Origin of the sequence: Sphingopyxis terrae subsp. terrae NBRC 15098 (genome assembly GCF_001610975.1) — a bacterium.
GTDB lineage: Bacteria > Pseudomonadota > Alphaproteobacteria > Sphingomonadales > Sphingomonadaceae > Sphingopyxis > Sphingopyxis terrae_A.
Map to the genome: position 1 here is coordinate 783855 of NZ_CP013342.1, position 53704 is coordinate 837558.

A 53704-nucleotide genomic window follows, 5' to 3' on the forward strand; every position below is an offset into this window, starting at 1 on the left:
ATCGCACGCGCAGCATCGGCAAAATCGCGTCCGACCCAGCGCGATTGCGGCAACATCTCGGCCTGCTTCGCGGCAATCGCCGCCAGGACGGTGCGGATCATTTCGGCGGACGGCGGCGCATCGGGTGCCGGTGCGGGTGTCGGCGCGGCGACAGCCTGCTGGTTCGACTTGGCGCCGATGCGCGGCGCCATCACCGCCTTCTTCACCCTGCTGTCGCCGCATATCGGGCAGGCGATCAGGCCGCGCGCCTGCTGGTCGGCGAAGCTGTCGCTGCTCGCAAACCAGGCCTCGAACCGGTGATCCCCGGCGTCGCAGCAGAGATCGAAGACGATCAAGAGTCAGCCCGCGCCGAGCAGCGGGTCGAGCCCGCCCCGTGCATCGAGCGCCGCCAGATCGTCGCTGCCGCCGATATGCTGGCCATCGATGAACACCTGCGGCACCGTGCGGCGACCGCCAGCCCGTGCGACCATCGCGTCGAACCCGGCGCGGTCCATCGTCACGTCGATCTCGTCGAACGCGGCGCCCTTGTTCTCGAGCAGCGCCTTCGCCCGCGTGCAATAGGGGCAGAGGAATTTGGTATAGACTTCGATCCTGGCCATGGGACTGATTTCATCCTTTCACCGCTGCATATCGGAATCGAGCGCCGCAAAGTCAAATGGCGCGGCATTGTCCGGCACATCGTGGACGACGCGCGCCCAGCAGAGCGCCGACACGCGCGCGGCACCGCTACGGCGCAGCGCCCGCGCCGCAGCACGCAGCGTTGCCCCGCTCGCATGCACATCATCGATGAGGACGAGGTGCCGACCCGCCGCGCGCGCCTTGGCATCGGGCGCCAGCGCGAAGGCCCCCGCGACGATCTTCTCACGCTCGCGGCGCCCCTTGCCGCGCAGCGCCGCGGTCGCCCTGCGCCGGACCAGCAGATGCGGATCATGCGCCGCGCCGGTCAGCCGCGCCAGTTCGTCGGCGATCAGCGGCCTGATTGAAGCCGCGCGACCAGAGCCGCCAGCGGTGCAACGGAACGGGCACGAGCAGCGGTTCGGCTTCGCCCGCCAGCGCCTCGAAAGGCCGCGCCATCAGGCGCGCCATCAGCCGGGCATGGCCGAGGCGCCGTCCATATTTGAGCCGTAGCGCCACCGTCCGCGCGACGGGCCCATAGGCCAAAGCCGCTGGCGCGCCGTCGAACGGGGGCGGATCGGCCAGGCACGCGCCGCATTCGCTCGCGACACCGGGGAGCGCCGTCGGCAGCGGCACCGAACAGCAGGCGCATGCAGGGCCATCCAGAAAATGCAGCGAATTCCAGCAATCGAGGCAGAACTGCCCGACCTCACCCACTACCAGGCCGCACCCCGGACAACGCGGCGGCAGCGCATAATCGAGCAGCGCCGTGCCCAGTCGCCGAATGCCGCGCGACAGGACGGGCGCCGCCGGCGCCGGCGCATCATCCTCGCTGTCTTCGGCCATCGTCGCCAGCGGCCTCTTGTGAAACATCGCGCCCGGCGGCACAAGCGCGCCCATGTCGCAGCCGCCGCCGCTCTTTTCCGCCGCCCGCCACCGCGCCCAGCGCGACCGGCTGGCGCGCCTGCCCCCCGACGCCAATTTCCTTGCGCCGATCCTGGCCGAAACGCTGCTCGACCGGCTGGAAATGGTCACACGCGACTTCGACCGCATCTTGCTGATCGGCGCCCATGATGCCGCACTTGCCGACGCGTTGCGCGCACGCGGGCGGGCGCTCGACCTCTTCGAGGCCGGACCGCGGCTCGCCGCGGCGACCGGCGCGATGGTGGGTGAGGTGGATGCAATCGACCTGCCGCTCGGCCAATATGATCTGATCTTCTGGCCCGGCGGTCTCGACGCCGTGAACGACGTTCCGGGTGCGCTTGTACGGCTGCGCGCGCTGCTGGCGCCCGATGGCCTGCTGCTCGGCGCCTTTGTCGGCGACGGCAGCCTGCCGCGCCTGCGCCGTGCGACGATGGCAGAGGGGGTGCGCACCATCGCGCGGATGCATCCGCAGATCGACCTCGCCGCGATGGGCAATCTGCTCCAGCGCACCGGCTTTGCGTTGCCCGTCGTCGATGTCGAGGCGCTGACCGTGCGCTATGCGGCGCTGCCGGGGCTCGTGCGCGATCTGCGCGCGGCGGGCCTCACGAGCCGCCTCACGCCGACGCCGCTGCCGCTCACACGCGCCGAAGCCGCGCGCATCGCGGCCGCCTTTGCCGAAGGCGCCGACCCCGACGGCCGCATTGCCGAGCAATTCCGTATCATCCATTTCAGCGGCTGGGCGCCGCACCCCGACCAGCCCCGTCCCGCCCGCCGCGGCAGCGGCACGGCGTCGCTGATCGACGCGCTGTCTCCCCGCCCCTAGGTCGGCTGCGCAGTTCGGCGACCGGCGCCTATTGCTTCGCCATGTCGAGCGCGACATCGACGATCATGTCTTCCTGTCCGCCGACCATCTTGCGGCGGCCGAGTTCGACGAGGATCGCGCGCGTATCGAGGCCGTGCTCGGCCGCCGCTTTTTCGGCATGTCGGAGGAAGCTGGAGTAAACCCCCGCATAGCCGAGCGTCAGTGTCTCGCGATCGACGCGCACCGGGCGGTCCTGCAGCGGGCGCACCAGTTCCTCGGCCGCATCCATCAGTGCGAACAGGTCGCAGCCATGGTTCCAGCCATATACATCGGCGGCGGCGATGAAGACTTCGAGCGGCGCATTGCCCGCCCCTGCCCCCATGCCGGCGAGGCTGGCGTCGACGCGGATCGCACCATTCTGCACCGCGACGATGCTGTTCGCGACGCCGAGGCTGAGATTGTGGTGCGCGTGGACCCCGCGCTGCGTCTCGGGCTTGAGGACGCGGTCGTAGGCGGCGAGGCGCGCTGCATAACCGTCCATCGTCAGCGCGCCGCCGCTGTCGGTGACATAGACGCAATGTGCGCCATAATCCTCCATCAGCTTCGCCTGGTTCGCGAGCGCGTCGGGCTCCGACATGTGGCTCATCATCAGGAAGCCGGATACGTCCATACCCAGCCCCCGCGCCGCCTCGATATGCTGTTTCGCGACGTCGGCCTCGGTGCAGTGGGTCGCGATCCGCACCGAGCGAACGCCAAGGTCGTATGCACGCTTGAGGTCGTGAACCGTGCCGATGCCCGGCAGCAGCAGCGTCGTCAGCACACTATGCTCGAGCACCTCGGCAACTGCGCCGATCCAGTCCCAGTCGGTGTGGGCGCCGAAGCCATAGTTGAAGCTCGATCCCTGCAGACCATCGCCGTGCGACACTTCGATCGCATCGACCTTTGCGGCGTCGAGCGCTTTCGCGATCGCGCCGACATGGTCGAGCCCATATTGGTGGCGGATCGCGTGCATTCCGTCGCGAAGGGTGACGTCCTGGATATAGAGTTTGGTCGTGGTCGGGTCGAAGCTCATGCGGCCACTCCTTCGTTCATGCGGAGCGCGATCTTCTCGGCGGTCTTGAGTGCCGCCGAGGTCATGATGTCGAGATTGCCCGCATAGGCCGGCAGATAATGCGCCGCGCCTTCGACCTCGAGGAAGACGCTGACCTTCAGGCCCGTGAAGCTGCCGCCCATTTCGGGAATGCGTAAGGGCGCATTGCCGCCGATGCTTTCGAACTGGACCGCCTGCTTGAGGCGATAGCCGGGGACATAGGTCTGTACTTCGGCGACCATGTCCTCGACCGACTGGCGGATCGCCGCACGGTCGCCGTCGTCGCACAGGCAATAGACGGTATCGCGCATGATCAGCGGCGGCTCGGCGGGGTTGAGGACGATGATCGCCTTGCCGCGCGTCGCACCGCCAACCTTTACGATCGCCTCGCTCGTCGTTTCGGTGAACTCGTCGATATTGGCGCGCGTGCCGGGGCCGGCGCTTTTCGACGCGATCGAGGCGACAATCTCGCCATAATGCACCTTGGCGACGCGGTTCACGGCCGCGACGATCGGGATCGTCGCCTGCCCGCCGCAGGTTACCATGTTGACGTTATCGGCATCGAGGTGCGCGACCCCGTTGACCGGCGGGATCGTATAGGGACCGATCGCCGCCGGTGTCAGGTCAACGACGCGCTTGCCGTGGGCGATCAGTGCCTCGCTATGGTGCTTATGGGCGCCCGCCGAGGTTGCATCGAAAACGATTGCGATATCGGCGAATCCCGGCAGCGCGATCAGGCCATCGAGTCCTTCGGCGGTGACCGGAATGCCGAGGCGTTCTGCGCGCTTGAGACCATCAGATTCGGGGTCGATGCCGACGAAAGCGCCCATTTCGAGCACGTCCGACAGGCGCATGATCTTGATCATCAGGTCGGTGCCGATGTTGCCCGACCCGATGATCGCGACTTTGGTCTTCGTCATTGTCCGGCTCCATAGGTGAAGCTGCAAGTGCCGATGCCGGCGATGCGCGCCTCGACCTGATCGCCGGAGGTCAGCGCGACCATCGGCCCGAGCGCACCCGCGAGCAGGATATCGCCCGCCTTCAGCGGCTCGCCGCGACTCGCGAGCGTCTGCGCGAGCCAGGCGGCGGCGTTGAGCGGGTTGCCGAGCGCGGCCGCGCCGACGCCGGTCGATGCGACCGCGCCATTGACGGTCATCTCCATTGCGGCGCCTTCGAGGTCGAGTCCGGCGAGCGGCGATCCCTCGTCGGCCAGCACGAAGAAGGCCGAGGAGCCATTGTCGGCAACGGTGTCGGCGAAGGTGATTTTCCAGTCGGCGATTCGGCTGTCGACGATCTCGATCGCCGCGTGAACGCTCGCGACCGCCGCCGCGACCTGTTCGGTGGTCGTATCGGGATCGGACAGGTCGCCGCCAAGGATGAAGGCGATCTCGGCCTCGGCCTTCGGCTGGATCGTCCGTGCCGGATCGAGGCGTCCGCCATCGGCGACGCGCATGTCGTCGAACAGGACGCCGAAGTCGGGCTGGTCGACGCCGAGTTGCGCCTGCACCGCCTTCGCGGTCAGCCCCGCCTTGCGCCCGACAATCCGCCGGCCCTGCGCTTCCCAGAAGCGCGTGTTGATCGTCTGCACCGCATAGGCGCCCTGGACATCGATCGGTTCCAGCGCATCGCGGAGCGGCGGAACAACCCCGCCCCCATAAGCATCGCGCAGGCGACGGGCGACGGCTTCGTGGGTTGCCGTCATCGCGCCTTGCCCGGATGGACGGCGCCGCAGTGGCCGCAGGTGCGCAGTTCCTCGCTGGCGTAGAAGGCTTCGAACAAGGGCGGCAGATCGCGGACGATGCTCTGGAGCTGCACCTCGACGCGATGGACGATATGGCCGCAATCGTCGCAATACCATTGGAAGGCGTCGATCAACCCGTCGGGGCGCTTGCGTTCGATAACGAGGCCGACGCTGGCCGCGACGGGGCGCTGCGGCGAGTGCGGGACGTTCGGCGGCAACAGGAAAATGTCGCCTTCGCGGATCGGCATGTCCTTCGGTCCGTCATCGGTCCACAGGCGCAGGTTCATGTCGCCCTCGATCTGGTAGAAAAACTCCTCGAGTGGATCGACGTGATAGTCCGTGCGCTGGTTCGGACCGCCGACGACGGTGACGATGAAGTCGGCATCCTCCCAGATCTGCGCATTGCCGACCGGAGGTTGCAGCACCTCGCGATGATCTTCGATCCATTCGCGAAAGTTGAAGGGCAGTCCATAGGTCAGCATGGCGTCATCCTTTGGGCGCGCGCGGGATGAAGGCGGTAGCCTTGATCTCGATCAGCAGATGCGGGTGGGGAAGCTGGTGGACCGCGACGGTCGTCCGCGCGGGACCGGCTTCGTCGAAATATTCGGCATAGACAGCGTTATAGCCGCCGAAATCGTTCATGCTGACGAGGAAACTCGTTACGTCGACGACGTCGGCTAGCGAGCCGCCCGCGTCGGCAAGGATCGCGCCGATATTCTCGATCACCGCGCGCGTCTGCTGCGCGATGTCGAGGGTGACCGTGCCATATTCGTCAGCCGAAGCGCCTGCAAAGCTGTTGTCGGCGCGGCGCGAACTGGTGCCCGAGACGAAGACGAAATCGCCGGCGCGGCGATAATGCGGAAAGCGGCCACGCGGGCGCGCCTTGCCAGGGATCACCCTGCCCCCTCTATTTTCGGCGTTCTCGCTCATGCCGCCCCTCCCTTGATCGTGAAGCCGACGCGGCCGAGATGACCGGCGTCGAGCGACACGCTGCGCGCAACGCCAATCGCGGCCGCGGCGGTCGCGCCGCCGAGCATTATGGTCCAGCCCGGCTTAAGCACCAGCCCCGCCGCCCCCGCAAGCCGCGCCGCGGCGACGAGCGAGCGGATCGGATCGCCGAGGATCGCCGCGCTCGTCCCCGTCTCCACAACCTCGCCATCGACGCGCATCGTCATCGCGACGTCCGACACGTCGGTATGGGCGGCAAGCCACGGCCCGGTGACGAAGGCCGACGACGACGCATTGTCGGCGATCACGTCGCCGAGCGCGAAGCGGAAATTCTCGTAGCGGCTGTCGATGATCTCGAGCGCTGCGGCGACCGCATCGACCGCCGCGAGCGCTTCCGCACGCGTGACCTCGCCCGCGAGCGGCGCCTTCAGTAGCACAGCGACCTCGGGCTCGACGCGCGGGTGGATGAAGCGTGCGCGCTCGATCGTGGAGCCGTTGACGACGACCATGTCGGAGGTCAGCCGGCCCCAGATCTGGTCCTTGAGCCCCATCTGCGCCATCTTGGCTTCGCTGGTGAAGCCCATCTTGACGCCAACCAGCGTCGCGCCGCGCGCGAGGCGATGATCGATCGCGGCGCGCTGGATGGCATAGGCGTCGGCGAGCGGCAGATCGCCCGCCTCCCCCGTGATCTGCGGGATCGCCTTGGCCTCGCGGGCGGCGGTGTCGAGCCTTGCGGCGATGGCGGCAATGTCGGCCATGAGATCCTCTTACAGCTTCACGCAGATATTGGTCGGTTCGGAATAGAAATTCAGCGAATGTTCGCCGCCTTCGCGGCCGATGCCCGACAGCTTCATACCGCCGAAGGGCGTACGAAGGTCGCGCAGGAACCATTCGTTGACCCAGACGATGCCCGCTTCCATCTGTGCCGCAACGCGGTGCGCACGACCGACGTCGCGCGTCCAGATCGCCGCGGCAAGGCCATAATCGGTATCGTTGGCGCGTTCGATCGCCTCTTCCTCGCTGTCGAAAGGCGCGATGTGGCAGACGGGGCCGAAAATCTCCTCGCGCACGCAGCGCGCATCGTCGGCGAGACCGGTCAGGATCGTCGGCTGCACGAAGGCGCCGCCCGCGAGTGCACCATCGAGTTCGGGAACGCCGCCGCCTGTCACGACCGTCGCGCCTTCTTCGCGCGCGAGCGCATAATAGGACAGCACCTTCTCGCGGTGGCCATGCGAGATCAGCGGCCCCATGTCGGCACCCGACCACGGATCGCCGACGGTCAGCGCCTTCGCGCGTTCGGCGAGCGCGGCGACGAAGCGGTCGAAGATCGGCCGCTCTACATAGATGCGCTCGGTGCACAGGCACACCTGTCCGCAGTTCGAGAAGACCGAGCGCACCGTCCCCGCGACCGCCTCGTCGAAATCGCAGTCGGCGAAGACGATCGCAGCATTCTTGCCGCCGAGCTCGAACGACACGGGTTTCACCCCGGCCGCGGCAACGCGCATGATCGCGCCGCCGGTCGCCGATTCGCCGGTGAAGGTGATCGCGTCGATATCGGGGTTGGCGGTCAGCCATTCGCCGGTGGAGTCGGCGCCGAAGCCGTGGACGAGGTTGAACACCCCCGGCGGCACTCCCGCCGCATCCATTACCTCGGCGAGCAGGGTCGCGGTCGAGGGCGTTTCCTCGCTCGGCTTGACGACGACGACGTTGCCGCAGGCGAGCGCGGGCGCGACCTTCCACGTCATCAGCAGCAGCGGCAGGTTCCACGGCGAAACGATCGCGACGACCCCCAACGGCCGCGCGATCGCATAGTTGATTGCACTGCGCCCGTCGGCGAGGTCGGTACGAAAACTCGGCATCGCGCGCGCCTCGGCGAGTGCGGCGAAGGCGCGAAAATTGGCGGCGCCGCGCGGAATGTCGATCGTCCGCGCCTGATGCAGCGACTTGCCCGTGTCGGCGATCTCAGCGGCCGCGAATTCTTCGAAGCGTGCTTCGATCCCCTCGGCGATGCGGACGAGCAGCTTGCAACGCTCGGCCTGCGACATCTTGCCCCACGGTCCCTTGAGCGCGGCGCGCCCGGCTGCGACGGCGCGATCGACCAGATCGCGGCTCGCCTGCGAGACGCGCGCCGCGACGCTGCCATCGACCGGGTTCACATTGTCGAACCAGCCTTCGCCCTCGACGAAAGCGCCATCGACATAATTCAGCACTGGGCGTTCAGCAAAAGGATAGGCGCTCATGCCGCCCCTCCGACCGCAACATAGCCCGCCGCATTGCTGTGCGCCGCACCAGCCTTGCCGACATGGCCTGCCATCTGGAGCAGCGACAGGATCGTGTCGTTGAACTGTGTTGGTGCTTCGAGAAAGGCCGAATGGCCCGCGTCGTTGATCTCGACGAGGAAGGAACCCGCAACCTCGGCCTGCGCGACGCGCACCGCCTCGATCGGAAAAAGCCGATCCTCGACCCCGCAAAGGAAGAGAATCGGGAACCCCTTACCCCCGAGATCGGCCGCGGGACGCGCGTCGAAGCGGCCCGCCAGATTGTGGCGATCGGCGATGTTGAAGCTTGCGATCTGGCGATAGAGCGCCGCCAGCTCGCGCGGCGCATTGGCACCAAGCACGCGCTCGATCTGCGCGAGGTCGGCGGTGTTCGCGCGCGCGGCGTCCATGATCGTCCTGATCTCGGCGCTTTCGGCGATCCCGTGCAGGCTGTCGCAGATGGCAAGCGCGGCAACACGCTCGGGCGCGCGGTGCGCGAAACCGATGCAGGTGCCGGCGCCCATCGACTGACCGACGAGCGCCACCTTCGTTTCCCCCAGATGGTCGAGCAGCGCGGTCAGGTCTTCGACGAAAGCATCGCGTCCGCGCCCGTCGAGGTCGCGCGACAGGCCGAAACCGCGGTGATCGAAGGTGATAACGCGGTTCGAGCGCGAGAGCGCATCGATCTGGCGATACCAGATCGCATGATTGCCGCCGATGCCGTGCGCAAGTACGACCGCGGGACCCTCCCCAAGCGCCTGCCAGTATATTTCGGCACCCGCCGTCACCAGCATACCGCTGTCCATCACGATACTCCCATCAATTTGCTGAGCCGCACGACATAATCGCCGAACGCCGGATCCTCGCGCGTCATGCTCGGATCGCGCGGACGCGGCAGGTCGATGCGGACATCCTCGATAATCGTCCCCGGCCGCTCCGACATCACCAGCACGCGGTCGGAGAGCAGTACGGCTTCCGAAATGCTGTGAGTGACGAGCAGCACCGTCTTGCGGTCGCGCTGCCAGATGCGCAGCAGCTCCATATTGAGCCGGTCGCGGGTCAACGCGTCGAGCGCGCCGAAGGGCTCGTCCATCAGCAGCACCTGCGGTCCGCGGGCGAGCGCCTGACCGATCGCGACGCGGTGGCGCATCCCGCCCGAAAGCTGGTGCGGATGGCTGTCCTCGAAGCCTGTCAGCCCCAGCGTCTCCACCAGTTCGGCCAGCGCCGCCGCGTCGGGACGTTTCGCCGCCGGGTCGAGATCGACCCCGAGCAGCAGATTGTCGCGGACATTGAGCCAGGGCAGCAGGTTCGAGGTCTGGAAGACGAAGCCCATATCGGGCGACGGGGCCTGCACCACCGCGCCGTTGAACAATATACCGCCGTCGTCGAAGGGCTCGAGCCCGGCGATCAGGCGCAGAAGTGTGCTCTTGCCGCAGCCCGAAGGCCCGAGCACCGAGACGAATTCGGCCGTGCCGATTTCGGCGCTGACATTGGTCAGCACGTTGCGGCCATCGAATGCCTTGCCGGCGCCGGCCATGGAGATCACCGCGCTCATGCCGCGCGCCACCAGATGAAGCGTTCCCAATAGGCGACGCCGTAGAATAGGAGGAGCGACAGGATCGTCACGGCGATCAGCGCCGCGAAGGTCAATGTCGTATGCCCCGAACCCGAGGCAGTGAGGATGAGGTTGCCGAGGCCGTCGTTCGATCCGACGAACTCGCCCACCACGGCGCCGATCACCGCAAGCGGCATCGCGACCTTGCAGCCGTCGAGGAAGCTCGGCAAGGCGGCGGGCACGCGCAGCCGCCAGAAGCTTTGGATCGGCGAGGCACGGAGTGCGCGGAAATGCTCTTCGAGATGCGCGGGCGTGCTCGCCAGTCCGCCGAGCGTCGCGATGATGATCGGGAAGAAGGCGAAGAGGAACGCCATGATCAGCTTCGACGCGAGGCCGTAGCCGAACCAGACGACGATCAGCGGCGCGAGCCCGATCTTGGGAATGCTCTGCAACGCAACGAACAGCGGATAGACCGTGCTTTTCGCGGTACGCGAGAAATAGATTAGCGCCGCGATTGGGACGCCGAGCGCGACCGCGATGATGAAGCCCCAGAACACCTCGGTCAGCGTGACGAGGCTCTGCGACAGGATCGGCCCGCGCGACTGCCAAAGCTCGCCGAGGATCGCGGTCGGCGGCGGCAGCAGGTAGGACTGTACCCCCGACCAGCGGACGCCATATTCCCATGCGAGGCCGAGCGCCGCAAAGAAGGCGATGCTGATCGCGGCGTCGCGATTGAACCACCTGCTCACGCGTCGCCGTCCTTGCCCAGCAAGGCGACGATGCGCGCTGGTGGCGGTACGAGGAAGCGATCAAGGTGCCAGCGGTCGAAGGTTTCGAGGTCCTTCCCGTCCCAAACCGAGGGTTCATAGGGGCTGTCGGCGGTGATCTGCGTCATGTCGGTGTAGAATTCGACATTGTTGCCGTCGGGGTCGCGGAAGACGAGGAAGCTGTTCGCCCCCGGGCCATGCTTGCCGATGCCGCGGTCGATCGGGATGGCGCGCGCGACGAGCATCTCGGCGACCTGTTCCATCTCCTCGATCGTTTCGAGGCGGTAGGAGAAATGCTCGACCGCGGGATAATGGCCTTCGGGGATCGCGCTGTGCCCCGGCGGCAGTTGGAGCAGCGCGAGGTCGTGATGATCCTCGCCCGCGCGCAGGAATACCATATGATGGTCGATCCAGTCGGACACGCTGAGCCCGACGACCTCGGTATAGAAAGCGAGGCTCCGGTCGATGTCGCGCACCTTGAGCACGAGGTGGCCGAGCCGCGTCGGGCGCGGGCGGTAGGAAGCGGGATCGGTCATGGCTGATTCCCCATCGGAACGAAGACGTTGGTGAAGAGCTGCGGCGTCTGGTCAAAGCCCCGAAGCTGGCCGCTCGCCTGCAGATAGGTGACGGTGCGCGCGACCTTTTCGGGCGTCAGGCGATGCGAACCGCCCTCGGCCGCCATCAGGTCGGCAGTCTCGCGGATCTGGCGTTTGGTCACCGCCTCGTCGAGCAAGGGATAGGATTTGCGGATGATCGCGAGCGCGCCCTTCGGATCGCGCGCGGCGTCGGCATAGCCGCGATAGGCGGCCTTCAGGAAGGCGCGCACGAGATCGGGCTGCTTTTCGATCAGCGCGTCCTGCGTCGCGAAACCGCTGCCGTAAACGTCGAGCCCGAAGTCGGCATAGGCGATGCGCCCGATCGTCACCGCCTTCGCCTTCGCCGCCTTGTCGAACAGTGCCATCGAATTGCCGAGCCAGCATTCGGCGGCATCGATCCGCCCCTCGACGAGCGAAGAGACGACGATCGCCGGGTCGAGCTGGATCTGCTCGACGCGCGCCGGGTCGACGCCATTATCCTTGAGCCACGCCGGGAGCAGCGCCTGTATCATCGAGCTTTGCCCGGCGCCGAAACGCAGACCGGCAAGGTCGGCGGGGGCAGAGATGCGATGGCGTTCCTTGACGAAACAAGCGCCGGCAGGAAGCCGCATGTTGATGCCGCCGATCATCCGGACCTTGCCGCCCTTGGCGCGGCTGAGCGCGACCGACAGCGGGTCGATATAGGCGAATTCGAACATGCCCTGGTCGAGCTCGTTCGCGGTTCGCATGCCGCCGAAACCGCGCACCGGTTCGACGTTGAGTCCGGCATCGGCGAAATAGCCTTTGTCGATTGCGACGAAAATGCCCGCCATGCTGCCCTGCGGCAGCCACGCCATGTTGAAGCGCACGGTTCGCGCGCCGTCCGCCTGCTTCGCGGCCTGCGGCGCGTTGCCGCCGAACGCGCTCCACAAGGTCAACGCGGCGATCGCTGCGACGACGAGCAGCGGCGCAATCAGCGCGCGGCGCGAAAAGGCGGTGCTTTGCGTCATGCGCGCGGCAAATGCGGTGCCGAGACGGGATTACGGAGATCGCCGATCCCTTCGACCCAAGCGTCCATGACATCGCCGTCCTTCAGGAAGACGCCGCGCCCCATGCCGACCCCGGCGGGGGTTCCCGAGGCGATCAGGTCGCCGGCCTTGAGTTCAAGGATCGTCGAGAGATAGGCGATCTGTTCGTAGATGTTGAAGATCATCTCCGACGTGTTGCCGTCCTGCATCGCCTCGCCATTGATCTTGAGGCCCAAGCGGATGTCGTGCGGATCACCGAGGCAGTCGCGCGGCACGAAGACCGGGCCGAGCGGCGTGAAGCTGTCGAAGCTCTTGCCGCGGAACCAGTCGTGCGAGAAGGGAAAGTCGCTGCGCCGGGTGCGGTCGCGCGCCGAAACGTCGTTGACGATCGTATAGCCCGCGATCAGGTCATGCGCATCGGCGGCGGCGACATTCTTGCCTGCGCGGCCGAGTACGACGCCGAGTTCGACCTCCCAGTCGGGGCGCGAAACCTGCGGCGGGACGACGACCGTTTCGTTCGGGCCGACGACGCTTTCGACGGTCTTCAGGAAGATATAGGGTTCGCTCTCGGCCTTGGCGGCGAGCTTGGTCTGCATTTCTTGGGCATGTTCGATGAAGTTCGAGGCGGCGGCGAAGATGCGCCGCGGTTCGAACGGTGCTGCAAGCGCGGGCGTTTCTACGGAAGCCGCTGCACCTTCCAAAGCGCGGGCGAGCGCGAACAGCCCTTCGCGGCGGGCATCCCAGTCGCGGATGATCGTGGTCATATCGCCCGCCACCGCGGCAAAGCCGTGCATTGACGCCGCATCGTGCAGATCATGAAAAGCGTTGCCGACCCGGATCGTCGGGCGGTCACCGTCCGGTGTGGCGCGGGTGGCAAGAGCAAAGCGGGTCATGCGTCGATCATCCTTTGTAAAATTGCGGGCAAAACCGGGGGCGGTGCGACCGAGGGCCAGGACGGAGCCGATTGCAGCCAGCACGGTGCGGCGTTCGAGCGCAGGCCATGCCGCCCTCACCCGAACGCCCGGATCAGCATCCGCACCGCAACGACGGTGAGGAAGAGGCCGAACAGGATGCTGAGCTGGCGTTTGGAGAGCGCATGCGCGATGCGGGCGCCCCACGGCGCGGTGAGGAAGGTGGCGGGGCCGATGACGGCGAGGCCGATCAGGTTGACATAGCCGAGACTGCCCGGCGGCAGGCCTTCGACGTGCCAGCCGGTAACGACGAAGGCAACCGCGGCGGGCGCGCTGATCAGTAACCCGAACAGCGCCGCGGTGCCCACCGCACGGTGAATGGGCACGTTGAACAAGGTCATCACAGGCACGCTGAGCGTACCGCCGCCGATACCCATCATGCTGGAAATGCCGCCGATCGCGAAGGGAATCGCCTGCCCGACCACGCCGTCCGGCATCGTCTCGGCAATATGCTTGCCCTCCAGCGGGAGCAGCATCTTCACCGCGACGAGCAAAGCGACGATGCCGAACACCGCCGACAGCACGTCGCCACTGACGCGGCTCGCGAGCAGCACGCCCGCGATCGCTCCGAGGAAGATCGCGACGCCCCAGCGCCTGAGCTGGTCATGATCGACCGCGCCCTTGGCTTCGTGCGCGCGCGATGAGGAGATAGCGGTGGGGATGATCGTCGCAAGCGAGGTCGCGACGGCGACATGCATGCGCACGGAGGAATCTATGCCCAGCGCCGCGAGCACGAGGTCGAGTACCGGGACGATCACGATCCCGCCGCCGACGCCCAGCATCCCCGCGATCACGCCGCCGACCGCGCCGGTCAACAGCATCATCGCCGCAAGCATCGCCATATCCGGATTCAAAAGCGCCTGCATGGCCTCCCCCAACAGTTCGATCCTGCTTGTGCGGGGCAGACGATATGCAGTCAAAGATAGAAAATGCGCCTATCTATAATCAAAAATAGATAGCAGTGGCGCAAGCACCTTTATAGCCGTTCGCAGATAGCGAAACGGGAAATCGATATTATCGTATATAGCAATGCCCCCTTAGCGCAGGATCATGAAACGCATTGGCATCGCCGGGTTCGGCACCATCGGCCGCGTCGTCGCGCGCCATATAGAGAATAGCGATCTGCCGCTGGCGCTTGCCGCGGTATCGGCAGGCGATCGCGCTCGCGCCGAAGTCGCCATGGCACAGCTCGCACGGCCGGTTCCCGTCGTCGATACCGCTGAACTCGTCGCCTTGTCCGATGTCATCGTCGACAGCGCGCCGACCGCGGCGTTCCGCGACATCGCCGAAGCGACGCTATGCGCAGGCAAGACGCTGGTTACGGTCAGCGGCGCGGCGTTGATGCAATGGCCCGGGGCGGCCGAGTTCGCACGCGACCATGGCGGCCGCATCATCCTTGCGACCGGCGCGTTGCTGGGCCTTGATGCGGTGCGCGCGGCGGCGATCGGCCATATCAATTCGGTGACAATGGTGACGCGCAAACCGGTCAAATCACTCATCAAGGCCGACCATGTCGTGCACAACGGCATCGATCTCACTGAAATCGACGAACCGCTGAAGATATTCGAAGGCAGCGCGCGCGAGGGCGCCATCGCCTTTCCGGCCAACGTCAATGTCGCCGCTGCATTGGGCCTAGCCGGGACAGGCCCCGACCAGACGCGGCTCGAAATCTGGGCCGACCCGGCCCTTACGCGCAACACGCACCGCATCGTCGTCGATTCGGATAGCGCGCGCTTCGAACTCGCGATCGAGAATATCCCCACCGACGAAAATCCCGGCACCGGCCGCATCACCGCACAGAGCATCGTCGCGGCGTTGCACGATCTCGTCAGCCCCATTCGTATCGGAACATAGAAAGGTTTCCCCGATGACCACGCGCCTCCGCCATGTGGCAATCGCCTCGGCCGACCCCGACAATTCGGTCGGCTTCTTCACCGAAGTCCTCGGCTGGACCGTCGCGGGCAAGATCGATAGCCGCAACGCGCGCGGCTATTATGTCACCGACGGCCACATCAACATCGCGCTGCTGTGTTTCAAGAACCGCCCCGCCGCGGGAATGGAATTTCCCGAAGGCTATACCGGGCTGCACCACATCGGTTTCCAGTGCGACGATATCGCCGAAGTGGTCGAACGCTTCGAAAATTCGGGCTACGCGCCGCGCCACGACGTCAATCTGGCGCAAGGCCTCGGCAAAAACCCCGCCAAGGACAATGCCGAATATAAGATGACGGGGCCGGAGAATGTGATGGTGGACGTGTCCGAACGCGGCTGGGCCGGCACCGAAAGCTTCAAAAGCGCCAGCTAGGGAGCGCGGCGGCGGGCTAGTGGCGGCGCAATGCGCGTCGCTTGCGGCTCCGCCTAGCGCGCCTTCGCCTTGCCGTCGATCAGCACCGCCTGTTGCCACCGGCTTGGCGCCTTGTCGGTGCGGTGGATGCAGCCGGCCCAGCAGCAGGGGCGCTTCTTGCCTTCCTGCAACTCCTCGACGGTGCGGCCGATGCGCCGGGCGCGCGTCGCCGCCTGTTTCGCATCATCCACCCAGCAGATGAATTCATTGCGCCCGAGCGGCGTCAGTCCCTGCCATAGCGCGAAGACCGCCGGATCGGCGCATATCGCGGCCTGCATATCGTCGGCCGCCTCATGCACGGTGCCCTGAAGAAAATCATCGCTCACGCCAGCTTCCCTTCCGCTTTCCGCCGCGCGGCCTAGCGCGCCCTGCCGCACGCCACCGTGCCGGTGCCTACGTTGCGCACGGTGCAGACCGGGCGCCCCAGCACCACGGTCTTGCCGCTGCCGCGCGCGGTGATCGCGGCCGATTTGACCGCGTTGAAGATATGGTCGCCCGTCCCTTCGCTGTCCGAAATCAGTCCGTCGACCGCCAGCTTGCCGGCATCGACGACTCCCGAACCCGACAGCGTCATTTGCGCCTGCTTCGCCTTGCCGGCGAGCGTCAGCGTGCCGTTGCCGATCATCGCAACCGCCAACCGGTCGGTATCGACCGCATCGACACTCAGCTTGCCGGGACCGCGCAGGCCGAGTGCGACGCGCTGGCCCTTCATCCCGTCGATGTGAAGCGACCCCGCGCCGACCAGCGTTGCCGATTGCAGCGTCGCGGCGTTGATGCGGAGCAGCACCGCGCCCGGCGAACTGCCGCGGCGGTCGTCACCCGCGAACTGGCGCATCCCGATCACCAGCCGTCCATCGCGATTTTCGACGGTCAGCCGGTCGAGCGCATCCTGCGATCCCGTTGCCACCGCGCTCACCGGCGCGCGTGTCACCACCTCGACATCGACATCGGCGCCGACTTCGATCGCCGCGAAACTGGTGAGGCCGAAGCGCTTTTCGGCGGCGTGCGCCGACGCAGCGGACAAGAGGGCGGTCGCCGCGATCGCGGCCCATCGCATGTTGCTGGTCATGCCGCCGCCTTAACCGGTTCGCGGCGGCGGCACCAGCGCGCGATCATTTGCAGGTCGCGGTGCCCGATCCCATCTCGCGCGAGGTGCAGGTCGCACCGCCGGTCAGCGTCACATCGCCCGACCCCAGGATATTAATCGCCGCGGTACCGCTCGCCTGTCCTTCGACATTGCCCGATCCCGCGACCGACACGTCGAGCGTCTGCGCCGCAAGCCCCTTGGCATCGACATCGCCCGATCCGGTCACGCTGATCGCGCCCGAATTGATCGTACCGCCGCCGATATCGACGTCGCCCGATCCCGAAATCGCGATTTTCGCGCTCTGCCCGGTCATCTTCGCGACCTTGAGGTCGCCCGATCCGGTCACCGTCGCCTCCAGCGCGTCGCCATCGACACTGTCGGCGTCGATCGAACCCGATCCGGTCAGACGCAGCATCGACAGTTTCGGCATGGTGATGCTGATTTCGACGCCTTCATGGTCGCGCCCGCCGAAGCTGAAACCGTCGCGCTTGCGGCCGATCGACAGCGTCGAACCGTCGGTGACGATCTCGAGCTGGTCGAGCTCGCCTTGCGGCCCCTTGGCCGTGATGGCGAAGGCGTCGCCCTGGCGAATCGTGACGTCGTCGGGGCCGGTGACCTTGACGCCGGTGAAGCCGTTCAGCTCGAAGCCGCGGGAGGTAACCGGACCCGCATCGCGGGCACCCGACTTGCTGTCCTTGTCGCTGTCGATCGTGAAAGATCCGCCACAGGCCGCGGTCGCCATCACAAGCGCCAGCGGCAAAACGCCAATCAACCGGTTTCGCATCATCAATCTCCTCTGTATTAGTCGCCTAACACAGAGGAGGCACACTGTCCAGTCAGGCCTACCAGCGCAGCAGCGGCGGCAGGATCAGGCGCCCGGCAATCGCCGACAGGATGACGACAAGCCCGTGCCACAGCGCGATATGGACCATATTGTCCGACGAACAATGAAGCGCGAGCACCGCCGCACCCGCCGCACCTGCCGCCACCCCGACAACCCAGCCGGCGCGTTCGAGCGAGGTCGGCGCCCCACCCTTCAGCCATGCGAACAGCGCCGCTCCGACGCCGAGCCCGGCAAGCAGCCCGTCGAGCGTGCAGCGCATCCCGCCGTGCGGGTCCATCCCGTGCATCGCCGCATGGGTATCGCCCAGCCCGACGACGAGCGCAGTCAGCGGCAGCGCGAGCGCCGCGAGCCCGGCCCAGCGCCAACCGCTATAGTCGCGCCCGACCCCGGGCAGCCCCATGCGCAAGGCGCTCCAGGTTGCGGCCAGTCCCAGCGCGACGATCAGCCAGAAGGCGAACATCGGCATCGGCGCCATAGAGGCACCATGAGCCAGATCGTGCCGCATACCCAGCAGCCACAGCAGGGTGCCGCCGCCGATCAGCCACGCCGCCGCGGTCCAGGCCCCGCCGCGCAGCAGCCGGCGCGGCCGGATCGGCTTCAGATCATCGGCCAGGCCGTCGATCAGATCGTCGATCGATACGTCCGTCATGTCATTCGCTTTCAATATATTGGCTGAGCTTTTTCAAGCCGCGATGAATATTCACCTTCACCAGCGATTCGCTCTGCCCGCAAATCCGCGATGCCTCGGCGATCGACGCGCCCTCGATCTTGACCAGCGTGATCGCCTGCGCCTGTTTCGGCGGCAACAGCGCGAGCAGATGATCGAGGCTGAGCCGCGCATGGACCGCCTCGTCCTCGGCGCCCACGGCGGCGTCATTGTCGCCGAGTTCGGCCTCGTCACGCTGGCGGCGCAACATGTCGATCCAGCGATAGCGCGCGATGGCGGCGAGCCACGGCAGAAAAGCGCGATCGCTGTCCCAGGTCGCCAGCTTGCGATGCATCGACACCAAAGTTTCCTGGATCAGATCATCGACCTGATGCGGCGCGATCCGCCGCGCGAAATAGCGCGCGAGCCATGTCCGGCAATCGCCGAGCAGCGCGCGATAGGCCGCACGATCCCCCCGCTGCGAAGCGGCCATCAGGCGCGCGAGCGAAGGTTCGTCGAGGCTCATTTCCCGCGCATCCTAACAAGCAAGGCGTCGAGGGAAAACAGACCGCCGCCGCGCACGATCAGGATCGCGGCCATCGCGGTCCACAGCGAATGGACCGGCCACCACGCGTCGGGAAAGACGAATATCTGGATGACGAGCGTCATCACCAGCAGCGCGCCCGCCGAAAAGCGGGTAGCAAGGCCGATGATCAACAGCGCGGGGAAGAGATGCTCGGCCCAGGTCGTCAGCGGCACCGCGATCGATGCGTCGAGCGGCAGGCCGGAAAATTCGTTGCGGAACATGTCATAAGTGTTGGGATCGATGGCAAGGAAGCTCCCTTCGACCACCTTCGTCTGCCCCGATCGCCAGAAGACGCCGCCCAGCGCGACGCGCAGCAGCAGCAGGGCGACGCTTTCGACGAACCGGCCCGAAACGATCGCCACGCCGCGATCGTAAAATGCGACAATCTGCTTCATGCTATCCTTCTTCCCGCGCCATCTCGAGCGCCCCGGCGGCAATCAGCGACGCGATCGCCGCGCCGCCGCCCGGATGCTTTTCGGCAAGAAGCGCGATCAGGTTACGCAGCGGGCCGAAATCATCGGCCAGCGCCAGTGCCGCGGCTTCGGCCGGGGCAAGCGCGTGAACGCGCACCTCCGCATCGGGCCGGGCGAGGAGCACGAGCCGCGCCGCCGCGAGCGCGGGGTCGAGCGCCGCCGCTGCATCGCTCGACAAGCGGACGATCCGCGCAGCGGGATGCCGCCGGACCGCCAGCGACAGCAGCGCCGCCTCGCTCTGCCCCGCCAGTTCGGCCAAGGTCAGCGCGGGCGCGTCCGCGGCGTGATAACATTCGAGCCACGCCCATTCGATCCGGGCGAGGTCCTGCGCGGGCGGCGGTGCTTTTTCGCGCAGCCAGTCGGCGAAGTCGGCGCCGATATCGGCCAACGCCCGACGCCGCGCGCCGTTCGTTTCGACATAATGCCGCGACAGCCGGTTGAATGTTTCGGCGCCCAGCAGATCGCGGAACAGCGGAAACGTTTCCTCCAGCGCGACGAGCCGCGCGTGCGAGATCGTATTGGCATGGACGCGCAGCCCGCGCAGAATCTGCGCCGGATCGCCCGCGAACAGCCAGTCGGGCAAATGGTCGGGCCCGCCGTTGATCGCCGCGGCGATGACGGCCTGATCGCGCTCAAGCATCGGCGGTGACGGGTGAACAGGCCGCGATGAGCGTGTCGGCGCGCGCGGCTTCGGCGTGCAGCACCGCATAGTCCGGAACGTCGCTGTCCCATTCGACGAGTACCGGCGTCGGCCCTGCCCGGCGCAGAAAGCGGTCGAGCAAGGTCCAGCAGGCCGCGCCGACCGGCGATCCATGATCGTCGATGGCGACCATGCCGCCCTCGCCATCGGGCTTCACCGCATGGCCCGCCACATGAACTTCGCCGACCAGCCGCGGGTCGAATGCGTCGAGCCAGGCTTCGGGGTCACGGCCCAGATTATGGGCGGAAACAAGAATGTTATTGATGTCGAGCAACAGGCCGCAGCCGGTCCGGCGGCACAGTTCGTGCAGGAAATCGACCTCGCACCAATTGCTTGCCGCAAAGGCAAGATAGCGCGACGGATTTTCGATCAGGATCGCGCGGCCGAGCCGGTCCTGCACGCGCGCCACTTCACCCGCAAAATGCGCGAGCGCGGCGCTGGTATAGGGGATTGGCAACAGGTCGGGAAATTTGTCGCCGGGGCCGTTGCTCCAGCTCAGATGGTCCGACACCATGGCAGGCATATAGCGCGCGCACAGCGCCGCCAGCGCATCGAGCTCGCCGCGATCGACGCCGCCCGACGACCCCAGCGACAGGCCGACCGAATGAAAGCTGAGCGGCATATGCTCGGCGATCGCGGTCAGCCAGCGATGCGGGGGCCCGCCCGGGCCGAAATAATTCTGGGGGTGGATTTCGGCCCAGGCGGGTGCCGTGCCCGCCTCCACCGCGGCAAGAAGCGCGGCATAATGCTGAGATTTCAGTCCTATGCCGGCGCGTCGGGGCAGCCGGGGGGTAGTGGAGGCGGACACGGCGGGGGCTCAGCTCTTCTTTTGCGGCACCGGCTTGGCATTGCCCTCATGCGCGGTCAGCGTGCCGCCCATCTTGACGCAGGTGCCCGCCGGAACCGACTTCCAGGCATTGCCCTGATAATTGACCGTCGAGGTGCCCGCGCAGCTCGTGCCCGGACCGGCGGCGCAATCATTCTTGCCCTTCAGCGCGACGCCGAAGCATTTTTCGGTCTTTCCAGCCGCAGCAGCGGTTCCCGGCGCCATCGCGCCGGCGGCCATGGCCAGAACGGCCGAAGCGGCCAGCGACAGTTTCACGACATTGCTCATTCTTCACTCCATTCACAACAAAGGGGGATGCGGGGGGATGGCATCGAAGGGAAATTCGCCGCGCCGCCCGGCAAGGTTACAGCGCGCCATCTTGTCGCCACCTTCGCACGGCAAAGGAGCCTTTCCCCTCCCCGATACCGAGAGAGAAACGTGAGCGTAGCGTTCCGCCGCGAAAGCGATGACGAACATATGGAACCGGTCTTCGAATGGCCGATCCCGCCGGGCGCCAATCTGGTAACCCCGCGCGGACACCGTCTGCTCGGCGAAGAATTCGCGCAGATCGAAGCCGCCATCGCGGCGGCGGAAACCGACGATGCGCGCAAGAAATTGCAGCGCCGCCAGCGCTATGTCGCCACGCGCCACGCGACCGCGGAGGTGCAGGCCGCGCCCGCGGACGGGATCGTCGGGGTCGGCAGCGCGGTACGCTATCGGCTCGCAGGTACCGAGCGCGCCGTGACGATCGTCGGGCATGACGAAGCCGATCCGGCGGCAGGGCGGATTGCCTTCACCGCGCCGCTCGGCCGCGCCCTGATGGGCGCCGAGGTCGGCGAGAACGTCGAATTCCAGGGCCGCGAGGATGCCATCACCGTCCTTGCCGCCGCGCCCGATGCGGAGGAAATGGCATGAAGGACAAGTTCGAACGCCACAAGCAGCCGTGGACCGCCGCCGAAATCGACAAGCTCCACACGCTGGCGAAAAAGGGCATGGCGCTCAAAGCCATCGCCAAGGCCCTGACGCGGAGCGAAGAGTCGGTAAAAATCCGGGCCAAGGCCGACGGCCTGTCGATCGCAAAGCTGCGCTGACCACCCCGCATGACCGCCACCGATTATGATGCCATCGTGCTGGGTGCCGGCGCGGCCGGGCTGATGTGCGCCGCGGTCGCGGGGCAAAGGGGTCGCCGCGTTCTCTTGCTCGACCATGCCGAGCAGGTGGGCAAGAAAATCCTGATCTCGGGCGGCGGCCGCTGCAATTTCACCAATATCCATACAGCGCCCGACCGCTATATTTCAGCGAATCCGCATTTCGCCAAATCGGCGCTCGCGCGCTACACGCCCGCCGATTTTATCGCGCTGGTCGATGCCTATGGCATTGCGCATCACGAAAAAACGCTCGGCCAACTGTTCTGCGATGGGTCGGCGAAACAGATCGTCGCGATGCTGCTCGAGGAATGTGCAAAGGGCGGCGTCGAAGTCCGCTGCGGCCAGCCGGTGCGCGCCGTCAAGCATGCGGATGGCATCTTCTCCGTCGCCTTCGGCGACCGGCATGTCCGCGCGCCCAACCTCGTCATCGCTACCGGCGGCCCATCGATCCCGAAGATGGGTGCGACCGGCTTTGCTTACGATCTGGCGCGCCAGTTCGGCGTGAAAATCGTCGAGCCGCGCCCCGCGCTCGTCCCGCTGACGCTCGGCGGTGACGATGTGTTGTTCCGCGAACTGTCGGGCGTCGCAACCCCGGTCGAGGCGCGCGCGGGCAAGGCGGCGTTCCGTGAAGCGGCGCTGTTCACCCACAAGGGTCTGTCGGGTCCGGCAATCCTCCAGATCAGCAGCTATTGGCGTCCCGGCGATCCGGTGACGATCGACTTCCTGCCCGCCGCCACGCCCGGATGGCTGATCGACGCAAAGCGCGCGCGTCCACGCGCCACGCTCGCCGCAACGCTGCCCCTGCCCGATCGGCTGGCGCAGACGCTCGCCGAGCGGCTGGAGTTGGCCGGCGAGCTCGGCGCGCAAACCGACCGCAGGCTTGCCGATGCGGAGGCGCGGCTCGCGCGCTGGACCTTCCATCCGAACGGCACCGAAGGCTTTGCCAAGGCCGAGGTGACGGTGGGCGGCATTTCGACCGCGAATCTTTCGTCGCAATCAATGATGGCCAAAAGCGTGCCGGGACTGTATGCGGTCGGCGAAGCCGTGGACGTCACCGGGTGGCTGGGCGGCTACAATTTTCAATGGGCCTGGGCCAGCGGATACGCGGCGGGTCAGGCCCTTTAGGAAAAAAACCCAGATATTTCTTCGTCATGCCGAACGGGGTTCGGCATCCATGACCAGTGTTTCGATCGCGGGCGACCGACCCCGGGACGCAGACTGGGCAGCGAGGACCAAACCGCGGCGCCTTTGCTGCACAGGATAGAAGAATAAAATGCCCTTTGAAAATCTCTCGCCCGTCCTTGCGGACGCCCTTGCCGCGCGCGGCTATGAAGGACTTACCCCCGTTCAGACCCACGTCGTCGAGGCCGAAGCCATCGGCCGCGACCTGCTCGTCTCGGCGCAGACCGGCTCGGGCAAGACCGTTGCCTTTGGTCTCGCCATGGCCGGCGAATTGCTCGAGGATGGGCGCCTGCCCTTCGCGGCCGCGCCGCTGGCGCTGATCATTGCACCGACGCGCGAACTCGCGTTGCAGGTCAGCCGCGAACTCAGCTGGCTCTACGCGAAGGCCGGCGCGCGCATCGCGACCTGTGTCGGCGGCATGGATGCAAGCCGCGAGCGCCGGATGCTCAGCCAGGGCGTGCACATCGTCGTCGGCACCCCCGGCCGCCTGCGCGACCATCTCGAACGCGGCGCGCTCGACCTGGAATCGCTGCGCGTCGCCGTGCTCGACGAGGCCGACGAAATGCTCGACATGGGCTTTCGCGAAGACCTTGAGGAAATCCTCGACGCGACCCCCGAAGCGCGCCGCACTTTGCTCTTTTCGGCGACGATCCCCAAACCGATCGCCCAGCTTGCCAAACATTATCAACGCGACGCGCTGCGCATCTCGACCGTCGGCGAAGATCGCGGCCATGGCGACATCGCCTATCAGGTCGTCACCGTCGCACCCGCCGATATCGAGGGCGCGGTCGTCAATTTGCTGCGGTTGCACGAGGCCGACACGGCAATGCTGTTCTGCGCCACGCGCGACAATGTCCGCCGCCTCCACGCCAGCCTCCTCGAGCGCGGCTTCGCGGCGGTGGCGCTGTCGGGCGAGCACAGCCAGTCCGAACGCAACCACGCGCTGCAGGCGCTGCGCGACCGCCGCGCACGCGTCTGCGTCGCGACCGACGTCGCCGCGCGCGGTATCGACCTGCCGAGCCTCAGCCTCGTCATTCACGTTGAAATCCCGCGCGATGCCGAAACGCTTCAGCACCGCTCGGGCCGCACCGGTCGCGCGGGGAAAAAGGGCACCGCCGTGCTCATCGTCCCCTATCCGCGCCGCCGCCGCGTCGACGGTATGCTGCGCGGTGCGAAGATCGACGCGCAGTGGATGAACGCGCCGACGGCGACCGACGTGCGCGCGCGCGACAAGGAACGGCTGATCGAGGCGCTGCTCGCGCCGGTCGAACATGAGGCTGATGACATCGAACTCGGCCAGCGCCTGCTCGCCGAGCGCAGCGCCGAAGACATCGCCGCCGCGCTCGTCCGCGCGCACCGTGCGACGATGCCGCCGCCCGAGGATCTGATCGATAACGGCCCGCGCCCGCGCGGCGAGCGCCCCGAGCGCGGTGAGCGTCTCGAGCGCGCCGATCGTGGGGCGGACCGCGAACAGTTCGACGACAGCGTCTGGTTCCGGCTCAACATCGGCCGCCGCCAGAACGCCGATCCGCGCTGGATCCTGCCGCTGCTCTGTCGCCGCGGCCATGTGACCAAGCACGAAATCGGCGCGATCCGCATCGGCCCCAGCGAAACGCTGTTCAACATCCCGCTCGCGATCGCCGATCGCTTCGCCGAAGCCGTTTCGCGCACCGCGAACAAGGATGGCGAAGACGATAGCGGCGTCGCCATCACCCCGGCGCCCGAAGGCAGCACCTATCCGCCGCGCCGCGACACGCGCCCCCATAAGGGTGGGCGCCGCGACGCTGGCCCGCGCCACGACGGCCCCCGCGGCGACGGTCCGCGCAAACCGCGCGGCCCCGGCGCCCCCGGCGGCGGCACCGACCGTTACAAGCCCAAACCCTACGGCCAGCGCAACCCGCGCAAGACCGGGAAATATTAAGGCGTAGAGCCCTTGCGCCCTCTCCGCCGCCGCCCCAAATCGGGCGAGCAGCAGGAGAGGACGCATGGAAGCGGTTGAAGCCTTTATCGAGAAGCAGGGCGGTCCCGACGTCATCCAGTGGCGCAGCGTCACGCTCGGCGCGCCCGGCCCGGGCGAGGTGCTGGTCCGCCAGACCGCGGTCGGGCTCAATTATATCGATGCATATCATCGCGACGGCACCTACCCGGTCGACCTTCCTGGCGGTCTGGGGCTCGAGGCGGCGGGCGAGATCGTGGCGATCGGTACCGACGTCCACGGGCTGAAGCCCGGCGACCGCGTCGCGACTTTCGGCCCCCGCCGCACGGCGTATGCGACCGCGCGGCTCGTCCCCGTAGCCGCGCTGTTCAAGCTGCCCGCGGCGATCGACGACGAGACCGCCGCCGCCGCGCTGCTCAAGGCCTGCACGGTCGAAGCGCTCGTCGAACGCTGCGCCAAGGTCGAGGCGGGCTGGCCGGTGCTCGTCCACGCCGCCGCCGGCGGGGTCGGTCTGATCCTCGTCCAATGGCTGAAAGCCGTCGGCGCCACCGTGATCGGCACCGTCAGCACCGCAGCCAAGGAACAGGCCGCGCGCGACGCCGGCGCCGACCATGTCATCCGCTACCGGGACGAAGATGTCGCCGCGCACGTCCGCGAAATCACCGACGGCCAAGGCGTTCCCGTCACTTTCGACGGCATCGGCATGGCGACCTGGGCGACCTCGCTCGAGGCCACCGCGCGCCGCGGGCTGATCGTCAGCTACGGCAATGCCGGCGGGCCGGTGACCGGCGTCAATCTCGGCATCCTGGCGCAGCATGGGTCGCAGTTCGTCACGCGCCCGACCTTGTTCGACTATTATCTCGATCCCGGCGAACGCGCCGCCGGCGCCGCGCGCGTGTTCGAGATGCTCGAAAGCGGCGCAGTCGCGGTCACCATCGGTCAGCGCTACCCGCTCCGCGACGCGGCTCGCGCACACGAAGATCTGGAAGCGGGCCGGACCACGGGGTCGACGCTGTTGATGCCCTGATCTTTACCGCTTGCGGGCGGGAGGGGAGCGACTAAGCCTTCAACCGTTCGGCGTGCCAGCCGATATGCTCGGCCATGAAGGTCGAGATGAAATAATAGCTGTGGTCATAGCCCGGCTGCATGCGGATTTCGGCTTTCTGCCCCGCCTTCTCGCACGCCTCGACCAGCAGATGCGTCTTGAGCTGATCTTCCAGGAAGCTGTCCGCCTCTCCCTGATCGACGAGCAAGTCGGCAACGCGCGCGCCGCCTTCGATCAGCGCGCAGGCGTCATAGTGACTCCACGGCTCGCGGTCGGCACCGAGATAGTTCGACAGCGCCTTTTCGCCCCACGGGCATTGCAGCGGCGCGACGATCGGCGAAAAGGCCGAGACCGAGCGGAAGCGGTCGGGCGTGCGCAGCGCCACCGTCAGCGCGCCATGGCCACCCATCGAATGACCGCTGATCCCCTGCCGCGTCATGTCGGCCATCGGGAAATTGCGCAGCACCACCGACGGGAGCTCATCCTCGATATAGGAGCGCATGCGGTAATTCTTTGCCCATGGCGCCTCGGTCGCATCCACATAGAAGCCGGCGCCGAGTCCGAAATCCCATGCGCCCTCCGGATCGTCGGGCACGCCCTCACCGCGCGGACTCGTGTCGGGAGCTATGAAGATGATGCCATGCTGCGCGCAGGCGGCGCGATATTCGCCCTTTTCCATCACATTGGCATGGGTGCAGGTCAGCCCCGACAGATACCACAGCACCGGCAGCTTCGCGCCCGGCGCATGATCGGGAACGAACAGCGCAAAGGTCATGTCGGTGCCGGTGGTGTCGCTGGCATGGCGATAGACGCCCTGCGTGCCGCCATGGCTGCGATTGGTCGATAGCGTTTCGAGGGTCATGGATTGTCCTGCACGGGTATGGAAGCGATCAACGGCTCATGCCCCCAATGACGCAAGAGGTCGAGGATCGTTGCGCCCGCAAGGCCGATGGTTCCCGTGTTGCGCAGCGGATGGACGTTGACGCGCTCCGCAGCCGCAAGCCCGGCATCGAGTACCACCGTGATGGTTCCCGGTGCGGCGTTGATCGCGGCAAGCGGCGTCACCGATCCCGGGGCGATGCCGAGCAGCCGCTGCATGTCGTCGGCCTTGCCGAAGCTCACGCGCTTGCATCCGATCGCGGCGGGCAGCGCTTTCAGGTCGACGCGCGCTTCGCCCGGCACGGTGACGAGCCAGAAGGCCCCGCCCGTGTCCTTCAGAAACAGATTTTTGGTGTGCGCGCCGGGAATCGCAGCATTCACCGTGTCGCTTTCGGCGACAGTGAACACCGCGACATGCTCGTGCGCGGTGAAGGGGATGGCGAGCGCATCCAGATCCGCCAGCAATCCCGCCTCACCGCGCATAAGCCCTCAGAAAGTCAGACGACGCGGTGCAGCGCGCACAGCTTGTTGCCCGACGGATCGCGCAGATAGGCGAGGTACAGGCTGCCGAAGCCGCCTTCGCGCACGCCCGGCGGGTCTTCGATCGAAGTGCCGCCCGCGGCGACGCCGGCGTCATGCCACGCCTTCGCCTGCTCGGGCCCTTCCATCGCGAAACCGATGGTGCAGCCATTGCCCGCAGTCGCTGGCTGGCCGTCGATCGGTGCCGTCACCAGGAACAGTCCGCCATTGTGCATGTAGATAAGGCGCCCCTTGTCATCGACGATGCCCGGCTTGCCGCCGATCGCCTGAAAGGTCGCGTCGTAGAATTTCTTCGATGCGTCGAGGTCGTTCGATCCGACCATATTGTGACTGTACATAGCCCTTGGCTCCTCCTGATTTGGTTGCGAATCGGGACTTATCCTGTTCGCGTGACTAACGGAAGACCACCGTCTTGCGTCCGTCGATCAACACCCGCTGTTCGGCGACCCAGCGCACCGCGCGCGCGAGCACCTGCGCCTCGACATCGCGGCCGATACGGATCAGGTCGTCGATCCCGTCGCGGTGATCGACACGCTCGACCGCCTGCTCGATGATCGGGCCTTCGTCGAGGTCGCTCGTCACGAAATGCGCCGTCGCGCCGATCAGCTTCACCCCGCGTTCGTGCGCGCGATGATAGGGCTTGGCGCCCTTGAAGCCGGGCAGGAAACTGTGATGGATGTTGATGCAGCGCCCCACGAGCTTCGCCGACAGATCGGCCGAAAGCACCTGCATATAGCGTGCGAGCACCAGATAATCGGCGCCGCCGCGTGCCATGACGTCCAGCATCGCGGCTTCCTGTTCGGCGCGGTTCGCGGCGCTGACGGGCAGGTAGTGGAACGGCACCCCGTGCCATTCGGTCAGGCGGCGCAAATGGTCGTGGTTCGACACCACGCCGACGATGTCGATCGCCAGATTGCCCGTCGACCAGCGGTGCAACAGGTCGTTGAGGCAATGGCTGCCCTGCGACACGGCAATCACGAAGCGCGGCTTGGCCCCCGCGTCGCTGATCCGCGCTTCCAAAGCGAACCGCTCGACGATCGGCGCGAAGGCCGCGCGCACCGCGTCCAGCGTCTGCGGAAAGCGCGGACCTGCGCCGCGAAATTCGACGCGCATGAAAAAGCGCCCCGAATCGAGGTCGGCATATTGCTGGCTGTCGAGGATGAAGCCGTCGGTTTCGGCAAGCAGCCCCGTCACCGCCGCGACGATGCCCACCGCATCGACGCAGCTGAAGGTCAGGACGAAAGCGGCCGGACGTTCGGTCGTCATGTCAGTCCGAAATCTTGTGGAATGCGCACAGCTTGTTGCCCGCCGGATCGCGCAGATAGGCCAGATACAGCACCCGGCCTTCGGTCGCGTTGCGAATGCCCGGCGGGTCCTCGGCGCTCGTCCCGCCATTGGCAAGGCCCGCGGCGTGCCACGCATCGACCGCCTCGGGCGAGGCCGCGAGCAGGCCGAGCGTATGGCCGTTTCCGCACGCCGCCGCTTCGCCATTCACCGGCTTGGTGATGACGAGCCGTCCGCCGTCATGCGCGTAGATCAACCGGCCACGCTCATCGACGCGGCCGACGGGGATGCCGAGCGCACCAAGCGCCGCATCGTAAAAGCGCTTGGTCGCCGCAATATCGTTGGCGCCGAGCGTGACATGGCTGAACATGCTGCGCGTCCTTCCGCGTCAATACACGACAACGCTGCGGATGCTTTCCCCCGCATGCATCAGGTCGAAGCCCTTGTTAATCTCTTCCAGCCCCATGACGTGGGTGATCATCGGGTCGATCTCAATCTTGCCCTGCATATACATGTCGACGATCTTGGGCACGTCGGTGCGGCCCTTGGCGCCGCCGAAGGCCGTGCCGCGCCAGTTGCGGCCGGTGACGAGCTGGAACGGCCGCGTGGAAATCTCCTTGCCCGCCTCGGCGACGCCGATGATGATCGAGGTACCCCAGCCGCGGTGGCAGGCTTCCAAGGCGATGCGCATCACCTCGGTATTGCCGGTGGCATCGAAGGTGTAATCGGCGCCGCCGTCGGTCATCGCGACGATCGCCGCGACGACATCCTCGCGGCTCATGCCCTTCGAATTGAGGAAATCGGTCATGCCGAACTTGCGGCCCCATTCTTCGCGATCGGGGTTGATGTCGACACCGATGATCTTGTTCGCACCGGCCAGCCGCGCGCCCTGGATGACGTTGAGGCCGATGCCGCCGAGCCCGAAGACGACGACATTGTCGCCGACCTGCACCTTCGCGGTGTTGATCACCGCGCCGACGCCGGTGGTCACGCCGCAGCCGATGTAGCAGCTCGACTGGAACGGCGCGTCCTCGCGGATCTTCGCAACCGCGATCTCGGGCAGCACGGTGAAGTTCGAGAAGGTCGAGCAGCCCATATAATGGAAGATCGGCTGGCCCTTGTACGAGAACCGCGTCGTGCCGTCGGGCATCAGCCCCTTGCCCTGCGTGGCGCGGATCGCGGTGCAGAGGTTGGTCTTGCCCGAAAGGCAGCTTTTGCACTGGCGGCATTCGGGGGTGTAGAGCGGGATGACATGGTCGCCGGGCTTCACGCTCGTCACGCCCGCGCCGACCTCACGCACCACGCCCGCACCCTCATGTCCCAGTACGCTCGGGAAGATGCCCTCGCTGTCGAAGCCGTCGAGCGTATAGGCATCGGTGTGGCAGATGCCCGTCGCCATGATCTCGACCAGCACCTCGCCCGCCTTCGGGCCTTCCAAATCGAGTTCGACGATTTCGAGCGGCTTCTTCGCTTCGAATGCGACGGCGGCGCGGGTCTTCATGGCAGGTCTCCTTCTCGCCGCTCCAATCAGGCAAAGCGCCCGGCAATGCAAGATACTGCAGATCCTCCCTGCTGCGAAGCCGTGGGGAGGTGGCAGCCCGCCGCCATCAAGCGACTTGCGGGCCGTTGGCCAACAATGGTCTCCAGATGAGGTCGAGCCGTTCGACGGTCGTATCGGTCAATTCGTACATCTCGGAAAGCGAAGCCTCCGTCGCTTTGACCAGATCGCGACCGCCCTCGGTGCCGAGAAAGCGTCCGGAGTGCGTATACTGAAACTTCCACCCAGCTTGCGGAATTGACTCTGCGGCGCGGATCGAAATCCACCGATCACCCCAGACCGTCAGAGCCACGATCTGCCGTTTGCGCACCTTGAATGTAACTTCCACCCGCTCTTCGGTCTTTCCATCGCGAAGCTCGATGAAGCGCTCAATTATCGGAGTTGCGTTACGATGCTTGAGCGCTTTTCCACGGCGTTTAAGGCAATCAAGCACGTCCAATAGGAATGGGCAGTCTGACCTTTCGAGCATCTCGCCTTTTAGCAAAAAAGGTTCAGTGCGCTAGCAGCCAACAGTTGAAGCTCAACACTCCACCACACTGACCGCCAGCCCGCCCTTCGACGTTTCCTTATATTTATCGCGCATGTCGCGGCCGGTCTGCAGCATCGTCGCGATCACCGTATCGAGGCTGACGACATGGGTGCCGTCGCCGATCATCGCGATGCGGCTCGCGTCGATCGCCTTGATCGCGCCCATCGCGTTGCGCTCGATGCACGGGATCTGGACCAGCCCGCCTATCGGATCGCAGGTGAGGCCGAGGTTGTGCTCCATGCCGATCTCCGCGGCATTTTCGACCTGCGCGTTGGTGCCGCCGAGCGCCGCGGTCAGCCCCGCGGCGGCCATCGAGCAGGCGACGCCGACCTCGCCTTGGCAGCCGACCTCGGCGCCCGAGATGCTGGCGTTGCGCTTGTAGAGCGCGCCGACCGCGCCCGCGGCGAGCAGGAAGGTGCGCACCCCCGCCGCGTCGCCGCGATAGCTGCGCCGGTAATAGCGGATCACCGCCGGGATGATCCCCGCCGCGCCATTGGTGGGCGCGGTGACGACCTTGCCGCCCGCGGCATTTTCCTCGTTCACCGCCATCGCCCACAGGTTGATCCAGTCCATCATCGCCATCGGGTCCGACAAATTGGCTTCGTGCCGTTCGCGGATGTCGGCGGCGATCTGCGGCGCGCGGCGCTTGACCTTGAGGCCGCCGGGCAGCGTGCCGGTGCTGCAACAGCCCGCATCGATCGAGGCGTCCATCGCCGCGGCGATCTGGTCGAGCCCCGCCTCGACCTGTTCGGGGCTGCGGTGCACCAGCTCGTTGTCGAGCATCATTTCGGCGAAACTCTTGCCCGACGCCGCGCCCATGTTGAGGAGGTCGGCGCCCGAGGTGAAGGCGAAAGGCAGCGCCACTTCGTCCTCGGCCCCGCGGCTGTTGCGCCCCGCCTCCTCCTCGTCGACGACGAAACCGCCGCCGATCGAGAAATACATGCGCTTGGCCAGTATCTCTCCGTCACCATCGCGCGCGGTGAAGCTCAAGGCGTTGCTATGAAAAGGCTGGCGCTGCTTCATCTGGAAATGCAGGTCGCGCGCCGGCTGAAAGCGGACGCGCTGGCGGCCGAGTAGATAAAGAAAGCCCTCATTCTCGGCGCGGTCCCAATGCGCCTTGATCGCGGCGAGGCTGGTTTCGGCCGGGATTTCGCCCGCCAGCCCGGCGACCACTGCGGTATCGGCCGCGTGCCCCTTCCCCGTCAGCGCAAGCGAGCCATAGAGATCGGCCTCGACATGCGCCGCCTTGCCGAGCAGGCCGCGTTCGTCGAGCCAGACGGTGAAGCGCCGCGCCGCAACCATCGGTCCGACAGTATGCGAGCTCGATGGCCCGACACCGATTTTGAAAAGTTCGAAGAGGCTGATCGTCATGCCGCGCCTATAGGCGAGGAAATAGCCTTATGACAGAAGCCAATGCCTTGACGTCTAAAGCCGTGTCCCCCCGCGAAGGCGGGGGTCCATCATCCGTGGGCGAAAAATAGCACCGACCGGAGATGGGTCCCCGCATTCGCGGGGACGCACGGCCTTTTCTTTGACGGGAAATTACGCCGGATAAGTCCAAGCACCGTCGCGCGCCAGATTCTCAGCGGCGAAATCCCAGTTGAGCAGCTCGTCGACCACCGCGTCGACGTAGGCCGGACGCAGATTCTTGCGGTCGATGTAATAGGCATGTTCCCACACGTCGATGACGAGCAGCGGCTTGATACCCGCGGTCACTTCGGTGCCGGCGTCATGCGTGTCGGTGACCGACAGCTTGCCGTCCTTGGCGACCAGCCACGCCCAGCCCGAGGCGAAATGGTTGACCGCCGTGTCCTTCAGCTTCTTCTTGAGATCGTCGAGCGACCCAAAGTCGCGGTCGATCGCCGCGGCGAGATCGCCCGACGGGGCGGTCTTGGTCGGTGACAGGCAGTTCCAGTAGAAAGCGTGGTTCCACGACTGGGCGCTGTTGTTGAACAGCCCCTTGTTGCCCGACCCTTCGGCATGGTGGATGATTTCTTCCAGGCTCTTGCCGGCGAGGTCGGTGCCTTCGATCGCGGCATTGGTCTTGTCGACATAGGCCTTGTGATGCTTGCCATGATGCGTCGCGAGCGTGTCGGCCGAAATATGCGGCGCCAGCGCGTCCTCGGCATAGGGCAGCGGCGGAAAAGCGATTGTCATGGCAGTCTCCTTTTTTGGTGTTCGGGGGTGTAACTCGGTATGTTTGACGCGAGTTGCAACCCCGTGACGACGAATTCTGGCGTTATTTTTACGTCACCATGCCGCGCAGCGTCGCGATCCGGTCGGCTTCCTCCGCCGGCTTGTCGCGCCGGATGCGCGCGATGCGCGGGAAACGCATCGCCAGCCCCGATTTGTGGCGCTTCGATGCGTGGATCGAATCGAAGGCGACCTCGAGCACCAGCGTCTTTTCGACCTCGCGGACCGGGCCGAAGCGATCGACCGTGTTGTCGCGCACGAACTTGTCGAGCCACTTCAGCTCCTCGTCGGTGAAGCCCGAATAGGCCTTGCCCACCGGCAGCAATTCGCCCGTCTCGGTCCAGCAGCCGAAGGTATAATCCGAATAGAAGCTGGCGCGGCGCCCGTTGCCGCGCTGCGCATACATCATCACGCAATCGGCGCTCAGCGGATCGCGCTTCCATTTATACCACAGCCCCGCCCGCCGCCCGGCGACATAGGGGGCATCGCGCCGCTTGAGCATCACGCCTTCGATCGCGGCGTCGCGCGCGCCGGCGCGCAGATCGGCGAGCGCATTGAAATCCGCCGCCGCGATCAGCGGCGACAGGTCGAAATGGCTGGCGGCCAGCCGCGGCACGAAGGCCTCCAGTTGGCGCCGCCGTTCGGACCACGGCAGCCCGCGCAGATCGTCGCCGGCAACGGCCAGCAGGTCATAGACGCGCACGAAAGCCGGATAATCGGCAAGCATCTTTTTCGAGACGGTCTTGCGCCCGAGCCGCTGTTGCAGCGCATTGAAACTCGCCGCCCCACCCTGTGTTTCTGGGCCGCCCTGAACCTCGCCCCGCACCAGCAACTCGCCGTCGATCACCGCCTCCCGATCGAAGGCCGCGACCAGTTCGGGGAAAGCACTGCTGATCTCCTCGCCGCCGCGGCTGTAAATACGCGTCGCGCCGGCGGCATGGACGATCTGGACGCGGATGCCGTCCCACTTCCATTCGGCGGCGAAGTCGGCGAGGTCGACAACCTCTTCCTCGAGCGGGTGCGCGAGCATGAAGGGCCGGAAAAAGGCGACGTCGGCAAGGTCGGGACGCGGCGCCCGTCCCTCACCCCAGGCGAACAGCGGCGCATAGGGCGGCGGGATCGCGTGCCATAGCTCCTCGACATCGTCGACCGGCACCCCGAACGCCTGCGCGAACGCCTGCTTCGCGAGCCGCGCCGACACCCCGACGCGCATTCCGCCCAAGGCCAGTTTGAGCAGCGCATAACGCCCGTCGGCGTCGAGCCGGTCGAGCAGTGCGGCGACGACCGCGGGCGCATCGCTGCGGCTTGCGGCGGCCAGCGCATCGACGGCTTCGGATATGCTGAGATCCGCACTCTTGCCGGGCGCATCGGGCCACAACAGCGCCGCCGTCTCCGCCGTATCGCCAACAAAATGTCGCGACAGCCGGAACAGCTCTTCATCCACGCGCGTCGCGAGCAGCGTCCGCACCGTCCCCGCCTTCACCGCCGAAAAGTCGAGCGCCTCGGTCAACGCCGCGAGCGCCCAGCCGCGATCGGGATCGGGCGTATGCTTCAGATAATCGACGATCAACGCCAGCTTGCTGTTGCGCGAGCGCGTGTAGATCAGCCGGTCGATCAGGGCGGCGAAGCGCTTCACACCTCCTCCTCCAGGTCGCGGCCGACGAGGTGCAGCGCGCGCGCCTTGCGCTGGGTGAGTTCGCACCAGCGCAAGAGGCCGTCCTCGCTGCCGTGGGTGATCCAGCTCTCCTTGGGGTTCACTTCGGCGATCGTGGCCGTCAGTTCGTCCCAGTCGGCATGGTCGGAGATGACGAGCGGCAGTTCGACCATCCGTTGCCGCGCGCGCTGGCGCACCCGCATCCAGCCCGACGCCATCGCGGTGACGGGATCGGGGAGCCGCCGCGACCAGCGGTCGTTGAGCGCAGACGGCGGGGCAATGACGATCTGCCCCGCCATCGCCGCCTTGTCGGTTTCGGATACCAGCCGCAATTCGCCCAGATCGACGCCGTGCGCAGCATAGAGCGCGCACATCCGTTCGAGCGCGCCGTGAATATAGATCGGCGCATCCCAGCCCGCGCCGCGCAGTTCGGCGATCACCCGCTGCGCCTTGCCGAGCGCATAGGCGCCGACGAGTATCGCGCGGTCGGGCTCGGCACGCACCGCGCCGATCAGCTTGGCGATCTCGTCCCCAGTCGGCGGGTGCCGGAACACCGGCAGGCCAAAGGTCGCCTCGGTCACGAAGATATCGCACGGAACCACCTCGAACGGTGCGCAGGTCGGGTCGGCGCGGCGCTTGTAATCGCCGGTGACGACGATCCGCTCGCCGCGATACTCCATCAATATCTGCGCGCTGCCGAGCACATGGCCGGCGGGATGGAAGCTGAACCGCACCCCGCCGCGCTCGAACCCGTCGCCATAGGCAAAGGCCTGATTGTGGCTCGCCTCGGCATCGACGCCATAGCGCAGCGCCATGATCGCGAGCGTCTCCGGCGTCGCGAAGACCGCGCCATGCCCGCTGCGCGCATGATCGGCGTGGCCGTGGGTGACCGCTGCGCGCGCAACGGGGCGCGACGGATCGATCCACAAGTCAGCGGGCTTCACATAGATACCGCTCGGGTGCGGCTCGATCCAGCTAGCGCCGGGCATCAGGCAGCCAGCTTTCGCGCGCGGATCAGGTCGGCGACGAACATGTCGCGCTCCTTCGCCGCGCGTTCGCGGTCGGGCAGGCGGAGCAGGAACGACGGATGGACCGTCGCGATCAGCTTCGTGCCGTCCTCCAGGTCATGCACCGACCCGCGCATCGACGCGATCGTCGCGCTTCGCCCCGTCACCCCTCGCAGCGCGCTGCCGCCCAGCGTCACGATCACGTCGGGCCGGACCAGCGCGCGCTCCTTGTCGAGCCACCAGCGGCAGATATCGATCTCGGCAGCCGTCGGATTCTGGTGCAGCCTTCGCTTGCCGCGCGGTTCGAATTTGAAATGTTTGACCGCGTTGGTCAGAAACAGCCGCCGCCGGTCCATGCCCGCTTCGTCGAGCGCTTCGTTCAGCACCTGCCCTGCCGGGCCGACGAAGGGCCGTCCCTGCAAATCCTCCTGATCGCCGGGCTGTTCGCCGACCAGCATGATCCGCGCCGTCGCCGGTCCCTCGCCCGCGACCGCCTGCGTCGCGTCGCAATAGAGCGGACAGCGCGTGCAGCGATCGAGCGCACGCGCGATCGTGTCGAGCGTATCAAGGGCTTCGGTCGAGGCGTCGTCGTCGGTCACGCGTTTGCGCCATTTCTCCGTTCGCGCATTCGCAGCCGAAACGGCCACCGCGCGCATCCGTTCCACGCGCGCCTCGGCGCCTGCCAGCAACGGCGCGATATCCTGCGCCTCGGGCAGGTTGTGCCAGTATTTTTTCGGCATTTCGGCGCGCATCGCGGCGATCTTGACGCGCGCGGGGTTGAAGATCGCGCCATAATAGGTGCGCCACTGATCCTCGACCACATCGCTCTCCGGCACTTCGTCCCGCGTCCCGCCGGGACCGTAACGCAGCGCCTCGTCCTCCCAGATCGCACGCGCGTCGGGGGTTACGATCGCCCAGTCCATGCCGGTGAAGCGGCGCTGGAAAAAGGGGGCGGTCAGCCGCAGGATGCGGTGCGCGGGCTCGAACCACGCGGCGAAGCGCTCGCGCTCGCCATCCTCGCCCAGCCGCCGGAACCGCACGAAGGCGTGCATCTTGTGAACATCGCGGCGGATCGCCTTGTCGGCCTTCATCAGCCAGTCGACATCGGCGTCGGTGCGCCGTTCAAGCAGCCGACGGTCTTGCAACGCGCGCCAAAGCACACGGTAAAGACGTGCGGGCACCGCAGCATCGCGGTAACAGATCACCCGCTCGGCGATCGCAACCAGTTCGCGCGGCAGGCTGAGCGCGCCGGACGGCGGTGGTACCGCTGCGGCCTCGCCGAACAGCGATGCGCCCTCGCCGCCGCCGCGCCAGCTGATGTCCTCGGGCGCAATCCCGTCCGCCAGCAGGCTGCGCGCGGCGCGGCGCCATTCGCCGAAATCGCCGGGCGTTTCGAGGACGACCTCCCTCACAGCGCCAGCGTCAGTTGTTCCGCGGGCGGCGCGAAGCGGGCGCGCAGGTCGGCGCTGTCGGTGAGCTTGCCCGGCCGCCAGTCGGGCGTGACGATGAAGGGCAGCAGCTTTTTGACCGACGCCGTCAGCTTGGCGAGGTCGCCGAGCCGCACCTTGCCCAGCCGCCGCGCCGCCACGATGCGGTCGACCGCGCGCGTGCCAAGACCGGGCACGCGGAGCAGCAGTTCGCGCGGCGCCCGGTTGATGTCGACGGGAAAGCTCTCGCGCTGCTGAAGCGCCCACGCAAGCTTGGGATCGATCGCCAGGTCGAGCATGCCGCAGCGCCCGCCCGCCATGATTTCGGCGCGCTCGAAGCCATAGAAGCGCAGCAGCCAGTCCGCCTGATACAGGCGGTGCTCACGCAGCAGCGGCGGGCGCACGGGGGGCAGGTCGCTGCTCGCGTCGGGAATGGGGCTATAGGCCGAATAATAGACGCGGCGCAGCCGATAGCCCGAATAGAGGTTCGTCGCCGCGTGCAGAATGTCGTCGTCGCGCGCGCCGTCGGCGCCGACGATCATCTGCGTCGACTGCCCGGCAGGCGCAAAGCGCGGCGGCGGTGCCTTGCCGATCAGCCGCCCCTTCGCGGCGTCGAGGACGTCGGCCTCGCGCGTGCGCACCGATGCCATCGTCTTGCGGATGACGCCGGGCTTCTTTTCAGGCGCAAAGCTCGCCAGTCCTGCCTCGGTCGGCAGTTCGACATTGGTCGACAGCCGGTCGGCATAGATGCCGGCAAGCGCGATCAGCGCGGGATCGGCGCCCGCGATCGTCTTCAAATGGATATAGCCCTGAAAGCGATGCTCCTCGCGCAGCAGCCGCGCGACCTCGACCAGCTGCTCCATCGTATAATCTTCGGACCGGATGATCCCCGACGACAGGAACAGCCCCTCGATATAGTTGCGCTTGTAGAAATCGAGCGTCAGCCGCACGACCTCCCGCGGATCGAAACGCGCGCGCGCGACATTGCTCGACGCCCGGTTGATGCAGAAGCGGCAGTCATAAACGCAGAAATTGGTCAGCAGGATTTTGAGTAGCGAAATGCAGCGGCCGTCCGGCGCATAGCTGTGGCATATGCCCATGCCTTCGGTCGATCCGATGCCCTTGGTCGCGGTCGAATCGCGCCGCACCGTTCCCGAGGAGGCGCAGGAGGCATCATATTTCGCCGCATCGGCGAGGATCGCGAGCTTTTGCAGAATCGATTTTCCCGACATGCCACCCGTTTAACACGAGAACATTTAAGGAACAAATCACCTCGTCGCGTTTCAGGCTTCGCGCCATTTGGCGGGCAGCGCGATTTCGACCCGCAGGCCCTCGGGGTTCCAGTGCCGCGTAATCGTGCCCCCCAAATTGTTCCGGACGCTGCGTTCCATCAGCAGCGTGCCAAAGCTGGTGCGATCGGGCGGACCGATCGGCGCATCGCCGCCGCTTTCGGTCCAGTCGAGCCGGAACAGGCGCGGCTCGCTGCCTTCGGGGTCCTGGCTCCAGCTGACATCGACCTGCCCGCGCGCGCCGGTCAACGCGCCATGCTTGACCGCATTGGTTGCCAGCTCGTTGAACAGCAGCGCCATCGCCACCAACGCATTTTCGGGAAGCAGCAGGTCGGGGCCCGACCAGCGCACGCGCGGAAAGGCAGCTTCGACCTCGCGCATCAGCGCGTGTATCGATCCGGTCATGAAATTTGCGCCGAGCAGGACGTTCTGCGCACGGTTAAGCGCGTCGAGCCGGCTGCTGATCCGCTCGACATAATCGTCAACATCGCGCGCCGAATTTTTGGTGAGCGAAATGATTGCGCCGACCGTCGCGAACAGGTTGCGCATCCGGTGGTGCAGCTCGCGCATCAGCAGCGTCGCATTTTCCTGGCGGCTCTTCTGTTCGGTAATGTCGGCGCTGATCCCGGTCAGAATGGCATCGTCGCGGCGCACATCCCAGTCCCCGCGCGCCGCGATCCAACGCACACCGCGTTCGGGATGGTCGATGCGGTACTCCATCGAATAGGGCGCGCCGCTGTCGACAGAGGCATAGAGCACGCGGCGCACCGCGTCGCGATCCTCGGGATGGACGCGCGCGAAAAACCCCTCGCCGTTCCTCAATGCGGTTTCGAAATCGGCGCCCCATAGCTCGGCGGTGGCCCCGCGCCATTTGAGCTCGTCGGTGCGCGGGTCGAACTGCCAGGTCGCAATGCACGAAAAGTCGAGCGCGCGTTCCAGCATGTGCCGTGCCTCGTCGCGCTCCATCACGGTGCGCCGCAGGTCTGCCTCGGCCATGATGATCGCCGCCAGATCCTCGAGCCGTTCGCGCTCGCGGTCCGCAAAATCGACGCGCGGCCGCCGGTCGATGATGCACAAAGTCCCCAGTACCGCGCCATTATAGGCGCGCAGCGGCACACCGGCATAAAACCGGATCAGCGGCTCGCCGGTGACGAGCGGATTGCTGCGAAATCGGGTGTCCTCCAGCGTGTCGGCGATAATCATCGGCCGCTCGCTCTTCACCACCTTTTCGCAAAAGCTGATCTCGCGCGGCGTTTCGGGGACGTCGAGGCCATAGGAGGATTTGAACCATTGCCGGCAATCGTCGACCAGCGACACGAGCGCGATCGGGGTGTCGAACAAGTCGGCGGCAAGTTTGGTGACGCGGTCGAACGCCGGTTCGGGCGCGGTGTCCAATATCCGGTATTCGCGAAGCGTTTCGAGTCGGCGGCGTTCGCGCTCGCGCATGTCCCTCGAACCCCCTTCGTCGCCCCCGTCGGCCAAAGCCCGCCCTCCGTCTTTTCCCGCCGCGCTCTTCTCCGAAGCGCCCTCGCTCGATGCCGTCGCATCGATTGCCGTGGTGGGGCGCTGTGCCATGAATCTGGTCCCTGCAAAAGCTTGTGAATGAGCGCGCAAGAAAAAGACCATCTTTCTGCTACTTACGCGGCGATCCGGTAGCGTCCCGGCAGACTCTACGCATCAGGCGCGTGGTGGTTGCAGAAAATGGGGGTGCTTTTTTGCCTCAATGCGGGAACCTGCCTCCGCGGGGCGCGTATGATCGGTTCAAAGAGGGAGGTTCCTGCATGAGCTTGGGCGAAGAAATCCGTGGCCATCTGCCGTTCCTGCGCCGCTATGCGCGCGCGCTCACGGGCAGTCAGCAACATGGCGACAATTTTGTCCACACCACGCTGGAAGTCATCGTCGCGGCGCCCCAGGAATTTCGCACCTGTCGCGATACGCGTATCGACCTCTACCGCAGCTTTCACCGCATCTGGGAAAGCGCCTATATCGACGATGGCGAAGGCAGCGACGCCGAACTCGACCCGGTGCTACGCGCCGCGAACGACCGGCTGCGCCGGATCACCCCTCTCGGCCGTCAGATCCTCCTCCTTACCGCGCTCGAAGGCTTCTCGGCCGACGAGGCCGCGGCGATCACCGGCACCGACATCCCCACCGTGGAAACGCTGCTCGCCGAAGCGGTCGGCGACCTCGACCGCGAATCGCGCACCTCGGTCCTGATTATCGAGGACGAGCCGCTGATCGCGATGGAGCTTGAACAGATCGTCCGCGAACTCGGCCACGAGGTCGCCGGAATCGCGACAACGCACGACGATGCGGTCGCGGCGTTCGAACGCACCGAGGCCGGCCTAGTCCTCGCCGACATCCAGCTTGCCGACGGATCGTCGGGGATCGACGCGGTACAGGACATTTTGGCGATCGCCCCCGTCCCGGCGATCTTCATCACCGCCTTTCCCGAACGCCTGCTCACCGGCAACCGCGTCGAGCCGACCTTCCTGATCTCCAAGCCCTTCCGCCAGAACATGGTCCGCGCCGCGATCAGCCAGAGCCTGCTCTTCACCCCCCAACTCGCGGCATAAGGCTTCGTTGGCCTCTGGGTCGGAGGAACGGCTCGAGGGGCGGCGCTCCAGACCGAACCGCCCTCTAAGCCCTTCGCTTCCGATGTGCCGGCAATCCGGCAAACGACCATTCTCGGAAGTTTACCCGCAAGTTGAGGTTCGTCATAAGCTGCAGCTCGTTATGACAATCCACGAGCATATCCCCACCCTGAAAACAGAACATCTCGATCTGCGAGGTCCGAGAAGCGAGGATTTCCCGGTTTATCGTGATTTCTTTGCAGATGCCGCGGCATCGCACTTCTACGGAGGGCCGATGGAAGCGGACCGCGCCTGGCGTGTGCTTGCAACGGACTTGGGCCATTGGTCACTGCGTGGATATGGCCGCTGGTCGGTTGTAGAGCGCGCGAGTGGATTAATGATCGGCGGGTGCGGACTTTGGTGGCCTGAAGGCTATCCGAGATCGGAGCTGACGTGGTGGATTGTTCCATCGGCCCGCCGAAACGGCTATGCGCTGGAGGCTTCGCGTGCAGCCATTGCATTTGGATATGATATGCTGGGTTGGGACTTGGTCGAGACCCACATGAATGATGATAACGTCGCGGCGCGAGCGCTTGTCCAAAAACTTGGTGGCACAAAAATCTTGCGCGAAAAGTTTCCCGACGGACTGGAACGAGACATTTTCGGTCTACCGCGTCCACATTGAGGGCAATTCGCGAGTAAAGTGCGTCGTCCACTCCCAAACCGCCACGCAGGCGCCGTCAATCCGGCGAGGGTCCCCCGCCTGTCAGTTGGTCGACGCTGCCCATGATCGTCGCGAAGGCTTCGCTCGGGGGCAGCGGGTCTTCGCTGCGCAGCGGCATCTCGCCGCCGTCGAGGATCGCCTGCAAGGCGGCCCGGGCGCGCGAGACGCGGCTTTTCATCGTGCCGACCGCGACGCCGCAGATGTCGGCGCCTTCCTCATAGGATAATTGCCCTGCGCCGATAAGGATCAGCGCCTCGCGCTGGTCGACGGGCAGCATCATCAGCGCGCGCTGCACGTCCGACAGGTGCAGGCTGTCGTCCTGATCGTCGGGCGCGACGAGCAGGCGCTCGGCGGCGAGTTCGTCATATTCGGCGGTGAATTTCTTGCGCCGCATCTGCGACAGGAAACAGTTGCGCAGGATGACGAAGGCCCAGCTCTTCATGCTCGACGGCCCCGGAATATAGCTTGCGCGCGCCTTCCATGCCTTCAGCATCGTCTCCTGCACCAGATCGTCGGCCAGGTCGGCGTTGCCGGTCAGGCTGCGGCCGAAGGCGCGCAGATGCGGCAGCATCGCCGCCAGCTCCTGCTTGAAGCTGGCGTCGTCGAGCGGTCGGGGCGTGTCGTCGCTGATAATCGGGCCTTTATCTGGGCAATCTCTCGATGCGTATGACACCGGGCTTAGCGCGTTGAAACGTCGATGGAAAGCGGCGATCCCCGCCGCAATGGCTCAGGCGGGAACCGCGGCCGCCGGCCGGCGACGTCCAAGCGCGATGAAATTGGCCATCATCTGTTCGTCGACGGGGTCGAGCCGGCCGTTGGCGGCCAGCCGCCTCAGACTGTCCTCATGCCCGTCGAAATTGGGTTCGTAGAGCATCGACCAGTCGCCGAATTCGCGGTGGTCGATGTCGCGCCGCCGCACCTCGACCATGCCGCTGTGACGGCGGTCGTCGCGGATCGCGGCGAGGCACGCCTCGACCTTGTCGCCCGGACCTTCCAGCAATTGCATGAAATTATGCCCGTTGAAGATCAGGGCGCCGGTCAGCGCGTCGCGAGCATTGTTGCGGCGTGCCGTACCCAGAATATCGGCAATGTCGTCGGGCGTTATCAGCGGGTCCGCAACGCTGACATAAATAATCGATCGCAAGTCACGTGACTCCCGGCTTCCCCATTCAAGGAGCGTTGTGACCCCATCCGCAAACCCCTGCGGGCCTGCCCTGCCTGCTTAGGGCGCGTGTGGCACCTTGGCAACGCATTCGTCGCAAAATCGAAATTGCCGGGAACCAGCGGCGATCTTCCTCGTTGCTTCGGCATGGCTACGCATGGTGACAACAGGATCAACGGCAAGCCGCCCCACCCGGCGGAGGAAGCCGAAGTCGTGCGCCGCACGAATGGCAGCTTTCCGGGGACGGACAGCGACCAGTGGCATCGCACGCTGACCGGTCGGCAGTCGCCCGAGCCGGTGAGTGCGAAGCTGCGCATGATCTATGGCAGCGTCGTCGCCGAAAAGCTTCCCGACCAGATGCTCGATCTTTTGGCCCAACTCGATCAGAAAAGCCCTAAACTCTGATGACCCGCCCTGCTGCTGCGCCGCGTTCGCAGGAAAATCACAGCCTGTCGGACGGCGAATTCAAGGCGCTTCTCGCTGGCGTCATCCCGCATCTGCGCGCTTATGGGCGCAGCCTGTCGGGCAATCCCGATTTGGCCGACGATCTGACGCAAGACACGATGGTCAAGGCGTGGGCGTCGCGTGCGCGCTTCGAACGGGGCACTTCGATCAAGGCGTGGACCTTCGTCATCCTGCGCAACACCTTCCTTTCGCAGATGCGCCGCAACAAATTTCACGGCGAATATGACGAAACAACCGTCGAACGCACGCTGTCGACCCCGGCGTCGCAGGAAGATTCGGGCGAGATGGCGGATCTCCAGCGCGCGCTGATGGAATTGCCGCAGGACCAGCGCGAGGCGCTGATCCTCGTCGGTGCCGGCGGTCTGTCCTATGAGGAAGCGGCGCAGATTTGCGACTGCGCGCTCGGCACGATGAAAAGCCGCGTCTCGCGCGCGCGCACCGCGCTCGAAGAAATCATGGATCGCGGTCAATTCTCGCAGCGCCGATCCGACGCGGTACCGGCGAGCGAGGCGATGGATGCAATCATGGACAGCGTCGAGGAAATCACCGCGCGCCGCGAAGCCGCGAACCGCTAGCGCGCCACGCATCCTCTCGACTTTTCCGGGCGGGCGCGCCAGACTGGCCGCCCACCTCCCCAGCAAAGCGAGCCTTTTCATGCAGAAAATCCCCGCCCTTGCGCTATCGGCCGCACTGGCCGTCGCCGCCTGTTCGACCGGAACGCCCAGCAACGCGGCCACCGACAGCGCCGCGCTCGACACCTCGGGCGCGCAGCCCGCGACCGCGCTCGCCGATGCGCCCTTCACGGTGCAGGAGGCAGCGGCCTTCAACGAGCCCTGGGCGATGACCTTCCTGCCCGGAACGCGCATCGCGCTCGTCACCGAAAAGTCGGGCAAACTCAAACTCTGGGAAGAAGGCGGCGCCGCGCGCGATGTCGCGGGGACACCCCCGGTTCTCTACGCCGGTCAGGGCGGGCTCGGCGATGTAATCGTCGCCCCCGATTTCGCGCAGAGCGGTACCATTTACTTGAGCTGGGCCGAAGCCGGCCCCGGCGACACCGCCGGCGCGGTGGTCGGCCGGGCGAAGCTGGTCCAGGGCGCCGCGCCGCGCCTCGACGGGCTGGAAGTGATCTGGAAACAGGACCCCAAAGTGCCCGGCCGCGGCCATTATTCGCACCGCCTCGCCTTCTCGCCCGATGGCCGATATTTGTTCATCGGTTCGGGCGAGCGGCAGAAGTTCGATCCGGCGCAGGACATGCAGGCCAATCTCGGCAAGATCCTGCGCCTGAACCCAGACGGCAGCGTCCCCGCCGACAACCCCTTTGCTTCCGCAGGCGGCGTGACCGCGCAAATCTGGTCGCTTGGTCATCGCAATATCCTGGGCCTCGCGTTCGATGGGACAGGCCGGCTCTGGAACCAGGAAATGGGGCCGAAGGGCGGCGACGAGGTCAATCTGGTCGCGGCAAAGGCCAATTACGGCTATCCGATCGTGTCGAACGGCGATCATTATGACGGCCGCGACATTCCCGATCATCCGACCCGCCCCGAATTTGCCGCGCCGAAGCTGTGGTGGAACCCCTCGGTGTCGCCCGCGGGGCTCGTCTGGTACGGCGGCGACGCCTATCCCGGCTGGAAGAACAGCCTGCTGATGGGCGCACTGTCGGGCGAGGGGCTGATCCGTATGGCGATCGACGGCGACACGCTGCACAAGTCCGATCGCTGGGACTTCGGCGCCCGTATCCGCGAGGTCGAGGTGCGCGACGACGGCAGCGTCTGGCTGCTGACCGACGGCAAGGACGGCAAGCTGCTGAAGCTGGTCCCGAAGGCCTGACTGCCGCGCCGACGATGATCCGCAGCTATCTCTCGAGGCGCGCCCTTTGGCCGGCGCGCGTGCCCGACCCCGACGCCCCGCCGCGGCTGGCGCTGCTCTGGCGTGAGGCGGGATCGCTGCTGCGCGCGCTCGGCGGACGCGTCCGGCCGATGCCGCCCGAACCCAATCCCGACAGTGCCCACCCGCCGGTGATGGTGCTGCCGGGCTTTCTGTCGGGCGACTGGTCGACGAAGGCGCTGCGCGCCGACCTGCGCCGCGCGGGCTTTCGCTGCTATGCCTGGGGCCTCGGCTTCAACCGCGGCGCGACCGCCGACATCATCGACCGTATCGATGCGCGCGTCGAATGGATCATCGCGCGCACCGGGCGGCCGCCCGCACTCGTCGGCTGGAGCCTCGGCGGCATCTATGCGCGCGAATATGCCAAGCATCACCCACACAAGGTCGCGCGCGTCGTCACGCTCGGTTCGCCCTTTTCAGGCAGCCGCCGCGCCAATCGCGCCTGGCGGCTCTATCATCTGATCGCGCGCCACCCGGTCGACAATCCCCCCATCGACTTCCACCCGGCGCCGCGCCCGGAAATGCCGACCTTTGCCTTATGGTCCAAGCATGACGGCGTCGTCGCGGTGAACAGCGCGCGCGGCCTGCCGCACGAAAGCGACCGGCAGATCGAGGTCGAATGCGCACATATGGGCTTTGCCTATGCCCCGACCTCGGTCGCCGCAATTGCCAAGGCGTTAACCGAAGAGATAGGCTGATGTGTGATAGGCCGGCGACAGAGCTAGCCAAAGGAATGCACCGATGCTGACGATCTTTGCAACACTCGCGCTCGCGATGCAGGGCGCCGCCGCGCCCGCCGCCTGTCCGCCCGCGGTCGTCACGGGCAACGCGCAGAGCGCCCGCGTCGCCGTTTATCGCTCGCCCAGCCTGGCCGCGCGCAAGACCGACCGGCTGCGCGCGGGAACGCGCGTCATGGTGTGCGGCGAACAGGGCGGCTGGGCGTGGGTCGCCTATGCCAGCCGCCGCAACAGTTGCGTTCCCGCGCGCGGGGCGACCTGCGCTACCGGCTGGGTCGACCGCCGCCGCCTTGCCGCGCTCGGATCCTGATCGAACCGGCCCTCAGCACCCTCAGCACCCTCAGCAAACATCGATCCGCTCGCCCGGCGCCGCGCGCCACACGAACAGCGCGCGCCCGGGGCGCCGTCCCGCGGTCCCCGTCGGTACGAAGCCGACCGCGCGCAGCAAAGCTTCGGACCGCGCATTGCCCGGCCGGCATTCGGCGACGACCGTCGCGCCGCGCCGTGCCGCCGCAATCTCGCGCACCGTCGCACCGACCGCTTCGCGCGCCAGCCCTTGCCCGCGCGCGCGCGCCGCAAACCAGTATCCGACCTCATATTCGCCCGCGCCGCGGCGGTGGACGCCGATGACCCCGGCGAGCCCCGCCGCGTCGCGCACGGCGTGGAAGACATCGTCGCCGCGCGACCGCGCGATCAGCGCGGCGGCTTCGTCCTTGGTGAAGGGTTCGGGCAGGAAATGGACCTGCGACGTCACCGACGCATCGGTGATCGCCCAGAGGTCGGCGGCATCATCGGCGACCAGCCGGTCGATGCGGCATCGCGGGGTGGTGAGGCGGATCAAAGTCTCTGTCATCGCAAGCGTCTCTTCTAAAAGGCGCGCCGTGACAGAGGGGGTGCGGTTTCATGATGATGACCATTCGCCTTCCGACACGGCGGCCATGGTCATGATGAATGATGCCATGCCGCTCCTTAGGTAAAGGAGCGCCAATACGCCTTGAATCGAAGGGATCGGTCGTTGGTCATCGCAGCGGTGCCTATCAGGCGCCGGCGCCGCGATCAAGCGCGCGATCAGCCCGCGCGCTGCGCCGCGAGCAGATAGTTCAGCGCTTCGCTGCCGCCGAGCTTGAACCCGCGCGCTGCCGATGGCGCGAGGCCGGTGCGATCGACGACTTCAAGCCCCGCCGCCGCGAGGAGCGCGGTCAATTCTTCGGGCTTCAGAAACTGGTCCCAGTCGTGCGTGCCGCGCGGCACGGCGCCGATCCGCTCGGCCGCCTCGACGAGCAGCAGCTTCGACAGGGCGGTGCGATTGGGGGTCGACAGGATCATCAGTCCGCCGGGCGCCAGGCGCGCGGCAAGTTCGGCGATGAAGGCCGCCGGATCGGCCACATGCTCGACCACCTCCATCGAGGTGACGAGGTCGAAGGTCGCGGGCGGCAGTGCCGCCAGTTCGCCCGCATGATAGTCGATTCCCAGCCCCTGCCCGGCCGCATGCGCGCGCGCCGCGGCGATATTTTCGGGTGCGGCATCAACCCCCGTCACCGCCGCCCCCATCCGCGCAAGCGGTTCTGCAAGCAGGCCCGCACCGCATCCGACGTCGAGCGCGCGCTTGCCGGCGAGCGGCTTCAGATCGCGGCTGTCGGTCAGCCAATGCGCGTCGATCCGGTCGCGAATATAGGACAGGCGCACCGGGTTGAGCTTGTGCAGCATGGCGGACGAGCCGTGCGGATCCCACCAGTCGGCGGCGAGCGCGCCGAAATGGGCGGCTTCGTGCGGATTGATTGTCGTAGCGCTCATAGAGCGCGATTTGGCACCCCGTCCGGCGCGGCACAAGACTTATCGGGATAGAATAATCGTTCGGCGGATACCGGCGCTCCTGTTGCGAACGGACAAGAAAAAATATCCTGATGGTATAATCTGTCGGCCTTGCCATCGCGCTCCCCCTTCCCTAACAGCGCGGTCGCCGCGGAAATCCTTGGAAGTTGCGGCCGAAACCAGTTTGCGAAAAGGCGGGACGAGATGGCACGGATCGTGATGAAATTCGGAGGCACGTCGATGGCGGGCACCGAGCGGATTCGCACCGTCGCGAAACTGGTCGCGCGCGAAGTGGCACAGGGCAACGAGGTGGCCGTCGTCGTCTCGGCGATGGCTGGCGAGACCGACCGGCTCGTCAATTTCTGCCGCGAGGCGAACCCGCGTTACGACCCGGCGGAATATGATGTCGTGGTAGCGGCGGGCGAACAGATCACGTCGGGTCTGCTCGCGCTCACGCTGCAGGCGATGGGCGTTCCCGCGCGCAGCTGGCTCGGCTGGCAGCTCCCCATCCGCACCGAAGAGGCGCATGCCCGCGCCCGCATCCTCGATATCGAAACGGGCGCGCTGCTCGCCGCGATGGGCCGCGGCGAAGTCGCGGTGATCCCGGGCTTTCAGGGGATGATGGACGATGGTCGCATCTCGACCCTGGGGCGCGGCGGATCGGACACCAGCGCTGTCGCGGTCGCCGCGGCGGTCGAGGCCGATCGCTGTGACATCTACACCGATGTCGACGGCGTCTATACCACCGACCCGCGCATCGTCGCGCGCGCCCGGAAGCTCGATTATGTCACCTATGAAGAAATGCTCGAACTCGCGAGCGTCGGCGCCAAGGTGCTCCAGACGCGCTCGGTCGGCCTCGCGATGAAGATGGGCGTGCGCGTGCAGGTGCTTTCCAGCTTCGTCGAGGGCGACGAGGCACCCAAAAGAGGCACGATGATCGTCAGCGACGAGGAAATAGAGGAACATCAGATGGAACGGCAGCTGATCACCGGCATCGCCCACGACAAGAATGAAGCGAAGATCATCGTGACGCGCGTCCCCGACCGTCCGGGCGGCGTCGCCAACATCTTCGGCCCGCTCGCCGCCGCGGGGATCAACGTCGACATGATCATCCAGAACGTCGGCCGCGACAAGGGCGAGACCGACGTGACCTTCACCGTTCCCGCCGCCGACCTCTTGCGGTCGATCGACCTGCTCGAAGCCGCGAAGGACAAGATCGGCTTCAACCGCATCCTGTCGGACGACAAGGTCGCAAAGATCAGCGTCGTCGGCGTCGGCATGAAGAGCCACGCGGGCGTCGCCAGCACGATGTTCCGCGCGCTCGCCGATCGCGGCATCAACATCCAGGCGATCTCGACCAGCGAGATCAAGGTCAGCGTGCTGATCGACGAGGATGAAACCGAACTCGCGGTGCGCGTGCTCCACACCGCCTACGGCCTCGACGCCGACTGATTGCGGCCCGCAGGGGAGGCTTCGGCGGCCGGGCCGGTCAGTCCTTGTCGCCGATCTCGACCAAGCCGTGGCCGACGCTGACGCGTTCGTCGAAGACGAAACAGCTGCCCTGCCAGCGGCTGTCGGCCTCCGGTATCTGCTCCAGATAGGCGAGGATGCCGCCTTTCAGGTGAACGACATCGGCGACGCCTTCGCTTTTCAGGAAGGCGGTCGATTTTTCGCAGCGAATGCCGCCGGTGCAGAACATCGCGACGCGCTTCCCGGCGAAATCGGCGGCATGGTCGCGCCACCAGCCGGGAAAATCGCCGAAGCTTTTCGTCTGCGGGTTCACCGCGCCCGCGAAGCTGCCATAGCCGACCTCGAAATCGTTGCGCGTGTCGATGACGATCGTGTCGGGATCGTCGATCACCGCATTCCAGTCGGCCGGCGCGACATAGGCACCCACCTCGCGCGCCGGGTCGACCCCCGGCACCTTCATCGTCACGATTTCCTTTTTCAGCCGCACCTTCAGCCGCTGAAAGGGCATGGCTGCGGCGGATGAATATTTGACGTCGAGCTCGGCGCAGCCGGGCAGCGCGCGGATATGCGCGATGACTGCAGCGATACCTTCGGCGCTCCCCGCGATCGTCCCGTTCACCCCTTCCCGCGCGAGCAGCAGCGTGCCCTTCACCCCCTGGGCCGCGCAGAGATCAAGCAAGGGCGCGCGCAGCGCGGCGGGGTCGTCGAACGGCGCGAAACGATAGAGAGCGGCAACAGTGAAGGTCATCGGCGCGCCCCATAAACAAAAGCCGCCGTCATTGCGAGGAGACCTTAACCGAACGGATCGTGCCGCGCGGTCGCGTAATGCGCCATCGCCATCGTCGTCCACTGCGCATTGACGCGGATGCAGGTCGGAAAGACGCTGGCGTCGGTGACGATGACATTGGTCGTGCCGTGGACGCGGCAATCGGGATCGACCACGCCTGCGTCGGGATCGACGTTGATCGCATTGCCACCGTGCGGGTGGCTGCTCGACAGCGTCACATCGTCCGATTCGCGGATCGCCGTTTCGAAGAAGCCGTCGATGTCCATGTCGGGGGTCAGCCGCTGCCCCTTGGTCAGCGCCGGATAGCATTCGATCGCTCCGGCGGCGAAATGCACCTTGGTCAGCGTCGCCATCGCGCGGCGCAGCAGCGGCAGGTCGGTATCGCGGTCGAGCTCGAATTTCAGCTTGCCGTCCTTGACCCGTCCGCGCCGGTCGGCGGGGAACAGGATGCCCGCCGAATGGGCGCGGCCATAGTTGCGCATCCGCTCGCTATGGTCGGTGAACCAGCCCGGCATCAGCGACGCCATCGCCATCGGCGGCTGGAAATGGCTTTCGAGCAGGAAATCGCCGCAATCGACGTAGCTCGACATCTGGTCCTCGTCCCAGGCATTGCAGCCGACGCCCTCGGGCATCAGCGCCACGACCGGCGAGGCGATGTTGAGCGACACATTATGCCCGGTGCCGTCGATGTCGCTGCGGTCGAGCAGCTTCGACGAGGCGATGGTGCCCGCCGCGACGACGACGCCGACCCGCGCGCGCACCGTGCGGCGGCTGCCGTCGGGCAGGATCAGCTTCACCCCCTCGGCCTCGCGCCGTCCGTCGATGCTCGTCTGCCAGACGATCCGGTCGACCTTCGTTTCCGGCACGATGCGCGCGCCATGGTCGCGGCACGCATCGGGCAGATAGGTCTGCGCCATGCCGAGCCGCCGGCCATAGGCGCAGCCCGAATTGCAATAGCCGCAATAGGCGCAGGCTTCCGGCGTGTGCGGCGGCCCGAAATTCTTCGCGAACCAGTCGGCGACCGCGCGCTGTTCCTTGGGGTCCGACGATCCGGCGGCATAGGCGTGCCAGCCGTTTATCAGATGGGGGCCATTATGCCGCCCGGCGCGCGCCTCGATTGTCCCGATATGCAGCCGGTCGCGGATCGCGTCATAGCTCGCGTGAAAGGCGTCGGCATCAATCGGCGCGCCGATGCTCGCCCATCGGGCCAGCACATCAACCGCATCGGGGTGTGTCCGCCCCGCCTCGTTGACGCGCAGGCAGATGCCGTTGTTGATCGTCGACGATCCGCCGACGCAGCGCCCCTGAAAGACGATGAAGTCGCGGTTGGTCGAGGTTTGCAGCGCGCCATGCTTGTAAAGCTGCGCCACCATGTCGAGTTCGTGGTGCGTGATGCGCGGCGAGGGATAGAAGGGCCCCGCCTCGACGATCAGCACCTTGTAGCCGCGCGCGGCGACATTGTGCGCAGCGACCCCGCCGCCTGCGCCCGATCCGACGACGACGACGTCATATTCGTCGCCCAGCGTATCCGCATCCAATATATGCGCGGGATCGATCTCGCGCCCCTCGACGCGAGTGATCGCCATGTCGGCGGGGCCGCGCACGCGGAATTTGGGCAGCGTGAAGCCGATCTGCTGGTGCACCGGATTGGCGGCGTTCGCCTGCTGGTCGCCTGCCTCGACCCCCGGCTGCCAATGCCCGTAATAGCAGGCGTAAACGATACCGCGCAGCCGGGCCATGTCCTGAAACAGGTCGATCTGACTGTTCTGCAGCCGGTTGCGGATGCGGTGGGCGCGCGTCTCGACATCGACCGCCGCGAACAGCGGGCCGAGCACCAGTTCGGTCGCGGTCAGCGACAGGCGAATTTCGTCGAGCTTGGTGCCGCCGACCTTCGCGAACAATTCGGTAATGTTCGCCACCACCTGATCGGCGGAGATGACCATCGGCGCGCCGTGGAACAGCGCCTCGGTCAGCGCCTTCAGAAATTTGAGTTGCCCGAAATTGAAAGGTGCCGACATCGCCCGTCCCCCGCTTCAGCCGCCCCGGATCATCCGCCAAAACCCGGCGATGGCAAGCGCCGAATTGCCGCCGCATTAACCCTGCCACACCCCCGTCAGCGCACCGCCACGGTCAGATGGGCGAGCTGGCGGATATCGGCCAGCCGCGCGCGCAGGTCCGCCGCGCTCATCGCCCCTTCGACCTCGACGATCGCCGCGCAGGCATCGGGGCCGACGCGCCAGACGTGCAGGTCGGTCAGCCGCACGCCCGCGGCTGTGTCGATCCGGCTGCGCAGCGTGGCCGCAATCGTCGCATCGGTCGTATCGAGCAGCACCTCGGCGGTATCGCGCATCAGCGACCAGGACCAGCGCGCGATCACCAGCGCGCCGACGATCCCCATCATCGGGTCCATCCACCCCAGCCCCAGATAGCGCCCGGCCAGCAGCGCCGCAATCGCCAGTACCGAGGTCAGCGCATCGGCGAGCACATGGAAATAGGCCGACTTCAGATTATTGTCGGCGCCATGGTGCGCATGATGGCCGTGCGCATGGTCGTCATGGCCATGATGATGATCGTGATGATGGTGATGCCCGCCCATCAGAAGCAGCGCGCTGACGATATTGACGATCAGCCCGATCACCGCGACGAGCGCGGCGGCCGAAAAATCGACCGCCACTGGATCGATCAGCCGCATCGTCGATTCGACCGCGATGCCCAGCGCGAAGATGCCGAGGATCAGCGCCGAGGCAAAGCCCGTCAGATCGCCGACCTTGCCCGTCCCGAAGCTGAAGCGCGGGTCGTGCCGGTGCGTCCGCGCATAGCGATAGGCGATCGCCGCCAACCCCAGCGCGCCCGCGTGCGTCGCCATGTGAAAGCCATCGGCGAGCAGCGCCATCGATCCGGTCAGATAACCGGCGACGATCTCGCCGACCATCATCACCGCGGTCAGCAACACCACCCACAGCGTGCGCCGGGCATTGGCGTCATGCGACGCGCCCAGGAAATCGTGCCGGTGTTCGCCCTCACCCACGGTCGCGGCGGCTCCTATTCGCTGCAACCATATTTCTGGAACAACGCATTGCGGATCGAACTGACCGCCGAATATTTGAGGCTGGTCGTCCGGCCGTTCCAGTACGCGAGAACAGTGTTGCGCAGTTCGAGGGCGGTCACGCCTTCAGGCGGGCACAGATTGCTGTCGGCCATCTTCGTGTCGCCGTACAATTTGATCGCGTCGTGAACTGCCATGATGAAATAGTCGCACGCGGACACATCGGCGTCATCCTTCGACACGCACAGATCGTGGACCTCCTGCCCGGTCTTGAACACGCCGCTCGACGGCGTGCTGTCGGGCGCGGCGGTAGCCGGCCCTGCTAGTGCCAGTGCTGCGGACGCCAGCAAGGCAGAAAAAACGGAATGACGCATGGCAATTTTCCCCCGAAAAAATCGCGACCCGCGGGCTACTTAACCCGCGGATCGGGGGTTGCCAATCTCAGGCGGCGCCTTTTTTCGTTGCGCAGCAGCAACCGCGCCGGCGCTGCCCGTGAATCAGAGACAGGGGCCGTATTTCCTCTGGTTGTCGAAGCCATAGTACCAATAACGCTTGCCCGCGGTACCATTGCTCTTGGTACAGGAATCAGTGCC

General features: G+C 66.2%; 64 protein-coding genes and 1 pseudogene (2 of these 65 only partly in view). 16 read left to right on the forward strand and 49 right to left on the reverse strand.

Annotated elements, in window-relative coordinates:
* The 3 genes and pseudogenes from AOA14_RS03830 to AOA14_RS03840 form a co-directional block, all read right to left on the reverse strand.
* Positions 1-335, reverse strand: partial view of a DUF1178 family protein gene (locus tag AOA14_RS03830; RefSeq protein WP_062900831.1) — the 5' portion only. It extends 133 nt beyond the left edge of the window; only the first 335 of its 468 coding nucleotides appear in the window; the start codon lies at positions 333-335; its stop codon lies beyond the left edge, outside the window.
* A 3-nt stretch (positions 336-338) separates the two neighbouring features.
* Positions 339-599 (reverse strand): glutaredoxin 3, encoded by a 261-nt coding sequence (gene grxC / locus AOA14_RS03835; protein WP_062900832.1) that lies wholly within the window; start codon positions 597-599, stop codon positions 339-341.
* A gap of 18 nt (positions 600-617) precedes the next feature.
* Positions 618-1461 (reverse strand): annotated as a pseudogene (locus tag AOA14_RS03840) (double zinc ribbon domain-containing protein).
* 52 nt (positions 1462-1513) lie between these two features.
* Here AOA14_RS03840 and AOA14_RS03845 point away from each other — a divergent pair.
* On the forward strand, positions 1514-2362 hold the full coding sequence (locus AOA14_RS03845; protein ID WP_062900833.1) for a methyltransferase domain-containing protein: 849 nt from the start codon (positions 1514-1516) through the stop codon (positions 2360-2362).
* A 28-nt stretch (positions 2363-2390) separates the two neighbouring features.
* On the opposite strand, the gene dmpG is transcribed toward AOA14_RS03845, so the two are convergent.
* The 14 genes from dmpG to AOA14_RS03915 all read right to left on the reverse strand — a co-directional run bounded on the left by dmpG (position 2391) and on the right by AOA14_RS03915 (position 14140).
* Entirely contained in the window at positions 2391-3413 is a 1023-nt protein-coding gene (gene dmpG, locus AOA14_RS03850; RefSeq protein ID WP_062900834.1) for a 4-hydroxy-2-oxovalerate aldolase, read from the reverse strand.
* Complete coding sequence (locus tag AOA14_RS03855) at positions 3410-4351, reverse strand: acetaldehyde dehydrogenase (acetylating) (protein WP_062900835.1); 942 nt, start codon at positions 4349-4351, stop codon at positions 3410-3412. The genes dmpG and AOA14_RS03855 overlap by 4 nt, the downstream gene beginning before the upstream one ends.
* Positions 4348-5133 carry a 2-keto-4-pentenoate hydratase gene (locus AOA14_RS03860; RefSeq protein ID WP_062900836.1) on the reverse strand — a complete coding sequence of 262 codons (786 nt, stop codon included), beginning with the start codon at positions 5131-5133 and terminating at the stop codon, positions 4348-4350. Before AOA14_RS03860 ends, AOA14_RS03855 begins: the two co-directional genes overlap by 4 nt.
* Positions 5130-5654 (reverse strand): 3-hydroxyanthranilate 3,4-dioxygenase, encoded by a 525-nt coding sequence (locus AOA14_RS03865; RefSeq protein WP_062900837.1) that lies wholly within the window; start codon positions 5652-5654, stop codon positions 5130-5132. The genes AOA14_RS03860 and AOA14_RS03865 overlap by 4 nt, the downstream gene beginning before the upstream one ends.
* A 4-nt stretch (positions 5655-5658) precedes the next feature.
* A complete protein-coding gene (locus AOA14_RS03870) occupies positions 5659-6102 on the reverse strand; it encodes a RidA family protein (RefSeq protein WP_062900838.1) in 444 nt (147 codons plus the stop codon).
* Positions 6099-6878 (reverse strand): 2-keto-4-pentenoate hydratase, encoded by a 780-nt coding sequence (locus AOA14_RS03875; protein ID WP_062900839.1) that lies wholly within the window; start codon positions 6876-6878, stop codon positions 6099-6101. The genes AOA14_RS03870 and AOA14_RS03875 overlap by 4 nt, the downstream gene beginning before the upstream one ends.
* Positions 6879-6887: 9 nt before the next feature.
* A complete protein-coding gene (locus tag AOA14_RS03880) occupies positions 6888-8360 on the reverse strand; it encodes a 2-hydroxymuconic semialdehyde dehydrogenase (protein WP_062900840.1) in 1473 nt (490 codons plus the stop codon).
* The gene (locus AOA14_RS03885; protein WP_062900841.1) at positions 8357-9184 is read right to left on the reverse strand and encodes an alpha/beta fold hydrolase; all 828 of its coding nucleotides are present in this window, start codon (positions 9182-9184) and stop codon (positions 8357-8359) included. The genes AOA14_RS03880 and AOA14_RS03885 overlap by 4 nt, the downstream gene beginning before the upstream one ends.
* Positions 9184-9933, reverse strand: a complete 750-nt coding sequence (locus AOA14_RS03890) for an ABC transporter ATP-binding protein (RefSeq protein WP_062902988.1) — start codon at positions 9931-9933, stop codon at positions 9184-9186. Before AOA14_RS03890 ends, AOA14_RS03885 begins: the two co-directional genes overlap by 1 nt.
* On the reverse strand, positions 9930-10682 hold the full coding sequence (locus tag AOA14_RS03895; RefSeq protein ID WP_062900842.1) for an ABC transporter permease: 753 nt from the start codon (positions 10680-10682) through the stop codon (positions 9930-9932). Before AOA14_RS03895 ends, AOA14_RS03890 begins: the two co-directional genes overlap by 4 nt.
* Positions 10679-11236: a VOC family protein gene (locus AOA14_RS03900; protein ID WP_062900843.1), complete on the reverse strand. Its 558-nt coding sequence runs from the start codon at positions 11234-11236 to the stop codon at positions 10679-10681. Before AOA14_RS03900 ends, AOA14_RS03895 begins: the two co-directional genes overlap by 4 nt.
* Positions 11233-12285: an ABC transporter substrate-binding protein gene (locus tag AOA14_RS03905; protein WP_062900844.1), complete on the reverse strand. Its 1053-nt coding sequence runs from the start codon at positions 12283-12285 to the stop codon at positions 11233-11235. Before AOA14_RS03905 ends, AOA14_RS03900 begins: the two co-directional genes overlap by 4 nt.
* Positions 12282-13196, reverse strand: a complete 915-nt coding sequence (locus AOA14_RS03910) for a fumarylacetoacetate hydrolase family protein (RefSeq protein ID WP_062900845.1) — start codon at positions 13194-13196, stop codon at positions 12282-12284. The genes AOA14_RS03905 and AOA14_RS03910 overlap by 4 nt, the downstream gene beginning before the upstream one ends.
* A 116-nt stretch (positions 13197-13312) precedes the next feature.
* A complete protein-coding gene (locus AOA14_RS03915) occupies positions 13313-14140 on the reverse strand; it encodes a sulfite exporter TauE/SafE family protein (RefSeq protein WP_062902989.1) in 828 nt (275 codons plus the stop codon).
* Between the two features lie 184 nt (positions 14141-14324).
* On the opposite strand from AOA14_RS03915, the gene AOA14_RS03920 reads away from it, so the two are divergent.
* Positions 14325-15128 carry an aspartate dehydrogenase gene (locus tag AOA14_RS03920; protein WP_062900846.1) on the forward strand — a complete coding sequence of 268 codons (804 nt, stop codon included), beginning with the start codon at positions 14325-14327 and terminating at the stop codon, positions 15126-15128.
* Between the two features lie 13 nt (positions 15129-15141).
* The gene (locus AOA14_RS03925) at positions 15142-15579 is read left to right on the forward strand and encodes a VOC family protein (protein ID WP_003052658.1); all 438 of its coding nucleotides are present in this window, start codon (positions 15142-15144) and stop codon (positions 15577-15579) included.
* 53 nt (positions 15580-15632) lie between these two features.
* Here AOA14_RS03925 and AOA14_RS03930 read toward each other — a convergent pair whose 3' ends face one another.
* From AOA14_RS03930 to AOA14_RS03970, 9 genes are read right to left on the reverse strand one after another with little or no spacing between them, the layout of a single operon-like run.
* Positions 15633-15944: a YdeI/OmpD-associated family protein gene (locus AOA14_RS03930; protein ID WP_062900847.1), complete on the reverse strand. Its 312-nt coding sequence runs from the start codon at positions 15942-15944 to the stop codon at positions 15633-15635.
* A 32-nt stretch (positions 15945-15976) separates the two neighbouring features.
* Positions 15977-16687, reverse strand: coding sequence for a head GIN domain-containing protein (locus AOA14_RS03935; protein ID WP_062900848.1), 711 nt, complete (start codon positions 16685-16687; stop codon positions 15977-15979).
* 43 nt (positions 16688-16730) lie between these two features.
* A complete protein-coding gene (locus AOA14_RS03940) occupies positions 16731-17492 on the reverse strand; it encodes a head GIN domain-containing protein (RefSeq protein ID WP_062900849.1) in 762 nt (253 codons plus the stop codon).
* 55 nt (positions 17493-17547) lie between these two features.
* Positions 17548-18198 carry an NrsF family protein gene (locus tag AOA14_RS03945; RefSeq protein WP_062900850.1) on the reverse strand — a complete coding sequence of 217 codons (651 nt, stop codon included), beginning with the start codon at positions 18196-18198 and terminating at the stop codon, positions 17548-17550.
* Between the two features lies 1 nt (position 18199).
* The gene (locus tag AOA14_RS03950) at positions 18200-18721 is read right to left on the reverse strand and encodes a sigma-70 family RNA polymerase sigma factor (RefSeq protein WP_003052645.1); all 522 of its coding nucleotides are present in this window, start codon (positions 18719-18721) and stop codon (positions 18200-18202) included.
* Positions 18718-19176 (reverse strand): DoxX family protein, encoded by a 459-nt coding sequence (locus AOA14_RS03955; protein ID WP_062900851.1) that lies wholly within the window; start codon positions 19174-19176, stop codon positions 18718-18720. The genes AOA14_RS03950 and AOA14_RS03955 overlap by 4 nt, the downstream gene beginning before the upstream one ends.
* A gap of 1 nt (position 19177) precedes the next feature.
* On the reverse strand, positions 19178-19894 hold the full coding sequence (locus AOA14_RS03960; RefSeq protein WP_062900852.1) for an HvfC/BufC N-terminal domain-containing protein: 717 nt from the start codon (positions 19892-19894) through the stop codon (positions 19178-19180).
* Positions 19887-20762 (reverse strand): MNIO family bufferin maturase, encoded by an 876-nt coding sequence (gene bufB, locus AOA14_RS03965; protein ID WP_062900853.1) that lies wholly within the window; start codon positions 20760-20762, stop codon positions 19887-19889. Before bufB ends, AOA14_RS03960 begins: the two co-directional genes overlap by 8 nt.
* Positions 20763-20771: 9 nt before the next feature.
* Positions 20772-21068: a BufA1 family periplasmic bufferin-type metallophore gene (locus tag AOA14_RS03970; RefSeq protein ID WP_062900854.1), complete on the reverse strand. Its 297-nt coding sequence runs from the start codon at positions 21066-21068 to the stop codon at positions 20772-20774.
* Positions 21069-21218: 150 nt separating this feature from the next.
* On the opposite strand from AOA14_RS03970, the gene AOA14_RS03975 reads away from it, so the two are divergent.
* The 5 genes from AOA14_RS03975 to AOA14_RS03995 all read left to right on the forward strand — a co-directional run bounded on the left by AOA14_RS03975 (position 21219) and on the right by AOA14_RS03995 (position 26073).
* Positions 21219-21695: a GreA/GreB family elongation factor gene (locus tag AOA14_RS03975; RefSeq protein WP_062900855.1), complete on the forward strand. Its 477-nt coding sequence runs from the start codon at positions 21219-21221 to the stop codon at positions 21693-21695.
* Positions 21692-21871: a hypothetical protein gene (locus AOA14_RS03980; protein WP_003052619.1), complete on the forward strand. Its 180-nt coding sequence runs from the start codon at positions 21692-21694 to the stop codon at positions 21869-21871. The genes AOA14_RS03975 and AOA14_RS03980 overlap by 4 nt, the downstream gene beginning before the upstream one ends.
* A gap of 9 nt (positions 21872-21880) precedes the next feature.
* Entirely contained in the window at positions 21881-23053 is a 1173-nt protein-coding gene (locus tag AOA14_RS03985; RefSeq protein WP_062900856.1) for a BaiN/RdsA family NAD(P)/FAD-dependent oxidoreductase, read from the forward strand.
* A 148-nt stretch (positions 23054-23201) separates the two neighbouring features.
* On the forward strand, positions 23202-25031 hold the full coding sequence (locus AOA14_RS03990; protein WP_062900857.1) for a DEAD/DEAH box helicase: 1830 nt from the start codon (positions 23202-23204) through the stop codon (positions 25029-25031).
* 64 nt (positions 25032-25095) lie between these two features.
* Positions 25096-26073, forward strand: a complete 978-nt coding sequence (locus AOA14_RS03995; protein WP_062900858.1) for a quinone oxidoreductase family protein — start codon at positions 25096-25098, stop codon at positions 26071-26073.
* Between the two features lie 31 nt (positions 26074-26104).
* On the opposite strand, the gene fghA is transcribed toward AOA14_RS03995, so the two are convergent.
* The 14 genes from fghA to AOA14_RS04065 all read right to left on the reverse strand — a co-directional run bounded on the left by fghA (position 26105) and on the right by AOA14_RS04065 (position 40026).
* The gene (fghA, locus tag AOA14_RS04000; protein ID WP_062900859.1) at positions 26105-26953 is read right to left on the reverse strand and encodes an S-formylglutathione hydrolase; all 849 of its coding nucleotides are present in this window, start codon (positions 26951-26953) and stop codon (positions 26105-26107) included.
* Complete coding sequence (locus AOA14_RS04005; protein WP_062900860.1) at positions 26950-27453, reverse strand: prolyl-tRNA synthetase associated domain-containing protein; 504 nt, start codon at positions 27451-27453, stop codon at positions 26950-26952. The genes fghA and AOA14_RS04005 overlap by 4 nt, the downstream gene beginning before the upstream one ends.
* Before the next feature lie 14 nt (positions 27454-27467).
* Complete coding sequence (locus tag AOA14_RS04010; protein ID WP_003052600.1) at positions 27468-27848, reverse strand: VOC family protein; 381 nt, start codon at positions 27846-27848, stop codon at positions 27468-27470.
* Between the two features lie 55 nt (positions 27849-27903).
* A complete protein-coding gene (purU, locus tag AOA14_RS04015; RefSeq protein ID WP_062900861.1) occupies positions 27904-28776 on the reverse strand; it encodes a formyltetrahydrofolate deformylase in 873 nt (290 codons plus the stop codon).
* Between the two features lies 1 nt (position 28777).
* The gene (locus AOA14_RS04020) at positions 28778-29164 is read right to left on the reverse strand and encodes a VOC family protein (RefSeq protein ID WP_062900862.1); all 387 of its coding nucleotides are present in this window, start codon (positions 29162-29164) and stop codon (positions 28778-28780) included.
* Between the two features lie 18 nt (positions 29165-29182).
* Entirely contained in the window at positions 29183-30295 is a 1113-nt protein-coding gene (locus AOA14_RS04025) for an S-(hydroxymethyl)glutathione dehydrogenase/class III alcohol dehydrogenase (RefSeq protein ID WP_062900863.1), read from the reverse strand.
* A 106-nt stretch (positions 30296-30401) separates the two neighbouring features.
* Entirely contained in the window at positions 30402-30821 is a 420-nt protein-coding gene (locus AOA14_RS04030) for a hypothetical protein (RefSeq protein WP_062900864.1), read from the reverse strand.
* A gap of 51 nt (positions 30822-30872) precedes the next feature.
* Complete coding sequence (locus AOA14_RS04035) at positions 30873-32252, reverse strand: L-serine ammonia-lyase (protein ID WP_062900865.1); 1380 nt, start codon at positions 32250-32252, stop codon at positions 30873-30875.
* 171 nt (positions 32253-32423) lie between these two features.
* On the reverse strand, positions 32424-33038 hold the full coding sequence (locus AOA14_RS04040; RefSeq protein WP_062900866.1) for a superoxide dismutase: 615 nt from the start codon (positions 33036-33038) through the stop codon (positions 32424-32426).
* A gap of 88 nt (positions 33039-33126) precedes the next feature.
* Positions 33127-34710, reverse strand: a complete 1584-nt coding sequence (locus AOA14_RS04045) for a cisplatin damage response ATP-dependent DNA ligase (RefSeq protein ID WP_062900867.1) — start codon at positions 34708-34710, stop codon at positions 33127-33129.
* A complete protein-coding gene (locus AOA14_RS04050; RefSeq protein ID WP_062900868.1) occupies positions 34707-35717 on the reverse strand; it encodes a ligase-associated DNA damage response exonuclease in 1011 nt (336 codons plus the stop codon). Before AOA14_RS04050 ends, AOA14_RS04045 begins: the two co-directional genes overlap by 4 nt.
* Complete coding sequence (locus tag AOA14_RS04055; protein ID WP_062900869.1) at positions 35717-37147, reverse strand: UdgX family uracil-DNA binding protein; 1431 nt, start codon at positions 37145-37147, stop codon at positions 35717-35719. Before AOA14_RS04055 ends, AOA14_RS04050 begins: the two co-directional genes overlap by 1 nt.
* Positions 37144-38394, reverse strand: coding sequence for a putative DNA modification/repair radical SAM protein (locus AOA14_RS04060; protein WP_062900870.1), 1251 nt, complete (start codon positions 38392-38394; stop codon positions 37144-37146). Before AOA14_RS04060 ends, AOA14_RS04055 begins: the two co-directional genes overlap by 4 nt.
* Before the next feature lie 51 nt (positions 38395-38445).
* Positions 38446-40026, reverse strand: coding sequence for a GAF domain-containing protein (locus AOA14_RS04065; RefSeq protein ID WP_238929722.1), 1581 nt, complete (start codon positions 40024-40026; stop codon positions 38446-38448).
* A 206-nt stretch (positions 40027-40232) separates the two neighbouring features.
* On the opposite strand from AOA14_RS04065, the gene AOA14_RS04070 reads away from it, so the two are divergent.
* On the forward strand, positions 40233-41027 hold the full coding sequence (locus AOA14_RS04070) for a response regulator (protein WP_062900871.1): 795 nt from the start codon (positions 40233-40235) through the stop codon (positions 41025-41027).
* A 160-nt stretch (positions 41028-41187) separates the two neighbouring features.
* Entirely contained in the window at positions 41188-41709 is a 522-nt protein-coding gene (locus tag AOA14_RS19150; RefSeq protein ID WP_082819813.1) for a GNAT family N-acetyltransferase, read from the forward strand.
* Between the two features lie 55 nt (positions 41710-41764).
* Here the strand turns inward: AOA14_RS19150 and AOA14_RS04075 are convergent, their stop codons facing one another.
* The gene (locus AOA14_RS04075; RefSeq protein WP_062902991.1) at positions 41765-42319 is read right to left on the reverse strand and encodes a sigma-70 family RNA polymerase sigma factor; all 555 of its coding nucleotides are present in this window, start codon (positions 42317-42319) and stop codon (positions 41765-41767) included.
* Positions 42320-42475: 156 nt separating this feature from the next.
* Positions 42476-42892 carry a BLUF domain-containing protein gene (locus tag AOA14_RS04080; RefSeq protein WP_003038631.1) on the reverse strand — a complete coding sequence of 139 codons (417 nt, stop codon included), beginning with the start codon at positions 42890-42892 and terminating at the stop codon, positions 42476-42478.
* 165 nt (positions 42893-43057) lie between these two features.
* Here AOA14_RS04080 and AOA14_RS04085 point away from each other — a divergent pair, with 165 nt between their 5' ends.
* From AOA14_RS04085 to AOA14_RS04105, 5 genes are all read left to right on the forward strand, one after another.
* On the forward strand, positions 43058-43315 hold the full coding sequence (locus AOA14_RS04085; protein WP_058812440.1) for a NepR family anti-sigma factor: 258 nt from the start codon (positions 43058-43060) through the stop codon (positions 43313-43315).
* Entirely contained in the window at positions 43315-43950 is a 636-nt protein-coding gene (locus AOA14_RS04090; RefSeq protein WP_062900873.1) for a sigma-70 family RNA polymerase sigma factor, read from the forward strand. The genes AOA14_RS04085 and AOA14_RS04090 overlap by 1 nt, the downstream gene beginning before the upstream one ends.
* A gap of 79 nt (positions 43951-44029) precedes the next feature.
* Positions 44030-45202: a PQQ-dependent sugar dehydrogenase gene (locus tag AOA14_RS04095; protein ID WP_062900874.1), complete on the forward strand. Its 1173-nt coding sequence runs from the start codon at positions 44030-44032 to the stop codon at positions 45200-45202.
* 59 nt (positions 45203-45261) lie between these two features.
* Positions 45262-45957 (forward strand): esterase/lipase family protein, encoded by a 696-nt coding sequence (locus AOA14_RS04100; protein WP_238929723.1) that lies wholly within the window; start codon positions 45262-45264, stop codon positions 45955-45957.
* A 43-nt stretch (positions 45958-46000) separates the two neighbouring features.
* Complete coding sequence (locus AOA14_RS04105; protein WP_062900876.1) at positions 46001-46306, forward strand: hypothetical protein; 306 nt, start codon at positions 46001-46003, stop codon at positions 46304-46306.
* Between the two features lie 30 nt (positions 46307-46336).
* On the opposite strand, the gene AOA14_RS04110 is transcribed toward AOA14_RS04105, so the two are convergent.
* Positions 46337-46849 (reverse strand): GNAT family N-acetyltransferase, encoded by a 513-nt coding sequence (locus AOA14_RS04110; protein ID WP_062900877.1) that lies wholly within the window; start codon positions 46847-46849, stop codon positions 46337-46339.
* Positions 46850-47064: 215 nt separating this feature from the next.
* Entirely contained in the window at positions 47065-47790 is a 726-nt protein-coding gene (gene ubiG, locus AOA14_RS04115) for a bifunctional 2-polyprenyl-6-hydroxyphenol methylase/3-demethylubiquinol 3-O-methyltransferase UbiG (RefSeq protein WP_062900878.1), read from the reverse strand.
* A gap of 222 nt (positions 47791-48012) precedes the next feature.
* Here ubiG and AOA14_RS04120 point away from each other — a divergent pair, with 222 nt between their 5' ends.
* Entirely contained in the window at positions 48013-49260 is a 1248-nt protein-coding gene (locus AOA14_RS04120; protein WP_003038658.1) for an aspartate kinase, read from the forward strand.
* 37 nt (positions 49261-49297) lie between these two features.
* Here AOA14_RS04120 and trhO read toward each other — a convergent pair whose 3' ends face one another.
* The 5 genes from trhO to AOA14_RS04145 form a co-directional block, all read right to left on the reverse strand.
* Positions 49298-50026 carry an oxygen-dependent tRNA uridine(34) hydroxylase TrhO gene (gene trhO / locus AOA14_RS04125; protein WP_082819815.1) on the reverse strand — a complete coding sequence of 243 codons (729 nt, stop codon included), beginning with the start codon at positions 50024-50026 and terminating at the stop codon, positions 49298-49300.
* A 44-nt stretch (positions 50027-50070) separates the two neighbouring features.
* Positions 50071-52083 (reverse strand): GMC family oxidoreductase N-terminal domain-containing protein, encoded by a 2013-nt coding sequence (locus AOA14_RS04130; protein ID WP_062900879.1) that lies wholly within the window; start codon positions 52081-52083, stop codon positions 50071-50073.
* 95 nt (positions 52084-52178) lie between these two features.
* On the reverse strand, positions 52179-53093 hold the full coding sequence (gene dmeF / locus AOA14_RS04135; RefSeq protein ID WP_234180517.1) for a CDF family Co(II)/Ni(II) efflux transporter DmeF: 915 nt from the start codon (positions 53091-53093) through the stop codon (positions 52179-52181).
* 14 nt (positions 53094-53107) lie between these two features.
* The gene (locus AOA14_RS04140) at positions 53108-53461 is read right to left on the reverse strand and encodes a Rap1a/Tai family immunity protein (RefSeq protein ID WP_202988376.1); all 354 of its coding nucleotides are present in this window, start codon (positions 53459-53461) and stop codon (positions 53108-53110) included.
* A 147-nt stretch (positions 53462-53608) separates the two neighbouring features.
* On the reverse strand, positions 53609-53704 hold the 3' end of the coding sequence (locus AOA14_RS04145; protein WP_062900881.1) for a hypothetical protein. Its footprint extends 726 nt past the window's final position; 96 of the gene's 822 nt are visible here — the last part of the coding sequence; the start codon falls outside the window, past its right edge; it ends in the stop codon at positions 53609-53611.

Excerpts from the sequence above, each read along its gene's own strand:
- grxC (WP_062900832.1), bottom strand. The coding sequence starts at position 599 with ATGGCCAGGATCGAAGTCTATACCAAATTCCTCTGCCCCTATTGCACG.
- AOA14_RS03845 (WP_062900833.1), top strand. The coding sequence starts at position 1,514 with ATGTCGCAGCCGCCGCCGCTCTTTTCCGCCGCCCGCCACCGCGCCCAG.
- dmpG (WP_062900834.1), bottom strand. The coding sequence starts at position 3,413 with ATGAGCTTCGACCCGACCACGACCAAACTCTATATCCAGGACGTCACC.
- AOA14_RS03855 (WP_062900835.1), bottom strand. The coding sequence starts at position 4,351 with ATGACGAAGACCAAAGTCGCGATCATCGGGTCGGGCAACATCGGCACC.
- AOA14_RS03860 (WP_062900836.1), bottom strand. The coding sequence starts at position 5,133 with ATGACGGCAACCCACGAAGCCGTCGCCCGTCGCCTGCGCGATGCTTAT.
- AOA14_RS03865 (WP_062900837.1), bottom strand. The coding sequence starts at position 5,654 with ATGCTGACCTATGGACTGCCCTTCAACTTTCGCGAATGGATCGAAGAT.
- AOA14_RS03870 (WP_062900838.1), bottom strand. The coding sequence starts at position 6,102 with ATGAGCGAGAACGCCGAAAATAGAGGGGGCAGGGTGATCCCTGGCAAG.
- AOA14_RS03875 (WP_062900839.1), bottom strand. The coding sequence starts at position 6,878 with ATGGCCGACATTGCCGCCATCGCCGCAAGGCTCGACACCGCCGCCCGC.
- AOA14_RS03880 (WP_062900840.1), bottom strand. The coding sequence starts at position 8,360 with ATGAGCGCCTATCCTTTTGCTGAACGCCCAGTGCTGAATTATGTCGAT.
- AOA14_RS03885 (WP_062900841.1), bottom strand. The coding sequence starts at position 9,184 with ATGGACAGCGGTATGCTGGTGACGGCGGGTGCCGAAATATACTGGCAG.
- AOA14_RS03890 (WP_062902988.1), bottom strand. The coding sequence starts at position 9,933 with ATGAGCGCGGTGATCTCCATGGCCGGCGCCGGCAAGGCATTCGATGGC.
- AOA14_RS03900 (WP_062900843.1), bottom strand. The coding sequence starts at position 11,236 with ATGACCGATCCCGCTTCCTACCGCCCGCGCCCGACGCGGCTCGGCCAC.
- AOA14_RS03905 (WP_062900844.1), bottom strand. The coding sequence starts at position 12,285 with ATGACGCAAAGCACCGCCTTTTCGCGCCGCGCGCTGATTGCGCCGCTG.
- AOA14_RS03910 (WP_062900845.1), bottom strand. The coding sequence starts at position 13,196 with ATGACCCGCTTTGCTCTTGCCACCCGCGCCACACCGGACGGTGACCGC.
- AOA14_RS03915 (WP_062902989.1), bottom strand. The coding sequence starts at position 14,140 with ATGCAGGCGCTTTTGAATCCGGATATGGCGATGCTTGCGGCGATGATG.
- AOA14_RS03920 (WP_062900846.1), top strand. The coding sequence starts at position 14,325 with ATGAAACGCATTGGCATCGCCGGGTTCGGCACCATCGGCCGCGTCGTC.
- AOA14_RS03925 (WP_003052658.1), top strand. The coding sequence starts at position 15,142 with ATGACCACGCGCCTCCGCCATGTGGCAATCGCCTCGGCCGACCCCGAC.
- AOA14_RS03935 (WP_062900848.1), bottom strand. The coding sequence starts at position 16,687 with ATGACCAGCAACATGCGATGGGCCGCGATCGCGGCGACCGCCCTCTTG.
- AOA14_RS03940 (WP_062900849.1), bottom strand. The coding sequence starts at position 17,492 with ATGATGCGAAACCGGTTGATTGGCGTTTTGCCGCTGGCGCTTGTGATG.
- AOA14_RS03945 (WP_062900850.1), bottom strand. The coding sequence starts at position 18,198 with ATGACGGACGTATCGATCGACGATCTGATCGACGGCCTGGCCGATGAT.
- AOA14_RS03950 (WP_003052645.1), bottom strand. The coding sequence starts at position 18,721 with ATGAGCCTCGACGAACCTTCGCTCGCGCGCCTGATGGCCGCTTCGCAG.
- AOA14_RS03955 (WP_062900851.1), bottom strand. The coding sequence starts at position 19,176 with ATGAAGCAGATTGTCGCATTTTACGATCGCGGCGTGGCGATCGTTTCG.
- AOA14_RS03960 (WP_062900852.1), bottom strand. The coding sequence starts at position 19,894 with ATGCTTGAGCGCGATCAGGCCGTCATCGCCGCGGCGATCAACGGCGGG.
- AOA14_RS03970 (WP_062900854.1), bottom strand. The coding sequence starts at position 21,068 with ATGAGCAATGTCGTGAAACTGTCGCTGGCCGCTTCGGCCGTTCTGGCC.
- AOA14_RS03980 (WP_003052619.1), top strand. The coding sequence starts at position 21,692 with ATGAAGGACAAGTTCGAACGCCACAAGCAGCCGTGGACCGCCGCCGAA.
- AOA14_RS03985 (WP_062900856.1), top strand. The coding sequence starts at position 21,881 with ATGACCGCCACCGATTATGATGCCATCGTGCTGGGTGCCGGCGCGGCC.
- AOA14_RS03990 (WP_062900857.1), top strand. The coding sequence starts at position 23,202 with ATGCCCTTTGAAAATCTCTCGCCCGTCCTTGCGGACGCCCTTGCCGCG.
- AOA14_RS03995 (WP_062900858.1), top strand. The coding sequence starts at position 25,096 with ATGGAAGCGGTTGAAGCCTTTATCGAGAAGCAGGGCGGTCCCGACGTC.
- fghA (WP_062900859.1), bottom strand. The coding sequence starts at position 26,953 with ATGACCCTCGAAACGCTATCGACCAATCGCAGCCATGGCGGCACGCAG.
- AOA14_RS04005 (WP_062900860.1), bottom strand. The coding sequence starts at position 27,453 with ATGCGCGGTGAGGCGGGATTGCTGGCGGATCTGGATGCGCTCGCCATC.
- AOA14_RS04010 (WP_003052600.1), bottom strand. The coding sequence starts at position 27,848 with ATGTACAGTCACAATATGGTCGGATCGAACGACCTCGACGCATCGAAG.
- purU (WP_062900861.1), bottom strand. The coding sequence starts at position 28,776 with ATGACGACCGAACGTCCGGCCGCTTTCGTCCTGACCTTCAGCTGCGTC.
- AOA14_RS04020 (WP_062900862.1), bottom strand. The coding sequence starts at position 29,164 with ATGTTCAGCCATGTCACGCTCGGCGCCAACGATATTGCGGCGACCAAG.
- AOA14_RS04025 (WP_062900863.1), bottom strand. The coding sequence starts at position 30,295 with ATGAAGACCCGCGCCGCCGTCGCATTCGAAGCGAAGAAGCCGCTCGAA.
- AOA14_RS04030 (WP_062900864.1), bottom strand. The coding sequence starts at position 30,821 with ATGCTCGAAAGGTCAGACTGCCCATTCCTATTGGACGTGCTTGATTGC.
- AOA14_RS04035 (WP_062900865.1), bottom strand. The coding sequence starts at position 32,252 with ATGACGATCAGCCTCTTCGAACTTTTCAAAATCGGTGTCGGGCCATCG.
- AOA14_RS04040 (WP_062900866.1), bottom strand. The coding sequence starts at position 33,038 with ATGACAATCGCTTTTCCGCCGCTGCCCTATGCCGAGGACGCGCTGGCG.
- AOA14_RS04050 (WP_062900868.1), bottom strand. The coding sequence starts at position 35,717 with ATGCCCGGCGCTAGCTGGATCGAGCCGCACCCGAGCGGTATCTATGTG.
- AOA14_RS04060 (WP_062900870.1), bottom strand. The coding sequence starts at position 38,394 with ATGTCGGGAAAATCGATTCTGCAAAAGCTCGCGATCCTCGCCGATGCG.
- AOA14_RS04065 (WP_238929722.1), bottom strand. The coding sequence starts at position 40,026 with ATGGCACAGCGCCCCACCACGGCAATCGATGCGACGGCATCGAGCGAG.
- AOA14_RS04070 (WP_062900871.1), top strand. The coding sequence starts at position 40,233 with ATGAGCTTGGGCGAAGAAATCCGTGGCCATCTGCCGTTCCTGCGCCGC.
- AOA14_RS19150 (WP_082819813.1), top strand. The coding sequence starts at position 41,188 with ATGACAATCCACGAGCATATCCCCACCCTGAAAACAGAACATCTCGAT.
- AOA14_RS04075 (WP_062902991.1), bottom strand. The coding sequence starts at position 42,319 with ATGCTGCCGCATCTGCGCGCCTTCGGCCGCAGCCTGACCGGCAACGCC.
- AOA14_RS04085 (WP_058812440.1), top strand. The coding sequence starts at position 43,058 with ATGGCTACGCATGGTGACAACAGGATCAACGGCAAGCCGCCCCACCCG.
- AOA14_RS04090 (WP_062900873.1), top strand. The coding sequence starts at position 43,315 with ATGACCCGCCCTGCTGCTGCGCCGCGTTCGCAGGAAAATCACAGCCTG.
- AOA14_RS04095 (WP_062900874.1), top strand. The coding sequence starts at position 44,030 with ATGCAGAAAATCCCCGCCCTTGCGCTATCGGCCGCACTGGCCGTCGCC.
- AOA14_RS04105 (WP_062900876.1), top strand. The coding sequence starts at position 46,001 with ATGCTGACGATCTTTGCAACACTCGCGCTCGCGATGCAGGGCGCCGCC.
- AOA14_RS04110 (WP_062900877.1), bottom strand. The coding sequence starts at position 46,849 with ATGACAGAGACTTTGATCCGCCTCACCACCCCGCGATGCCGCATCGAC.
- ubiG (WP_062900878.1), bottom strand. The coding sequence starts at position 47,790 with ATGAGCGCTACGACAATCAATCCGCACGAAGCCGCCCATTTCGGCGCG.
- AOA14_RS04120 (WP_003038658.1), top strand. The coding sequence starts at position 48,013 with ATGGCACGGATCGTGATGAAATTCGGAGGCACGTCGATGGCGGGCACC.
- trhO (WP_082819815.1), bottom strand. The coding sequence starts at position 50,026 with ATGACCTTCACTGTTGCCGCTCTCTATCGTTTCGCGCCGTTCGACGAC.
- AOA14_RS04130 (WP_062900879.1), bottom strand. The coding sequence starts at position 52,083 with ATGTCGGCACCTTTCAATTTCGGGCAACTCAAATTTCTGAAGGCGCTG.